39 protein-coding genes are annotated in these 46,244 nt (G+C 33.1%); 37 read left to right on the top strand and 2 right to left on the bottom strand.

The annotated features are described in order from the left end of the window. Both BTJ66_RS10750 and BTJ66_RS10745 read left to right on the top strand, forming a co-directional pair. The coding region (locus tag BTJ66_RS10750; protein WP_193433028.1) for a transposase at positions 1-321 on the top strand (321 nt) is incomplete at its 5' end. A 473-nt stretch (positions 322-794) separates the two neighbouring features. After that, entirely contained in the window at positions 795-1,793 is a 999-nt protein-coding gene (locus tag BTJ66_RS10745) for a hypothetical protein (protein WP_099090953.1), read from the top strand. Positions 1,794-1,849: 56 nt separating this feature from the next. Here the strand turns inward: BTJ66_RS10745 and BTJ66_RS10740 are convergent, their stop codons facing one another. After that, on the bottom strand, positions 1,850-2,722 hold the full coding sequence (locus BTJ66_RS10740) for a hypothetical protein (RefSeq protein WP_099090952.1): 873 nt from the start codon (positions 2,720-2,722) through the stop codon (positions 1,850-1,852). Between the two features lie 438 nt (positions 2,723-3,160). Between BTJ66_RS10740 and rbfA the strand changes: the two genes are divergently transcribed. From rbfA to rny, 17 genes are all read left to right on the top strand, one after another. Beyond that, positions 3,161-3,505, top strand: a complete 345-nt coding sequence (gene rbfA, locus BTJ66_RS10735) for a 30S ribosome-binding factor RbfA (RefSeq protein WP_099090951.1) — start codon at positions 3,161-3,163, stop codon at positions 3,503-3,505. Positions 3,506-3,761: 256 nt separating this feature from the next. Next, a complete protein-coding gene (gene truB / locus BTJ66_RS10730; protein ID WP_099090950.1) occupies positions 3,762-4,679 on the top strand; it encodes a tRNA pseudouridine(55) synthase TruB in 918 nt (305 codons plus the stop codon). Positions 4,680-4,691: 12 nt separating this feature from the next. Then, positions 4,692-5,663: a bifunctional riboflavin kinase/FAD synthetase gene (locus BTJ66_RS10725; RefSeq protein WP_099090949.1), complete on the top strand. Its 972-nt coding sequence runs from the start codon at positions 4,692-4,694 to the stop codon at positions 5,661-5,663. Between the two features lie 103 nt (positions 5,664-5,766). Next, a complete protein-coding gene (gene rpsO, locus BTJ66_RS10720) occupies positions 5,767-6,036 on the top strand; it encodes a 30S ribosomal protein S15 (protein ID WP_002483448.1) in 270 nt (89 codons plus the stop codon). Between the two features lie 154 nt (positions 6,037-6,190). Continuing rightward, positions 6,191-8,284 carry a polyribonucleotide nucleotidyltransferase gene (gene pnp / locus BTJ66_RS10715; protein ID WP_099090948.1) on the top strand — a complete coding sequence of 698 codons (2,094 nt, stop codon included), beginning with the start codon at positions 6,191-6,193 and terminating at the stop codon, positions 8,282-8,284. A 374-nt stretch (positions 8,285-8,658) separates the two neighbouring features. Further along, positions 8,659-10,332 carry a ribonuclease J2 gene (gene rnjB, locus BTJ66_RS10710; protein ID WP_099090947.1) on the top strand — a complete coding sequence of 558 codons (1,674 nt, stop codon included), beginning with the start codon at positions 8,659-8,661 and terminating at the stop codon, positions 10,330-10,332. A 282-nt stretch (positions 10,333-10,614) separates the two neighbouring features. Continuing rightward, positions 10,615-13,065, top strand: a complete 2,451-nt coding sequence (locus BTJ66_RS10705) for a DNA translocase FtsK (RefSeq protein WP_099090946.1) — start codon at positions 10,615-10,617, stop codon at positions 13,063-13,065. A 2-nt stretch (positions 13,066-13,067) separates the two neighbouring features. Then, the gene (locus tag BTJ66_RS10700) at positions 13,068-13,781 is read left to right on the top strand and encodes a GntR family transcriptional regulator (protein WP_099090945.1); all 714 of its coding nucleotides are present in this window, start codon (positions 13,068-13,070) and stop codon (positions 13,779-13,781) included. A gap of 10 nt (positions 13,782-13,791) precedes the next feature. Continuing rightward, entirely contained in the window at positions 13,792-15,081 is a 1,290-nt protein-coding gene (gene yfmF / locus BTJ66_RS10695; protein ID WP_099090944.1) for an EF-P 5-aminopentanol modification-associated protein YfmF, read from the top strand. Next, positions 15,081-16,373: an EF-P 5-aminopentanol modification-associated protein YfmH gene (gene yfmH, locus BTJ66_RS10690; protein ID WP_099090943.1), complete on the top strand. Its 1,293-nt coding sequence runs from the start codon at positions 15,081-15,083 to the stop codon at positions 16,371-16,373. The genes yfmF and yfmH overlap by 1 nt, the downstream gene beginning before the upstream one ends. Before the next feature lie 2 nt (positions 16,374-16,375). Next, a complete protein-coding gene (ymfI, locus tag BTJ66_RS10685) occupies positions 16,376-17,080 on the top strand; it encodes an elongation factor P 5-aminopentanone reductase (RefSeq protein WP_099090942.1) in 705 nt (234 codons plus the stop codon). Positions 17,081-17,283: 203 nt separating this feature from the next. Then, a complete protein-coding gene (locus BTJ66_RS10680; protein ID WP_099090941.1) occupies positions 17,284-18,114 on the top strand; it encodes a DUF3388 domain-containing protein in 831 nt (276 codons plus the stop codon). Between the two features lie 32 nt (positions 18,115-18,146). Continuing rightward, the gene (locus tag BTJ66_RS10675; RefSeq protein WP_099090940.1) at positions 18,147-18,539 is read left to right on the top strand and encodes a helix-turn-helix domain-containing protein; all 393 of its coding nucleotides are present in this window, start codon (positions 18,147-18,149) and stop codon (positions 18,537-18,539) included. A gap of 50 nt (positions 18,540-18,589) precedes the next feature. Continuing rightward, positions 18,590-19,171: a CDP-diacylglycerol--glycerol-3-phosphate 3-phosphatidyltransferase gene (gene pgsA, locus BTJ66_RS10670; protein WP_099090939.1), complete on the top strand. Its 582-nt coding sequence runs from the start codon at positions 18,590-18,592 to the stop codon at positions 19,169-19,171. A gap of 513 nt (positions 19,172-19,684) precedes the next feature. After that, a complete protein-coding gene (locus BTJ66_RS10665; protein ID WP_099090938.1) occupies positions 19,685-20,827 on the top strand; it encodes a CinA family nicotinamide mononucleotide deamidase-related protein in 1,143 nt (380 codons plus the stop codon). 175 nt (positions 20,828-21,002) lie between these two features. Then, positions 21,003-22,052 (top strand): recombinase RecA, encoded by a 1,050-nt coding sequence (gene recA / locus BTJ66_RS10660; protein WP_099090937.1) that lies wholly within the window; start codon positions 21,003-21,005, stop codon positions 22,050-22,052. 395 nt (positions 22,053-22,447) lie between these two features. Next, a complete protein-coding gene (gene rny / locus BTJ66_RS10655; RefSeq protein WP_099090936.1) occupies positions 22,448-24,007 on the top strand; it encodes a ribonuclease Y in 1,560 nt (519 codons plus the stop codon). Between the two features lie 431 nt (positions 24,008-24,438). On the opposite strand, the gene BTJ66_RS10650 is transcribed toward rny, so the two are convergent. Continuing rightward, a complete protein-coding gene (locus BTJ66_RS10650) occupies positions 24,439-24,654 on the bottom strand; it encodes a hypothetical protein (protein WP_099090935.1) in 216 nt (71 codons plus the stop codon). 164 nt (positions 24,655-24,818) lie between these two features. Here BTJ66_RS10650 and BTJ66_RS10645 point away from each other — a divergent pair, with 164 nt between their 5' ends. The 18 genes from BTJ66_RS10645 to BTJ66_RS10560 all read left to right on the top strand — a co-directional run bounded on the left by BTJ66_RS10645 (position 24,819) and on the right by BTJ66_RS10560 (position 46,073). After that, positions 24,819-25,607, top strand: a complete 789-nt coding sequence (locus BTJ66_RS10645) for a TIGR00282 family metallophosphoesterase (RefSeq protein WP_099090934.1) — start codon at positions 24,819-24,821, stop codon at positions 25,605-25,607. Between the two features lie 115 nt (positions 25,608-25,722). Continuing rightward, a complete protein-coding gene (locus BTJ66_RS10640; RefSeq protein ID WP_099090933.1) occupies positions 25,723-27,483 on the top strand; it encodes a 2-oxoacid:acceptor oxidoreductase subunit alpha in 1,761 nt (586 codons plus the stop codon). After that, the gene (locus BTJ66_RS10635) at positions 27,484-28,350 is read left to right on the top strand and encodes a 2-oxoacid:ferredoxin oxidoreductase subunit beta (protein ID WP_099090932.1); all 867 of its coding nucleotides are present in this window, start codon (positions 27,484-27,486) and stop codon (positions 28,348-28,350) included. Between the two features lie 162 nt (positions 28,351-28,512). Then, the gene (locus BTJ66_RS10630; RefSeq protein ID WP_099090931.1) at positions 28,513-29,121 is read left to right on the top strand and encodes a poly-gamma-glutamate hydrolase family protein; all 609 of its coding nucleotides are present in this window, start codon (positions 28,513-28,515) and stop codon (positions 29,119-29,121) included. Between the two features lie 140 nt (positions 29,122-29,261). Then, entirely contained in the window at positions 29,262-29,882 is a 621-nt protein-coding gene (locus BTJ66_RS10625) for a poly-gamma-glutamate hydrolase family protein (protein ID WP_099090930.1), read from the top strand. A gap of 75 nt (positions 29,883-29,957) precedes the next feature. After that, entirely contained in the window at positions 29,958-30,347 is a 390-nt protein-coding gene (locus BTJ66_RS10620) for an RrF2 family transcriptional regulator (protein WP_099090929.1), read from the top strand. Positions 30,348-30,413: 66 nt separating this feature from the next. Next, the gene (locus tag BTJ66_RS10615; protein ID WP_099090928.1) at positions 30,414-31,325 is read left to right on the top strand and encodes an NAD(P)/FAD-dependent oxidoreductase; all 912 of its coding nucleotides are present in this window, start codon (positions 30,414-30,416) and stop codon (positions 31,323-31,325) included. Positions 31,326-31,412: 87 nt separating this feature from the next. Further along, positions 31,413-31,709, top strand: coding sequence for a thiamine-binding protein (locus BTJ66_RS10610; protein ID WP_099090927.1), 297 nt, complete (start codon positions 31,413-31,415; stop codon positions 31,707-31,709). Positions 31,710-32,002: 293 nt separating this feature from the next. Beyond that, positions 32,003-33,544, top strand: a complete 1,542-nt coding sequence (gene miaB, locus BTJ66_RS10605) for a tRNA (N6-isopentenyl adenosine(37)-C2)-methylthiotransferase MiaB (RefSeq protein ID WP_099090926.1) — start codon at positions 32,003-32,005, stop codon at positions 33,542-33,544. Continuing rightward, positions 33,544-33,903, top strand: a complete 360-nt coding sequence (locus BTJ66_RS10600; RefSeq protein WP_099090925.1) for a YlbF/YmcA family competence regulator — start codon at positions 33,544-33,546, stop codon at positions 33,901-33,903. The genes miaB and BTJ66_RS10600 overlap by 1 nt, the downstream gene beginning before the upstream one ends. Before the next feature lie 39 nt (positions 33,904-33,942). Then, positions 33,943-34,431 (top strand): energy coupling factor transporter S component ThiW, encoded by a 489-nt coding sequence (thiW, locus tag BTJ66_RS10595; RefSeq protein WP_099090924.1) that lies wholly within the window; start codon positions 33,943-33,945, stop codon positions 34,429-34,431. A gap of 748 nt (positions 34,432-35,179) precedes the next feature. Beyond that, a complete protein-coding gene (gene mutS / locus BTJ66_RS10590) occupies positions 35,180-37,831 on the top strand; it encodes a DNA mismatch repair protein MutS (protein ID WP_099090923.1) in 2,652 nt (883 codons plus the stop codon). A gap of 12 nt (positions 37,832-37,843) precedes the next feature. Further along, the gene (gene mutL, locus BTJ66_RS10585) at positions 37,844-39,802 is read left to right on the top strand and encodes a DNA mismatch repair endonuclease MutL (protein ID WP_099090922.1); all 1,959 of its coding nucleotides are present in this window, start codon (positions 37,844-37,846) and stop codon (positions 39,800-39,802) included. A gap of 11 nt (positions 39,803-39,813) precedes the next feature. After that, on the top strand, positions 39,814-40,347 hold the full coding sequence (locus BTJ66_RS10580; RefSeq protein ID WP_099090921.1) for a glycerol-3-phosphate responsive antiterminator: 534 nt from the start codon (positions 39,814-39,816) through the stop codon (positions 40,345-40,347). Between the two features lie 203 nt (positions 40,348-40,550). After that, the gene (locus BTJ66_RS10575; RefSeq protein WP_099090920.1) at positions 40,551-41,585 is read left to right on the top strand and encodes a S66 family peptidase; all 1,035 of its coding nucleotides are present in this window, start codon (positions 40,551-40,553) and stop codon (positions 41,583-41,585) included. A 171-nt stretch (positions 41,586-41,756) separates the two neighbouring features. Continuing rightward, complete coding sequence (locus tag BTJ66_RS10570; RefSeq protein ID WP_099090919.1) at positions 41,757-42,575, top strand: MIP/aquaporin family protein; 819 nt, start codon at positions 41,757-41,759, stop codon at positions 42,573-42,575. 176 nt (positions 42,576-42,751) lie between these two features. Further along, positions 42,752-44,254: a glycerol kinase GlpK gene (gene glpK / locus BTJ66_RS10565; protein ID WP_099090918.1), complete on the top strand. Its 1,503-nt coding sequence runs from the start codon at positions 42,752-42,754 to the stop codon at positions 44,252-44,254. A 145-nt stretch (positions 44,255-44,399) separates the two neighbouring features. Further along, positions 44,400-46,073 carry a glycerol-3-phosphate dehydrogenase/oxidase gene (locus BTJ66_RS10560; protein ID WP_099090917.1) on the top strand — a complete coding sequence of 558 codons (1,674 nt, stop codon included), beginning with the start codon at positions 44,400-44,402 and terminating at the stop codon, positions 46,071-46,073. The last annotated feature ends 171 nt before the right edge of the window (positions 46,074-46,244 follow it).

The following is a 46,244-nucleotide window of genomic DNA, read 5'->3' as shown; positions in this document are numbered from 1 at the left end:
GGTTCAATATGTCGAGACTGTCCGGTATTAAGTAAATGTACCGAAAATAAAGATGCCATAAAACAAATTAGAAGACATGTTTGGCAAGATGATTTAGATATAGTTGAAGATTTAAGGTTTGTGGATACAGTAAAAAAACAATATAAAATGCGAAGTCAAACAATAGAGAGAAGATTTGGTGATGCAAAAGAGCAGCATGGTATGCGATGGACGAGATATAGAGGACATGACAAAGTTTCCATGGATACCACGCTAATTTGTGCTGCCATGAATCTTAAAAAAATCGCAATGTGGCTAGTAAAAGGACAAGCAATGGTCTGAAAGACCACTGTTTTTTGAAAAATAACTATATAAATAAAAATAAACAAACCTTACGCATTAATTTGCGCAAGGTTTGTCTACGTTCTGAACCACGCATTTTAAAAAATGCGTGGTTTTTTATTTTTAAATCGGTTACATTCTAATATTTATATATATACTTTTTGTAAAAATATAATTAATATTGATTTTACATATTAAGTTATAATATAATATATATTCCAAAAGCTATAAAATATTGCGATTTATGATTTGATTATTGAGCAATATAATTTTTAAACATATTTGATATCGAAGTATTTAAAAACAAAAAAATAAAACGATGTAAATGTTGTTGTGTCCTTTTATATGATTAAAACATCTATTTATAGTCTTAAATTAAAGATAAAAAATATTGTAAAATTACCTTAATTCATACCAGCTGACACTGGTTGTCTATGTGCTTAATTAAACTTAGAATATATAGGGGGTTATAAATGATGAGTGAATATTTAAAAGAAGTAAATGAATTCTGGGAACAATATTTAAGTCGATATAATGCTATTTATGATGAATCGACATTACGAGAAATTATTGAAAATAATGACACTACAGCATTTTTACATCCTGAAGATTTAAAATATTTAAAGAAGCACTTTGGTGACCAATTTACGGAAATTCCAAAATTTAAAAAAATGATTGATTTCGCTAACGGTAAGGTTACTGTTAATAAAAATAGACAAAAAGTTACATTTGAAAATGCTGAATTAAATCCTGCAATTGCCAGACCATATTTTGGTAATCCTGAAATAGCCGATATTGTTATATTAAAAAAGCACCCCGAAAACGATTTTAAAACATATGAATTCAAATTGCCTGAAGCTGAAGCTATAGAATATAGAAGAAGAATTTTATTAGATATTCAAGGTAAATTAACATTCAATGGGCAAAAATTATTTTTACCTTATATTGATCGTCATAGATGGTTTGTAAAATATTTATATAGCAATGCTTCGACTTTAAAATATTTTAATATTGATCCTAATCGATTAATGGTCATTAATTTTTTCCCATATCAAACTGGACATACCGCGGGCATACCTAAAGATTTCTTATCATTTAATTATAAATTACCATCACAATTACAAAATTTTGAGTTATTGATTAAAATGTTAAAAGATGATAAAAAACGAATTTATATTGCAAGTGAAGAAGAGTTATATATATCGATTTTCAAAAACTTTGCGGAAAGTGACATATGTGAATACTTAATTGATAATTTATTTGTATTATCATCAAAACAAAACAGACATCTCACGCTTTGTAATGTATTAAGCTATAGAGAGCATCGGACACGTTTAAAGAAAAAACAAGAATTATCAAAAATAGAGTATTATAAATGGAATCAAAGACAAAAAGCAGCACGTGAAACTGGAGATTCTGATTTTTATAGAAAAATGAAATCGATCAAGCATGAATTTTCTAATTCAAATTGATAAATAAAAAATAGCTTTCAGTATGTGCTTTGGTCAGCCATCTGGAAGCTATTTTTTTACAACTGATAATGATTGAATAACGATTTGATTTTGAGTTTAAACTCATCGACGTAGTGTTGTGGGTGAAGAAGTATAACGCTTTGTGGATACTCATACGCTAATTGTAAACTTTCTTCTTTTGAAATAATAAGATTCACTAGTCTACCTTGATTTGATGGTTGAGTATCTAAAATTACAAATTGTCGTTTTATTTCTTCCCACATGTCATCTTTAACTAATATTGTTACAGGTTTAATTTCGCTAATGACACTTCGTTCGAATACTTGACTCGTTTGGTTAACATCAATAATTGTTGATAAATCGAGTGTGAAAATTTCTCCATCTTGCAAGTAAGTCATCCAGTATAAGTTAGAAAAATACCTAACATAGATAGGAATAACACACAAAATATCTGAATCATTAAGTTTTATAGATATTTTGTAATTGTTTTCAATTGCTAATTGGATTTTATAAATTAACGTTGATTCATTACCTTCACGAAGAATTTTGAATTGACTCAGTAGTTTATTAAACAAAAGTTTTTCTGCTAGATTTGAATTTACATTCATGGCTCTAATGAGATTATATGTGTCTTCATGAATTACAGGATTGAAACCTTTCATTCGAAATATAAGGTTCAGCAATCTGTTATTTTTAAAATTATAACTACCAATTTCTAACCGATGTCTTTTAATGCTGTGATCATATACAACCTCACCATCGAGACCATTCCATTCTTGATCTTCATAAATAAAATGATTGATATCACTAATATCTCTTTGAATCGAGCGCATATTAACGTCTAATTTTTGTGACATGGTTTCTTTATTTATAGTTTTTCCGTTAATTAAGCGGGTGTAAATATATAAAAAACGTTCTGGTTTTTCCAAAAATGTACTCTCCTACTAATAAAATATTAACTCAAAATGATGTTGATTAGCTTTATATTATAACACGATATTTTAAATTTTGTTAAAAATATCATACAATTATGTAGCGTGATATAATGATTTTCGTAAAAATAAATATTCATTACACTTAAGCATAAAAACATAACATTTAGGCTATTTAAATATATTTTTATAGCTTTTATTTGAAAAAATGTTTCAAAAATTGACAGTTAAGAAATGGAATTGTGCTTAACTGTCATACAATATGTATCATTTTAAAGCACTATGCAAGTTATTTTATAGAAAAATAACTAAGGACCTATAATAAAAAAGGATTTTCAATGTAAAAATATTTGTTTGACGTCATGAAATAAACTGTCATATAATCTTTAAGTAAGGAAACAATTGACGAAGTGATAAAGATGTGAGGTGAAAAATATGAATATGAGAGCAGAACGTGTAGGCGAACAAATGAAACAAGAAATCATGGATATTGCAAATAATAAAGTCAAAGACCCAAGAATCGGATTTTTAACAATAACCGATGTCCAATTAACCAATGATTTATCTATTGCAACGGTTTATTTAACAGTTTTAGGTAATGATAAAGAAAAAGCTGAAACTTTCAAAGGTTTAGAAAAAGCTAAAGGCTTTATTAAATCCGAACTCGGATCTAGAATGAGATTACGGATTATTCCAGAATTAAACTTTGAATATGATGAATCAATTGATTATGGTAATAAAATAGAAAGAATGATTCAAGATTTGCATAAAAAAGACTGACTATTAATAAGTTAGACATGATTGATGATATAAGTAACGCAAACATGCATATAAGTGATATCAATGCATAAGTTGGAAATTTCATTTATTTTAATAGTGTATTTAGATTATTTATTTGCACTATTGAGGCGAGAACATGAAGTCAAATTGAATAATTTGATTTCTGTCTCGCTTCTTTTTTACATAGACAAATTGAGCGATACAAATTACTTTAAGTATAAATTATAAAAATTAAGACTTTGAAGGTGAATTGACAATGTATAATGGGATTTTACCAGTGTTTAAGGACCGTGGATTAACGAGTCACGACGTTGTATTCAAGTTGAGGAAAATTTTAAAAACAAAAAAAGTCGGTCATACAGGTACGTTAGATCCAGAAGTATCTGGCGTACTACCAATATGTATTGGTAGTGCAACTAAAGTGAGTGACTATATTAAGGAAATGGGAAAAACTTATGAAGCCACAGTTTGTATAGGCATTACAACAACTACTGAGGATCAGACTGGAGAAATATTAGAGCAAAGTGTAATTAATGAAGGAGATATTTCAGATAAAGTCATTGACGATGTGTTACAACAATTTAAAGGCGAGATAACGCAAATTCCACCAATGTATTCTTCTGTAAAAGTAAACGGTAAGAAATTATATGAATATGCAAGAAACAATCAAGTTGTTGATAGACCAGAGAGAACAGTAAATATTTACCATATTAAACGCACATCAAAATTACATTTTGAGGACAATACCTGCCAATTTGATATTATCGTTGAATGTGGTAAAGGAACTTATATTAGAACACTTGCTACCGATATTGGTAAAGCACTAACGTTACCAGCGCATATGTCTAAATTAACACGTACACAAAGTGGAGGATTTGATATAGACGCTAGTCTAACACTTGAAGATATTAAGACATTACATGAGCATGACGCGTTACACGAGAAATTATTTCCTATAGAATATGGTTTACAAGGAATTAAGCAAATTTTAATTAACGATGATGACATTAAGAGAAAAATATTAAACGGTCAAAAGTTTTACAAATCTGAGTTCAAGCAAACGATTGAAGAAATCGTTATAATGGTAGATGATGTAACACTTAAAGTGTTGGCAATTTATGAGCCTCATCCAGAAAAGCTTGATGAAATTAAACCTAAAAAAGTGTTTAACTAAAGGAGTAGTAGCATGAAAGTGATAGAAGTAGCTCACCCAATTCAAGATAATCAATATATAACGGAAGAAGTTGCTATGGCTTTTGGTTTTTTTGACGGTATGCATAAAGGCCATGCAAAGGTGTTTGATACTTTAGAAGAAAAAGCTCAAGCAGCTAATTTAAAAAAAGCAGTGATGACATTTGATCCGCATCCTTCAGTTGTGTTAAATCCAAAATTAAAGAGAACAGACTATTTAACACCAATTCAGGACAAAGTAGAAATTTTAGAATCATATGGCATAGATTATTGTATAATCATTAACTTTTCATCTAAATTTGCTGACGTTACGGCAGAAGAATTTATTCAAGAATATATTATTAAAAATAATGTAAAAGAAGTTATTGCTGGCTTTGATTTCACTTTCGGCAAATTTGGTAAAGGTAATATGATGATTCTAGATGAAATGTCGGAATTTAATACGACGATTGTAAGTAAACAAGAAATAGAATCTGAGAAAATATCTACAACAGATATTAGAAAATCACTCAAAACTGGCGACTTACAAAAGGCCAACGATGAGCTTGGATATCGATATCGTATAAAGGGAACGGTAGTTCAAGGTGAAAAGCGTGGTAGAACAATTGGTTTTCCCACTGCTAATGTGCAACCCAGTGGTGATTACGTATTACCTAAAAATGGGGTTTACGCGGTGAGTATGGAAATTGGCGCAAATAAACAAATCTATCGTGGTGTAGCTAATGTTGGTGTTAAACCAACGTTTCACGATCCTTCGAAGGCACAAGTAGTTATTGAAGTGAACTTATTCGACTTTAGTGAAAATATATACGGTGAACGTGTAACCGTCTTTTGGCATCATTATTTAAGACCTGAAATCAAATTTGAAGGCATAGATCCTTTAGTTGAACAGATGAATAAAGATAAAGAAAAAGCAAAATACTTATTATCGGTTGATTTTGGTGATGAAATATCATACAATATATAAGTCGAATGTGTCTTACACATTTAAGCACCTTTACCTTGGCAGTTCGAGACTCCGACGATTTGCTCGGATAAAGGCGAATAATAATTAAAGGAGGAAATTGACTATGGCAATTTCACAAGAACGTAAAAATGAACTAATTAAAGAATATCGTACACACGAAGCGGACACTGGTTCTCCAGAAGTTCAAATCGCTGTTTTAACTGCAGAAATTACTGCATTAAACGAACATTTACGTGAACACAAAAAAGACCATCATTCACGTCGCGGATTATTAAAAATGGTAGGTCGTCGTAGACACTTACTTAACTATTTACGTGACAAAGATGTTCAACGTTACCGTGAATTAATTAAATCATTAGGTATTCGTCGTTAATTTTAAGACGTATATTGTTAGGGAAAGAACCTTCAGGGTCCTTTCCCTTTTTTATCATTTAGAACAGCTGTTTTTTAAAAAGTGATATACTAATATAAAATTATTCTAAGAAATGATATGATAGTACTAATAGATATATGAGAGGAGATTCATAATGTCTCAAGAGAAAAAAGTTTTTAAAACCGAGTGGGCAAACAGATCATTAACGATTGAAACTGGCCAACTTGCTAAACAAGCCAATGGGGCCGTACTTGTTCGTTATGGTGATACAGTAGTATTATCTACTGCAGTGGCTTCTAAAGAACCGCGTGATGGCGATTTTTTCCCATTAATGGTTAACTATGAAGAAAAGATGTATGCAGCAGGTAAAATTCCGGGTGGGTTTAAGAAGCGTGAAGGACGTCCAAGTGACGAAGCAACTCTAACGGCACGTTTAATCGATAGACCTATTCGTCCACTGTTCCCTAAAGGTTATAAATATGATGTACAAATAATGAATACAGTGCTTAGTGCTGACCCAGATTGTTCTCCAGAAATGGCTGCAATGATAGGCTCATCAATGGCACTTAGTGTTTCTGATATTCCGTTCCAAGGACCTATTGCTGGTGTTAATGTTGGATATATCGATGGGGAATATATTATTAATCCAACAGTAGCTCAAAAAGAAGTGTCACGCTTAGATTTAGAGGTGGCTGGACATAAAGATGCAGTGAATATGGTTGAGGCTGGAGCTAGCGAAATCACTGAAAGTGAAATGCTGGAAGCCATTTTCTTTGGACACAGCGAAATTCAACGATTGGTTAATTTCCAACAAGAAATCGTAGACCATATCCAACCTGTGAAAAAAGAATTCATTCCTGTTGAAAAAGATGAGTCACTAGTTGAAAAAGTTAAGCAACTCACGGAAGCCAATGGGCTTAAGGACGCAGTTTTAACTTTTGACAAACAACAACGTGACATAAATTTGGATGCGCTAAAAGAAAAAGTAGCGACAGAATTTATCGATGAAGCAGATGAAGATAATGAAACATTAATCAAAGAAGTAAATAGCATTCTAAACGACTTAGTAAAAGAAGAAGTTAGACGATTAATTGCTGAAGAAAAAATTAGACCAGACGGACGTAAAACAGATGAAATTCGCCCACTAGAATCAGAGGTAGGTGTGTTACCTAGAGCTCATGGATCTGGCTTGTTCACACGTGGGCAAACACAAGCTTTGTCTGTGCTAACTTTAGGCTCAATGAGTGAGTACCAAATCCTTGATGGGCTAGGTGAAGAACAGCAAAAACGCTTTATGCATCACTACAATTTCCCAAATTACTCAGTAGGAGAAACTGGGCCCGTTAGATCTCCGGGTCGCCGTGAAATCGGTCATGGTGCATTAGGTGAACGTGCTTTAAGTCACATTATTCCAGACTTGAAAGACTTCCCATACACTGTAAGAATTGTCAGTGAAGTGTTAGAATCAAATGGTTCTTCTTCACAAGCATCCATTTGTGGTTCAACATTAGCATTAATGGACGCAGGTGTTCCTATAAAAGCACCGGTTGCAGGGATAGCTATGGGCTTAGTAACACGTGATGATAGTTATACAATCTTAACTGATATTCAAGGCATGGAAGATGCACTAGGCGATATGGACTTTAAAGTTGCAGGTACAGCTGAAGGTATCACAGCTATTCAAATGGACATCAAAATTGACGGGTTAACAAAAGAAATTATTAAAGAAGCATTAGACCAAGCACGTGAAGGTCGTTTAGCAATATTAGATCACATGTTACAAACGATTGATACTTCTCGTAGTGAACTTAGTGCTTTCGCTCCAAAAGTAGTAACGATGACGATTAAACCAGAAAAAATTAGAGACGTGATTGGACCTGGTGGTAAAAAAATTAATGAAATCATTGATGAAACTGGTGTAAAACTTGATATTGAACAAGATGGTACAATCTTTATTGGCGCAGTTGATAAAGAAGCGATTGCTCATGCGCGTTCAATCATTGAAGATATTACGCGAGAAGCAGAAGTAGGCCAAGTCTATGAAGGTAAGGTAAAACGTATTGAAAAATATGGTGCCTTTGTTGAATTATTCCCTGGAAAAGATGCGCTTGTTCATATTTCTCAAATTGCAAATGAACGAATTGACAAAGTTGAAGATGTATTAAAAGTAGGCGACACTTTCAAAATTAAGGTAACTGAAATTGATAAACAAGGACGTGTCAATGCATCACATAAAGTACTATTATAAATGATTGATTTAAAATAGAATGTTTTTGTAATTATAGCGAGAGACTAGTTAACTGAATGTAACTTTCTGCAATGGCATGTCATCGATTCAATTGTAGAAAATACAACATTACAGTTTTAGCTAGTTTCTTTTTTTATACATATGAAAATAGACTGGATTTTTAAAATATAAATTCACTTATAAAAACAACAGGCACTGAATTTCAATTTCAATTGCATTACAATATAGCCGAAGTGAAATGAAGTAATCACTGAATTCATCTAGTTATAAAGAATTTGTTGTAATTACTTTAATAGTGTACATAAAGCCCATTTTAACTTATAATAAATTATGAGTTTATATATGGACGGGGAAATTAAATAGGAGGTAACATTTTGAGTTTAATAAAGAAAAAAAATAAAAATATTCGTATCATCCCACTCGGCGGAGTTGGAGAAATAGCGAAAAATATGTATATCGTCGAAGTAGATGATGAAATGTTTATGCTTGATGCTGGATTAATGTTCCCAGAAGATGAAATGCTGGGCGTAGATATTGTTATTCCAGATATTCAATATGTCATTGAAAATAAAGAAAAATTAAAAGGCATCTTTTTAACGCATGGGCACGAACATGCAATAGGCGCTGTAACTTACGTGTTAGAACAAGTCGATGCACCTGTTTATGGATCGAAGTTAACGATTGCTTTGATCAAAGAAAATATGAAAGCACGAAATGTGAATAAAAAAGTTAGATATTATACTGTGAATAACGAATCTGTGATGCGTTTTAAAGGTGTGAATGTCACGTTCTTTAATACAACGCATAGTATTCCAGATAGCTTAGGTATTTGTATTCATACATCATATGGCGCAATTGTTTATACTGGTGAATTTAAATTTGATCAAAGTTTACAAGGACATTATGCACCAGATTTGAAGAAGATGACTGAGATTGGTGAAGCAGGTGTATTTGCCTTAATCAGTGATTCTACTGAAGCTGAAAAGCAGGGTTATAATACGCCAGAAAACGTAATCGAATCACACATGTATGACGCATTTACTAAAGTAAAAGGTAGACTCATTGTTTCTTGTTATGCATCAAACTTTATAAGAATTCAACAAGTATTAAATCTTGCACAAAGATTAAATAGAAAAGTATCATTCTTAGGACGTTCGCTTGAGAGCTCGTTTAATATTGCTAGAAAAATGGGATATTTTGATATTTCGAAGGATTTATTAGTTCCAATTAATGAAGTTGAAAATTATCCTAAAAATGAAGTGATTATTATTGCAACAGGTATGCAAGGTGAACCTGTTGAAGCACTTAGTCAAATGGCTCAGAAAAAACATAAAATTATGAATATTGAACCAGGCGACTCTGTATTTTTAGCAATTACAGCTTCTGCAAATATGGAAGTAATTGTAGGTAATACTTTAAATGAGTTAGTGCGCGCTGGAGCTGAAATTATACCAAATAGTAAAAAAATTCATACTTCAAGTCATGGTTGCATGGAAGAATTGAAGATGATGATTAATATTATGAAACCAGAATACTTTATACCTGTAAATGGCGAATTTAAAATGCAAATCGCTCATGCTAAATTAGCTAATGAGGCAGGTGTTCAACCTGAAAAGATATTCTTAGTAGAAAAAGGCGATGTCGTTAATTACAATGGAGAAGAAATGATTTTAAATGAAAAAGTAAATTCTGGAAATGTACTTATCGATGGTATCGGTGTAGGTGACGTAGGTAATATTGTATTGAGAGATCGTCATTTATTAGCAGAAGACGGTATATTTATTGCCGTAGTAACGCTAGATCCAAAAAACAGAAGAATTGCGGCTGGTCCAGAGATTCAATCTAGAGGTTTCGTCTATGTAAGAGAAAGTGAAGCGTTATTAAACGAGGCTGAAGAAAAAGTTCGTGAAATTGTAGAATTAGGTTTACAAGAAAAGCGCATCGAATGGTCTGAAATCAAACAGAGTATGCGTGATCAAATTAGTAAATTATTATTTGAAAATACAAAACGTCGTCCGATGATTATTCCGGTTATTTCAGAAATTTAATAATTGCTATACTAAACAAAGAGGTTAAGACATACGCTTAGGTAAATATATTTAAAAGTAGATTGCGGTGACATGTTAAGAAATTTTCCCTTTAATCTAACCTTTAAATTCACTAAGAGCGCTAAATGTCTTACCTCTTTTATGTTATTATTGTAAGATAATAAAACTTTATTTATACAGAATTATTAATAACTATAGAAAATGAATGGCATATTTTAAAATTGGATCTTTCATATTAAAATATATCATTTTGAAAACTGAGTCGAAAAGAAGGTGTTAAATTTGGCACAAACGAAAAAAAGATCAACAGCTAAGAGAAAGCCTGCAAATACAAAAAAGAAGCCTACAAATAAAAAGAAACAACAAGGAGATAGCCCTTTAAGATACGTATTGGCAATTGGCATATTTGTCATTATCGTTTTAGGTGCTTTTCAACTTGGTATAGTGGGAACAATGATTGATAGTTTCTTTAACTATTTATTTGGAAATAGTAGATTTTTAACATATATACTTATTTTGATTGGGACTTTATTTATTACATATTATAAAGCATTACCCAAAACTAGACGAACTGTCGGCACAATTGTCTTACAAGTTGCATTATTATTAGTTACTCAAATTGTTTTTTATTTTACAGATAAGGTACAAGCTCAACGTGAGCCAGTGTTATCATTTGTTTATAAAGCATACAAGCATTCGAACTTTCCGAATTTTGGTGGAGGACTTTTAGGTCATTATTTATTAACCATATTTATACCACTCATTTCAATTGTAGGTATTATAATCGTGACAATACTTCTTATAGCTTCAAGTATCATTTTACTTTTAAAACAAAAACATAGAGAAGTTTCTAAAATATTATTTGAAAAATTAAAAGTGAAAAGCCAAGATGTATCAGCTAACTATAAAGAAAAGCGCAAACAAAATAAAGTTAAGAAAGAAGCAAATGCACGTATCAAAGCTGAAAAAAGAGCTGAGCGTGAGCAACAGCAACTTGAAGCAAATGATTCACAAGATGAAGTTAAAGATGTTAGTGATTTAGAAGAAGTTTCTAATCCAACTAGTAATCAGGAATTGTCTATTCCAATTTATGGACATAGTGATAATGAAGAAGAAGGTACTAAACAACTGCAAAACCCAAGAGGTAAACGTTTAAACAAGCGCAATCATGAACACGATAATGTTCAAAGTGATTCAATTGAAAGTAATGATGCGGATTTGGCTTCATTAGATCAATCTTTAGATAATAATGAAGAAACTGAAATCACTCAGAATGAAGCAGTTAATTCAATTTCTGAAGCAGGAGAAGTTGAGAATGAGGCATATACTATTCCACCGCTTTCATTACTTAAACAACCAGCAAAGCAGAAAGCAACATCAAAGGCAGAAGTTCAGAAAAAGGGCCAACTACTTGAAACAACACTAAAAAATTTCGGAGTTGATGCTAGAGTTACGCAAATCAAAATCGGTCCAGCCGTAACACAGTATGAAATTCAACCAGCACAGGGAGTTAAAGTTAGCAAGATTGTTAACTTGCATAATGATATTGCTCTTGCGCTTGCAGCCAAGGATATCCGTATTGAAGCGCCCATACCAGGACGTTCAGCAGTTGGAATTGAAGTGCCAAATGATAAAATTTCACTTGTTTCTCTAAAAGAAGTATTAGATGAAAAATTCCCTGCCCATAACAAATTAGAAGTTGGATTAGGACGAGATATTTCAGGTGATCCAATTACAGTAGAATTAAATAAAATGCCTCATTTACTTGTCGCTGGTTCTACAGGGAGTGGTAAATCAGTCTGTATAAATGGTATTATCACAAGTATTTTACTTAATGCAAAACCACATGAAGTAAAACTTATGTTAATCGATCCGAAGATGGTAGAATTAAATATATATAATGGGATTCCACATCTGTTAATACCAGTTGTTACGAATCCTCATAAAGCATCCCAAGCTTTAGAAAAAGTTGTAGCTGAAATGGAACGACGCTATGATTTATTCCAGCATTCTTCAACAAGAAATATAGAAGGCTATAACGAAGCAATTAGAAGACAAAATCTTGAGCTCGATGAAAAACAATCTGAATTGCCATATATCGTTGTTATTGTAGATGAATTAGCGGACTTAATGATGGTAGCGGGTAAAGAAGTGGAAAATGCAATTCAAAGAATTACACAGATGGCGCGTGCAGCAGGTATTCACCTAATTATTGCTACGCAACGACCTTCTGTTGATGTAATTACCGGTTTAATTAAAAACAATATACCAAGTAGAATTGCTTTTGCAGTTAGTTCTCAAATAGATTCTAGAACGATTATTGATAGTAGTGGTGCAGACAAGTTACTAGGTAAAGGTGATATGTTGTATGTTGCCAATGGTGGTTCTACAAGAACTAGAGTACAAGGTGCGTTTTTGAGTGACCAAGAGGTACAAGATGTTGTTAATTACGTCGTAGAGCAACAAAAAGCGAATTATGTTAAAGAAATGGAACCAGATGCACCAGTTGAAAAATCAGAAATGAAGAGTGAAGATGCGCTTTATGATGAAGCATACTTATTTGTCATTGAACAACAAAAAGCGAGCACTTCTTTATTACAAAGACAATTTAGAATTGGCTATAACCGCGCTTCCAGACTGATGGATGATTTAGAACGTAATCAAGTTATTGGACCACAAAAAGGAAGTAAACCTAGACAAATATTAGTGGATCTAGATAGTGATGAGGTGTAAAAATGGAACTGACTTCTGTTTATAAAGTTAAAGAGTGGATGATACAACAAATTAAAGAAGGTATTTTACAACATGGAGAAGCATTACCAAGTAATCTAGCTATTGCAAGATTACTAAATGTGAAAACAGATGATGTCTATGATGCCGTAGACGAATTAATAACTGAACAAGTCTTATCAAATAATTTAGAAGAAGGTGCACGTGTTAAATCACTGCACCCATTCTATTATCCTTTGGGAGAAGTTGTAAGTATAAGTAGAATGATAGAAGATCAAGGCTATAGTGCAGGCACAGAATATATCAGTTTTGATGAAAAGCCAGCTACATCTTTAGATTCAAAACGATTAAATATACCTGATAAAGCTTACGTTACTATTATAGAACGTGTGAGAACAGCCGATAAGCAACCTGTAGTTTATTGTTTAGATAAAGTGCCAGCAAGCGATTTAACTTGTGGACAATATCAAAGCAGTGATGAATCATTATTAGGGGCTATAGAAGCCTATACCGAGAAAAAAGTGGCATATGCTGATACTGAAATGGAAGCTATTAGTTATGAACCCCATATTTCAGATATCTTAGGCGCCTCTCCACATGAAGGACTGATGTTACTCAAATTAGTTCATTATGATAAAGATGATCAACCCATCCTTTATTCTTTTAATTATTTCAAAAGTAGTTTAGTAAAATTTAAAACGGTTAAAAATAGATTATAATAACAAATTTATGAAAGTGAGGCATGACAATTTGGAAAAAGAAAATACAGAGAATGACAAACATATTAAAGTAATGCCAACTACAAAATTTAAAACGACCACAATCACATTGAAATTTATGGCGCCGTTAGACAGTAACACCATGACCGCACGTTCAATTCTAAGTAAAGTACTCGTACGTGCTACTAAGCAATGGCCAACCGATAAAATATTCAATAGGCATTTATCGCATTTATACGGTGCTTATGTGAATAGCTTTGTATCAAAATTCAAAGATAAACATGTGATTACAATTTCATTGGAATTAATCAATGAACGGTATTTGAAGGATCAAACACCGTTATTTGAAAAAGGATTAGATTTATTAAAAGAAATGATATGGAATCCTTTAATTACAGAGAAGAAATTTGATGACGTATTTGTATCACAAGAAAAATCCTTATTAACAAAAAAATTAGAAGCAATGGTCGATAATAAATCACAAATTTCATTTTTAAATTTATTGAAATTTATGTTTGGGGAACACCCATACCAACATTTGGCGACGGGACAAGTTGATTACATAGCAAGTGTGACACCAGAAACGCTGTACCATACATATCAATCTATGTTACAAAATGACTACTGTGCTGTATATGTAGTTGGTAACGTAGATGAAACACAAGTTAAAGCACAATTGGAAACATATTTTAATATTAAGCCTTTCCGCTTTGAAGTAACACAAGAACCACCAAAAAGTGCAATCCATACATTACCACAAGAAATTGTTGAAGAAGACGATGTAGATCAAGCTAAATTAAACATAGGATTTAAAATGCCAGCACAATATGGTGATGCGCAATATTTTACAATGGTAGTCTTTAACGTAATGTTTGGAGGCGATCCGTCTTCCGTTTTATTCAATGAAATACGCGAAAAGCAAAGTCTGGCGTATTCCATTCATTCACAAATTGATGCAAAAAATGGATTCATGTTTGTATTGAGTGGTGTGTCTGCGGATAAATATGAAATCGCGAAAGATACGATTATTCAAGAATTTGAAAAATTCCAAAGAGGTCAATTTGATGATGATAAGTTAGCATTAGCTAAAAAAGTCATTTTATCACAAAGACAAGAGTCACATGACAGACCAAAAAGTATAATTGAAATTTTAAACAATAACATATTATTGGATGAACCTATGTCAGAAGAGAGCTATTTTGATGGTATTCAAAGTGTTACCCAGGCAGATGTACAACAATTTGCACAGAATATTGTATTAGATACCATCTATATTTTGACAAAGGGAGGTAATGACTGATGCGAGAAACATATTATGAACAAATAGATGAACGCGTATTTGAAGCAGAATTGAATAATGGCTTGAAACTATTTATAATCCCTAAGAGAGGATTTCAAAAAACATTTGTTACATATACTACAAACTTTGGCTCATTAGATAATAAGTTCAAACCACATGGTAGTGAGGATTTCGTAACTGTGCCAGATGGTGTTGCGCATTTCTTAGAACATAAACTATTTGAAAATGATGAAAATAGTGAAGACCTATTTACAGCATTTGCTGAAGATAATGCACAAGTTAACGCCTTTACAAGTTTTGATCGCACGAGCTATCTTTTTAGTGCTACAGATCATGTGGAACGTAACCTTAAACGCTTGTTAACAATGGTAGAAACGCCTTATTTTACAAAAGAAACAGTAGATAAAGAAAAAGGCATCATTGCTGAAGAAATTAAAATGTATCAGGAACAACCAGGATATAAATTAATGTTTAATACATTAAAAGCGATGTATGACACACATCCAATTCGTGTTGATATTGCAGGTAGTGTGGATAGTATTTATGAAATCACTAAAGATGACCTATATTTATGCTATGAGACGTTCTATCATCCTTCCAATATGGTGCTCTTTGTTGTTGGTGATGTGGATGTGGAACATATATATGACGTTGTGGCAACACATGAAAATCAACGTAATAAAGCAGCGCAACCACAAATAGTCAGAGATCCATTGATTGAGCAAGAAGTTGTAAATGAACAAAATGTTACTGAGTCTATGAAATTGCAATCACCGAGATTGATGCTAGGGTTTAAAAATAAACCTTTAATAAATGAACCAAACGCCGCATTTGTGAAGCGAGATTTAGAAATGACATTTTTCTATGAAATGTTATTCGGCGAAGAAACAGACTTTTATCAGTCATTACTTAATGAGGATCTCATTGACGAAACCTTTGGGTATCAATTTGTATTAGAACCTACTTACAGTTTTTCAGTAATTACAAGTGCGACACAATATCCAGATAAATTAAAAGCATTATTATTAAATGAAATTAAAAGAAACCAAGGTAAACTCGATGATGTTGAAGCATTTAACTTACTGAAGAAACAATTTATAGGAGAGTTTATCTCAGGATTAAATTCTCCTGAGTATATAGCCAATCAATATACAAAATTATACTTTGAAGGTGTAAGTTTATTTGACCTAATGGATATTGTTGAAAGCATTACCTTAGAAAGTGTTAATGAAACTTCAAAAGTATGTTTGAATTTAATACAAGTTGTTGATAGTCGTTTGGAGATGAAGTAAAAATGAAAGCATTAGTGATGGGTGGTTCCGGTAGTATTGGTTCAGCTATCGTTGACCGTCTATTGAAGGATGGTTATGAGGTCATTGTTCATTATCATCATACAAGTATTGAAACCCTTCAAACACGATATGAACAGCAACCTGTGCAATTTATACAAATTGATTTAATGCAAGATATCGTGTTTGATGATTATTTTGAACATATTGCGAATTTAGATTGTCTTGTTTACGCGAGTGGTACAGCATTATATGGACAGATACAAGATATGTCAGACGAAATGATTGATTCCTCTTATCAAATTCATGTGAGGCAATTTATACGTATTTGCAGATTCTTTGTCGATCAACTAAGACAAAGTAAAAATGGTAGAATTATAGTCGTTTCGTCAATTTGGGGCGAAACAGGAGCGAGTATGGAATCGGTATACTCTGCAATGAAAGGCGCACAAATTACATTTGTGAAAGCATTAAGCCAAGAGCTTGCTATGACTTCTGTTACTGTAAATGCAATTACACCAGGATTGGTATACGGCAATATGAGTCAAGTATGGAGTGAAGCGGAATTAACTTCAATCACAGATGAACTACCACAACAAAGAATGATAGATCCGGTTGAAATTGCACACACATGTAGTTATTTATGCCATCCACTTGCTAAAAGTATTACTGGTACAATCCAAAAGGTAAATGGTGCTTGGTACTTATAAATAATTTGAATAATCTTTATAAAATAAACCAACTTTGAAACATTCAATGATATAATATCAATACATTAAATGAATTAGTGAACATGTTTGGTTACAAAAATGTCGATATATTATGTTATGAAACGATGTGTCATTTAAAATACATGATGTTCTAATTTTAATCAAGATTTCATATGGTTTATAAACAAAGGGGTGTTCATTTCATGGCAGTGGCTACAAAGAAAGAATGGTATTTAGAATATGAGATAACGATGAACCGTGCTGGCCTTTTAGGAGATGTTTCTAGTTTATTAGGTTTGATGGGAATTAGTATCGTAACTATAAATGGTATCGACGAAGGACGTAGAGGTTTATTAATCAAATCAGATAGCCTGAATAAAGTGCAAAGATTTGAAAACATTGTAACAGAAATTGATGATATATCTATAACAAAATTACGCAAGCCAGAATTACGTGACCGCTTAGCAGTGAGACATGGAAGATACATAGAACAAGATGCAGATGATAAAAAAACGTTTCGTTTTGAAAGAGACGATTTAGGTTTACTCGTTGATTTCATGGCTGAGTTATTTAAAGAGAAAGGCCATAAATTAATTGGTATTAGAGGTATGCCTAGAGTTGGTAAAACCGAGTCAATTGTTGCTGGCAGTGTCTGTGCACATAAGAGATGGTTGTTTATTAGTTCAACGTTAATTAAGCAAACTGTGCGTAGCTCTTTAATCAAAGGAGAATATGATTCGGATCATGTCTATATCATAGATGGCGCAGTTACAGCGAGAGAGTCAAGTCAAAAACATCAAGAATTAGTTAAAGAAGTGATGAGTCTACCAGCCATTAAAGTAGTAGAGCATCCTGACTTGTTTGTTGAAACAAGCGATTATGAAATGAGCGATTTTGACTATATTATTGAATTACGAGAAAACAAACATCAAGAAATTCAATATGAAGAAATGAAAAAGAAAACTGTTAAAAGTAAAAATAACTTGGACTTTGGTAATGATACTTTTGGTGGTGGATTTGGATTTTTTGAATAAAATATGAATTGTTATTGAGGAGGACTAACATCTTGAATTCAGTTGGTCAAACTTTAAAAGGGCGACGAGAACGTTTAGGTATGACACTTAACGAACTTGAATCACGTACCCAAATTAAACGACAAACATTAACATTGATTGAAAATAATGATTTTGAGTCATTAAATAATGTACATTATGCAGAAGGTTTTATAAAAAAATATGCAAAAGCAGTGAATATTGATTCTGTACAGCTAATTGAAGCGCATAGAGAAGAAATTCCAAATAATGATGAATCAATGGAACAAATCATAGATTCATTTGTACAAGACGATAAGCCTACTTATAGAAGTAAAAATAAAGAGCCGCTACAAGTAGCTGTTGTCATAAGTATCTTTGTTATTGTTACAGCACTATTATGGATTTTCGCAGTATTGATTTTTTAGCCTATCAACAAATATATGTCATAAGTTATAAATAGAAAAGAGGATTTTGTATGAATATACCGAATTGGATAACTGTTTTTAGAGTTATACTTATTCCCGTTTTTCTACTATTTGCTTTAGTAGATTTTGGATTTGGTAAAATTTCATTTATCGGTGGTAATGAAATTAGAATTGAATTATTTATTAGTGGTATTATTTTTATCATAGCTTCACTTAGTGATTTTGTGGATGGGTACTTAGCACGTAAATGGGAACTTGTAACGAATATGGGGAAATTTTTAGATCCATTAGCAGATAAATTATTAGTTTCAAGTGCTTTGATTGCGCTAGTACAAGTCGATTTAACCAATTCAGTTGTAGCTATTATTATCATTGCACGTGAATTTGCAGTAACTGGATTACGATTACTACAAATCGAACAAGGCTTTGTCAGTGCTGCTGGTCAGTTAGGTAAGATAAAGACTGCGGTTACAATGGTTGCGCTTGTTTGGATTCTTTTAGGAGATCCGTTATCTAGTTGGGTTGGTTTTCAATTAGGTCAGGTACTGTTATATATTGGTGTATTTTTCACTGTTCTATCTGGTATTGAATATTTCTATAAAGGTAGAGATGTGTTTAAAGCTAAATCATAATGAGCTTAATATTAAAAATCGGAAGTAGGACAGATATCTATTTTATTTAAAAAGATATCGCTGTCTCTTCTAGCAAGAATAGCTAGAATAAATTGGGAAGTGGTTCTAGACGATTACCTGAGCAGAAGCTCATGCATAAGTCCCACTAGCTTAATATAATAGTAAGAGACTGAGACAAATCATCATTTGTTCCAGTCTCTATTTTTATCCATTTTGAGGAAACCTTAATTATTAAAAATTTAGCCATTGATTTACAGTTTTAGTGACGGTCTAATATCCAGCATATAAGGTTTTATTTCTGTAACTTGTTTAAACCTAACACCTCTGTTATACAATGTGATATAGCCAAATAGATTTTTAAGATAACAACCGTATTAACGATATAACCATTTATGTTAGTTTGTGGTTTTTCTATTTCAAATTAAGGGAACAACATAAATATTATTAACTTGAAGCTAAAGTGGTTAAAGATAGTTATAAATGAAATTTCAATTACCTACAGGAGGAAACATTTTGAACATATCAATTATTGCAGTTGGATCAGAATTATTATTAGGACAAATTGCAAATACCAATGGCCAATACTTATCAAAATTATTTAACAGTGCTGGACATAGTGTAGTTGAACACACAGTGATAGGAGATAATCCAGAACGTTTAGAGAGAGTGATTAATAAAGCATTAGAAAATTATGACGCTGTTATATTAACAGGGGGACTAGGACCAACAAAAGATGATTTAACTAAACATACTGTAGCGAAAGTGTTAGGAAGAGATTTGGTTATTGATCAAAATGCACTTGATTATATTGAACAATATTTTAAAGAACAGAATATTGTCATGACACCAAATAACCGTCAGCAAGCGTTAGTTATCGAAGATGCGCATGTCTTGGAGAATAAAGTTGGTATGGCGCCAGGTATGCTTGTTGAGCAAGAAGAGAAACGCATTGCATTGTTACCAGGACCACCAAAAGAAATGAAACCAATGGCAAAAGAAGCTTTATTGCCATATTTCATTGATGGAGAAAGTACGATATATTCAGAATTATTGCGTTTTGCCGGTATTGGAGAATCAAAGGTTGAAACAGAACTGATGGATTTAATTGACCAACAAACAAATCCTACTATTGCTCCATTGGCTGGGTCACATGAAGTAAATGTTAGATTAACAGCAAATGGTGAAACACAACATGTATGTGAGTCTCTGATAGCCCCTATCAAAGCCCAAATTTTAGAACGCATAGGTAACTATTACTATGGCTCAGATGAGATTGTGTTAGAACAAGCGCTAATGAATCATATAAACAAAACATTTGCGATTTATGATGGCGTCACAGACGGTATATTGTATTCTAGAATAAAAGATTATGATGTTAACCAGCTGCTACATGGTATGTTGTCCCACCACACGCAATTTATAAATGAACGTGATATAATAAACTCTCAACTATCAGTATCTGCACAAATAGTAAAAGACATATTTAAAGCGGAAATTGGTATTTCAGTGATTCATCAAAATGATACTGTTTATTTAGGTATATTAGAAAATAATAAGTTAACTATGCAGTCATTTAATATGACACAAAGAAGACAATTGATGAAAAACAGAACTCAAAATTATGTGCTGATTAGGTTGCTAAATTGGTTTGAATAGGTACGAACAGTACTCAAAAAATCAAAAATACAGTACGTGTGTTCTATTTTAGTGTCGATTAATTCATTTATTAGCGAACAAATATTCGCAAAACACTTGCAGAATTATCTAAAGAAAGGTATAGTAATTATAAGATATTTTTTCGAGAGATAAATCTCATTTAGGAGGTCCAGCATTGGATAACGATCGTCAAAAAGCTTTAGATACAGTAATTAAAAATATGGAGAAATCATTTGGTAAAGGTGCAGTTATGAAATTAGGCGACAATAAGGCGCGTAAAGTTTCAAGTGTATCAAGTGGTTCTGTAACATTAGATAATGCTTTAGGTGTAGGGGGTTACCCTAAAGGAAGAATAGTAGAAATTTATGGTCCAGAAAGTTCGGGTAAAACAACAGTAGCATTACACGCAATTGCCGAAGTGCAGAAGAATGGCGGTGTGGCAGCATTTATAGATGCTGAGCATGCGTTAGACCCTGTTTATGCTGAAGCATTAGGTGTAGATATACAAAATTTATATTTATCTCAACCTGACCATGGGGAACAAGGGTTAGAAATTGCAGAAGCATTTGTCAGAAGTGGTGCTGTCGATATCGTTGTAGTCGATTCTGTTGCTGCCTTAACACCTAAAGCTGAAATTGAAGGTGAAATGGGCGATACTCATGTTGGTTTACAAGCCCGTTTGATGTCTCAAGCCTTAAGAAAGCTTTCAGGCGCAATTTCAAAATCAAATACAACAGCAGTATTTATTAACCAAATTCGTGAGAAAGTTGGCGTGATGTTCGGTAACCCTGAAGTTACACCTGGCGGACGTGCATTGAAATTCTATAGTTCAGTCCGTTTAGAAGTGCGCCGTGCTGAACAGTTGAAACAAGGACAAGAGATTGTAGGTAATAGAACAAAAATTAAAGTTGTTAAAAATAAAGTTGCTCCACCATTTAGAGTTGCAGAAGTTGATATCATGTATGGTAAAGGAATTTCTAAAGAAGGCGAATTAATTGATCTTGGTGCTGAACACGAAATTGTAGATAAATCAGGAGCTTGGTACTCATATAATGGTGAACGTATGGGTCAAGGTAAAGAAAATGTGAAATTATACCTTAAAGAAAATCCAGCTATTCGTGAAGAAATTGATCATAAATTACGTGAGAAATTAGGCATATTTGATGGTGACGTTGACGATAAAGAAGCTGAAAAACCAGCTACGCTCTTCGATGAAGAAAAATAACGTGAATATTCCGTATAAACAAGTCTATATAAATATAATACGGGAGTAGCTTAGCTGATAATCATGTTAGTTACTGCTAATATATGCAATAAGTCCGAGATATTTCATAATATCCGGACTTATTTTTTGTGTATAAATAAGAAATAAAAAATATTATATGAAAAATTTTTTCGTTTTAAAAACGATGTAAATTAGGTTATACCAATCGGTAAAGCAAATATAGTGTAAAAGGGTTGCTTTAAATATTGAATTAATGTATATGGATACCTTGACACTGCTTAGCTTAAAACCGTACAATTACATTGTATGATTCTTATAGAACTTCATATAATCATATTTAATCATAGTGAAATTTGATATACAGAGCAAAATCCTAGATAAAAGGGGGTGTTTGTGTGAATTTATTAGGCCTCCTACTCATTTTGCTAGGTATTATTCTCGGAGTTGTTGTAGGGTACATGATTGCCCGAAATTTATTGCATCAAAAGCAATTACAAGCAAGACAAACTGCCGAAGATATTATCGAACAAGGTAATAAAGAAGCAGAGAATATCAAGAAGGAAAAGCTTCTAGAAGCTAAAGAAGAAAATCAAATCATAAAAGAACAAAGTGAAAATGAACTTCGTGAAAGACGTGGTGATCTTCAAAGGCAGGAAGCAAGACTTCTACAAAAAGAAGAAAACTTAGAGCGAAAATCTGATCTATTAGACAAAAAAGATGAGATTTTAGAGCAAAAAGAGTCTAAACTTGAAGAACGACAACAACAAGTAGATGCAAAAGAGAGTAGTGTTCAAACATTAATAAATAAGCATGAACAAGAATTAGAACGCATCTCTGGTCTCACTCAAGCTGAAGCCGCACAAGAGCAACTTCAAAGAGTTGAAGATGAATTGTCACAAGATATTGCAATACTTGTTAAGGAAAAAGAGAAAGAAGCAAAAGAAGCAGTCGATAAAAATGCAAAAGAACTATTAGCAACTACTGTTCAAAGATTAGCGGCAGAACATACTTCTGAATCTACAGTATCGGTTGTTAATTTACCGAATGACGAAATGAAAGGTCGAATCATTGGTAGAGAAGGTAGAAATATCAGAACGTTAGAAACGTTAACTGGTATTGACTTAATTATAGATGATACACCGGAAGCAGTAATCCTTTCTGGTTTTGACCCAATTAGACGTGAAATTGCAAGAACTGCATTAGTAAATCTTGTTTCGGATGGTCGCATCCATCCAGGACGAATTGAAGATATGGTAGATAAAGCTCGAAAAGAAGTAGACGATATTATTAGAGATGCAGGGGAACAAGCTACATTTGAAATTAATGTGCATAATATGCATCCAGATTTAGTTAAAATCTTAGGTCGTTTACAGTATCGTACTAGCTATGGACAAAATGTATTGAAACATTCTATTGAAGTTGCCCACTTAAGTGGTATGTTAGCGGCTGAATTAGGTGAAGATATAACATTAGCTAAACGTGCTGGCTTACTTCATGATGTTGGTAAAGCAATTGATCATGAAGTAGAAGGAAGCCATGTTGAAATAGGTGTAGAATTAGCAAAAAAATATGCTGAAAATGAAACGGTAATTAATGCTATTCATTCCCATCATGGTGATGTTGAACCAACTTCAATTATTTCTATCTTAGTTGCAGCAGCAGATGCTCTATCAGCTGCAAGACCTGGTGCTCGTAAAGAGACATTAGAGAATTATATTAGAAGATTGGAAAGACTAGAAACACTTTCAGAAGGTTACGAAGGTGTTGAAAAAGCATTTGCAATCCAAGCAGGCAGAGAAATTCGAGTTATTGTATCACCAGATACTATCGACGACTTAAAATCACATCGCTTAGCAAGAGATATTAAGAGCCAAATTGAAGATGAACTTCAATATCCTGGTCACATAAAAGTGACAGTTGTTCGTGAGACTAGAGCAATTGAATATGCAAAATAAATGTTAATTATTAATTAAATAACATTGAATCATAAACAAACTGAACGAAATTATCGTTTAGTTTGTTTTTTATTGCTCTTTTCTAATTCTATATGGTGATTAATCAAGTAAATGTTTTTAATTGCTTAGCTTTTGTGTGACATCGTTGAAAGTTAAGCACTGTTAAAAATAAAAGTCTCATCATTAATATTGAATTCTCGAAAACGAGCATTCAATATTATTAGCACCTTTTGAGATGACGAACTGGGTATATGAAAGCAGTGTTTAATTTTAATTACATAATAAAAAAGTGGAGCCCGAAACATTAAAAATGTCTCGGGGCTCCAAAGCAACATACAAAATTATAAGCAATCAAACGTATGATTAGCGTCATATTTTAAATACTTATATTGAAGTAAGTACTTTTAGTTAAACTTAAACTATATAAAAAATTAATTAAGTTCTAAATCTGCTTTTTTCACTTCTTTAATTATTTCTGCAGTATCGTAACAGTTTGTTGAGATATTTGCATATCTTTCAGCTAGTCGATAAGCATTGATATATAACTCTAAACTTTCTTTTGCAATATCTTCTGCATCTTCACTTTTTGATGGATTTGCTGATACAACTAAGTCAGCAAATTGTTGTGGATCGATATTAATTGACATGTATTACTTCCAACTCCTATATAGTGGATTATCTTGTTACTACTATAAAATATACCACCATTTTTATAATTAAAACTTAGTGAATTTAGTAAATTTTTCATAAAGAGCCTTTTCATCGTAATTAAATTACATTAAACTAATATTAAGAGAGGATGAACATGTAAATGAGATTATTATTTATTGGGGATATTGTAGGTAAAGTTGGTCGTGAAGCCATAACAACATATTTACCTAGACTAAAACAGACATATCGTCCTACAGTTACTATTGTTAATGCTGAAAACGCAGCACACGGCAAGGGACTAACTGAAAAGATATATAAAGATTTATTAAGAGAAGGCGTAGATTTTATGACGATGGGAAATCATACATATGGTCAACGCCAAATTTACGATTTTATAGAATCAGCAAACCGTATGGTAAGACCAGCTAATTTTCCAGAAGAAGCACCTGGCATAGGTATGCGGTTTATACAAATCAACGAAATTAAATTAGCTATTATCAACTTACAAGGTCGCGCATTTATGCAAGATATTGATGACCCATTTAAAAAAGCGGATGAACTTATAAACGAAGCCAAAAAAGAAACAGATTATATATTTGTTGATTTTCATGCTGAAACAACTTCTGAAAAAAATGCTATGGGTTGGTATCTTGATGGTAGAGTAAGTGCTGTAGTAGGGACACATACACATATCCAAACTTCTGATGAACGTATTCTTCCTGAAGGTACTGGTTACATTACGGATGTTGGCATGACAGGATTTTATGATGGGATATTGGGTATAAATAGAAATGAAGTGATCACGCGTTTTATCACGAGTTTACCGCAAAGACATATTGTACCGGATGAAGGTAGAAGTGTATTATCTGGGGTTATTATAGATATTAATAAAGTAGGTAAAACGACTAACATCCAACGTGTATTAATCAACGATGATCACCCCTTTTAAAATTATCGTCCATTAGTATGAATTTAAAAAAGTACCACTCTTTACATAGTAATAGAGTGGTTTATTTTGATATGATTAACAATGAATTATTATAACCACTAGGAGGAAAGATGATATGAGATCACAAGTATCATGGAAAGTGGGCGGTCAACAAGGCGAAGGTATTGAATCTACAGGAGAAATCTTCGCTACTGCTATGAACCGAAAAGGATATTACTTATATGGATATCGTCATTTTTCAAGTAGAATTATGGGCGGACACACAAATAATAAAATAAGAGTATCTACAACACCAGTACATGCAATTAGTGATGATTTAGATATCTTAATTGCATTTGATCAGGAAACGATTGAATTAAATCATCACGAAATGCGTGAAGACAGTGTCATTATTGCAGATAGTAAAGCGAAACCAGAAAAACCAGAAAACTGTCGAGCTCAATTAATAGATTTACCATTTACTGCAACTGCAAAAGCATTAGGTACAGCATTGATGAAAAATATGGTGGCAATCGGTGCAACTTGTGCAGTAATGGAATTGGATATTGCAGATTTTGAAGCATTAATAAATAACATGTTTACTAAAAAAGGCGATAAAGTTGTGGAATTGAATATAGAAGCACTTAACGAAGGCTATCGCTTAATGAATGAACAGTTAGGCTCAGTTCAAGCTGATTTTGTTTTAGAATCAACGAATGGCAAACCACATCTATATATGATAGGTAATGATGCGATTGGTTTAGGTGCATTATCAGCCGGATCAAGGTTTATGGCGGCCTATCCAATTACACCTGCTTCTGAAATTATGGAATATATGATTGAAAATCTTCCGAAAGTAGGCGGAACTGTTGTGCAAACAGAAGATGAGATTGCTGCTGCGAATATGGCAATCGGCTCAAATTATGCTGGTGTACGTGCGTTTACTGCCAGTGCGGGACCAGGTTTATCACTAATGATGGAAGCGATTGGTTTGTCTGGCATGACTGAAACCCCATTTGTTGTAATTAATACACAGCGTGGCGGCCCTTCTACAGGCTTACCTACGAAGCAAGAGCAATCAGATTTAATGCAAATGATCTATGGAACACATGGTGACATTCCTAAAATCGTGGTCGCACCTACTGATGCTGAGGACGCATTCTATTTAACTATAGAAGCATTTAATTTGGCTGAAATATATCAATGTCCAGTCATTGTATTAAGTGATTTACAACTCTCATTAGGTAAACAAACAGTAGAAAAATTAGACTATAGTAAAATAGAAATCAAGCGTGGAGAAATGATTCAATCTGAAATTGAACGTGAGGAAGATGATAAAACCTACTTTAAACGTTATGCATTAACTGAGAGTGGGGTTTCCCCAAGACCTATACCCGGTGTGAAAGGTGGCATCCATCATGTTACAGGTGTTGAACATAATGAAGAAGGTAAAACAAGCGAAGCTGCTGATAATAGACAACAACAAATGGATAAACGTATGCGTAAAACGGAACACTTACTGATAGAAGAACCAGTAGAAGCTGACGTTCAACATGAAGTTGCAGATATTCTATATTTAGGTTTTATTTCAACTAAAGGTGCAATTCAAGAAGGTAAATTAAGACTAGAGTCACAAGATATTAAGGTCAATCATTTACAAATTAGACAGTTGCATCCTTTTCCTAGTGAAACTATACAAAAAGAAGTAGATAAAGCATCGAAAGTTATAGTGGTGGAACATAATTATCAAGGACAACTTGCCAATATATTAAAAATGAATGTCAATTTAGGTGATAAATTAGTGAATCAAACGAAATACGATGGCACACCATTTTTACCACATGAAATTGAAGCTAAAGGACTTGAGATAGCTAAAGAAATAAAGGAGCTGGTATAAATGGCAACATTTAAAGATTTTAGAAATAATGTAAAACCCAATTGGTGTCCAGGGTGTGGTGATTTTTCTGTACAAGCAGCCATACAAAAAGCAGCGGCCAACGTTGGTTTAGAACCTGAAGAAGTAGCTATTATTACAGGAATTGGCTGTTCCGGACGATTATCAGGTTATGTTAATTCATACGGTGTACATGGCATTCATGGACGTTCATTGCCACTTGCGCAAGGTGTTAAGATGGCTAATAAAGATTTAACTGTAATTGCTTCAGGTGGTGATGGTGATGGTTATGCCATCGGTATGGGGCACACAATCCATGCGCTACGTAGAAATATGAATATGACATATATTGTTATGGATAATCAGATATATGGATTGACTAAAGGACAAACATCACCATCTTCCGCGCAAGGTTTTGTTACAAAATCCACGCCAAAAGGAAACATCGAACAAAATGTTGCGCCATTGGAACTTGCGTTATCATCAGGGGCAACATTTGTGGCACAAGGATTTTCAAGTGATATTAAAGGGTTAACAAAAATGATTGAAGATGCAATCAATCATGATGGCTTTTCGTTTGTTAATGTGTTCTCTCCATGTGTAACTTACAATAAAGTAAATACTTATGACTGGTTAAAAGAAAATTTAACAAGTATCGATGATATTGAAGATTTTGATATTCAAGATAAACAAAAAGCAACTCAAAAAGTATTAGAATATAACTCTCTAATTAAGGGCATCGTTTATCAAGATACGGAAACACCTTCCTATGAATCACAAATTGATGAAATGAACGGTACGCCTTTAGCCAAACAAGACATTCATATAGACGAAGCGCAATTTGAAGCGTTAACAAAACAATTTGTATAATTCAAATTTTACTAAATTATAAACTTAACTGTTACATTATTGACGATAAAGTTATGTATGTTATTAACAATCGTATGGATAATGTAACAGTTTTTTGCTTTAATATAGTTGAGAATTTACTATAAACTTTCATAGGTTTATCAAATGATGGAGGGAATAGTTGTGGTAGATAAATTTAAATCGATGACTGAGTTGATTACTGAGACTACAGAACATAGAGATTGGGAAATTCAAACAATGAATTGTAATTCATCGACACTCATAACTGCGATACATGGCGGCGCGATTGAACGAGGAACAACAGAAATAGCACGGTTAATTAGTGAACAGGGTGAACACAGTTTTTATACTTTTAAAGGTATTAGAAATAATAAAAATAATGAATTACATGTTACATCAAGACATTTTGATGAACCAAAACTTACGCAGATGGTTTCAAGTCATCAAAGTATTGTGTCTATACATGGGTGTATGGGGGATGTATCAGAAGTTTATATTGGTGGCAGAGACTTTGAATTAGCATCTGAAATAACAAAGGAATTAGAAAAAATAAATATTATAGTTAAACCTGCCCCCTCGCATATATCAGGAATGCATATGGATAATTTTGTCAACGGGTGCCTAAAAAAAGCTGGTGTTCAACTAGAATTAACCGTCGCATTAAGAAAAAAGTACTTTAAAAATAATAAATATAATTTAAAGGATAGAGAAAATAGAGAAAATTGGTCACAGTTCATAATTCATTTTCGTCAGCTATCAACAGAGCGTTAAACAGAAGAGAGACCTTTGAAAAAAAATGAATTCAATATGCTTGGTTATTGCAAATGTTAAATTAAACTTTACAAAATCTTAAGTTAATAGAATAGGTGATAGGGAATAGAAGACATAGAAACTTTGGAAGGAGTTTTTACATGTCTGATAAGTATAAATCGATGACAGAATTGGAAGCATCAACAATTGAAAATAAGGACTGGGAAATTGAAACACGTGATGTAAATAGTCAAGTTATTATTACTGCAATTCATGGTGGAGGTATTGAACCTGGAACGACTGAAATCGCTGATTTAACCGCACAAAAAGGAGAATATGATTATTTTTCATTTAAAGGAACTAAATCGAAAGAGAACGAAGCATTACATGTGACCTCTCGAAATTATGATCAGTCAACACTGATGAAAATGATAAAAAATAAAACGCATGCTGTAGCAATTCATGGGTGTGGCGGTGATGGTAATATTGTTTATATCGGTGGCAAAGATCGAAAACTTATAAATACAATGACTAAACAATTTGAGGAATTGGATATCAGAGTTGAACAAGCACCAAGTCATATTTCAGGTGCGCATGATGATAATATCATCAATTGTTGTAAAACAGGTGAAGGTGTACAGTTAGAGTTAACGCCTGAATTAAGAAAAATGTGTTTTATCAATCAAAAGTATAATAAAAAAAGTCGAGAAGATAAACAAAATTGGAGTCAATTTATGGATGATTTTAGCACTGCAATTGTGAATGCCATACAAGATAATTAGTCACAGTTCTTGCAAACCATCATTAATTAAGTTATTGTAGACTTATGATATCTATAATTAGGAAGTTGATAATATATGAAATGTTCTAAAGCGACAGATTATGCATTACATGCGCTATTGTATATGATTAAAAATGATGGTGCATCAAGTAGAATTCCAGTACAAGATTTAGCACTTGCATTAAAAGTCTCAACGACATATTTATCTAAAATTTTAACACGTCTTGTGAAAGTAGGCATCATATCGGCTAGTAGCGGTGCTAAAGGTGGCTATCAATTAAAGCATGGATGGCAAGATGTTTCGATATATGAAGTGATTATTACCATTGATGGTAAACAAAGCTTATTAGAAGACAGTTTTAATCACGCACAAGTATGCCCAATTAAACAAATTATGGACGAGGCTGAGCATAATTTAATTACGCATTTAGAAGATAAAACATTAAAGGACTTGGCTGGTAGCTAAGTTCTTATATTTTAACATAATTATAGATATTAAGAGTCTTTAAAAGGTGTGAAGGAGTGGAACAATATGTATTATGATGTGATCATTATTGGTGGAGGCCCAGCTGGCTTAAATGCTGCACTAAATTTCGGAAGAGGTATGAAAAGAACGCTCATTATTGATGAAGATAAACCACGCAATAGAGTTACGCAAATGTCTCATGGTTATTTAACGCAAGATGGTGTAAAGCCTACAGAATTCAAAAGAAAAGCTAAAGCAGATGCTCTGAAATATAAAGATGTTACATACTTGAAAGAATATGTAGAACTAATAGAAAAGGTAGGTAAAGTGTTTAAAATTAAAACACAATTCCAGACATTTCAGGCAAGACAAGTATTAGTTGCTACCGGATTAAGAGAACAAGCTCCCAATATTACTGGTTTTAATGAGTTTTATGGACAATCCATCTTTTATTGTCCATGGTGTGATGGTTATGAAATGCATAATAAAAGGCTTGCAGTGATTTTCTCTGGTGAAATGATGACCCACATGGTTAAACTGTTAAGTAATTTTTCAAAAGATTTAGTTGTATTTACTAATGGTGAAGAAGATATTTCAAAGAAAGACAAAGTGTTGCTAGACAATAAAGGTATTGATGTTTACACAGCTACTATTGCACGATTCATAGGAAAAAACGGACAGTTAAGCGCTATTGAATTAAATAATGAACAAACTATTTCGGTGGAAGGCGCATTTGCTAGGATGCATTGGGATACACAATTTGATTTTTTAAATCAATTAAATATTTCTCGAGATGAAAATGGTAAATTTGAAACGGACTTGTACGGTGCAACATCTGTCGAAGGCTTATATGTAGCTGGTGAAACTAAGGATAATTTTGGTAGTCAATTATTAGACTCAGCTGCTAATGGTGGTGTCGTTGCCAAAGTGATGATGATGAAACAGATTGAAGAAGATTTTGATTTGTGGGAGATATAATATTATGATTAATTCCATAAAACTATGACTTTAACTTATTATTTGATAAACTAATAATAAGTTAAATAATTAAGGGGTTGTAATTACATGAATGATACTTTAATGAGTATTCAAATTATTCCTAAAACGGCCAATGGAGAAGATGTCATTCCATACGTAGATGAAGCGATTAAAATCATTGATGATTCAGGATTAACTTACAGAGTTGGTCCATTAGAAACAACTGTCCAGGGTGAAATGAACGAGTGCTTGATATTGATTCAAAAATTAAACGAACGTATGGTTGAGTTAGAGATACCCAGTACAATAAGTCAAGTTAAGTTTTATCATGTGCCAGAAGGTATTTCGATTGAAACATTAACTGGTAAATATGATGAACATTAAGTTTATCAACTTTATTATATTAATTTAACTTGGCTTGAGCCATCCATTACCAACGAGGTATGGATGGCTTTTTGTAGAAGTTAGTGTGTATTTATTATAATAAAATAGGTTTTGTTTTAGTGATTGCTATATATACATATGACGCTTTGCACTTTGTAGCTAAATTTAATATAATGAAATAATGATTACGGATAAATTTGTAGAACTTAGAACAATAGGGTTGTTAGCCTAATATTAAGCAATCTTTAAAATACTTCTTCTTAGTTTTTATAATATAGAAAGGGTTTTGTAGAGTGAATGAAGAACAAAGAAAAGATACTTCTATAGATATTTTAGCGGAACGAGATAAAAAAGAAAAAGACTATAGCAAGTATTTTGAACATGTGTATCAACCCCCAAGCTTAAAAGAAGCACGTAAACGTGGTAAAGAAGAAATTAATTATAATCGTGATTTTCAAATAGATGAAAAATATCGCAATATGGGACAAGGTAGGACTTTCTTAATTAAAACATACGGTTGTCAAATGAATGCGCATGATACTGAGGTAATGGCAGGTATTTTAGGTGCCTTAGGTTATACAGCAACAGAAGATATAAATCAGGCTGATGTAATTTTGATTAACACATGTGCAATACGTGAAAATGCCGAGAATAAAGTATTTAGTGAAATTGGGAACTTAAAGCATTTAAAAAAAGAAAAACCCGAGACAGTCATTGGTGTCTGTGGATGTATGTCCCAAGAAGAATCTGTTGTGAATAAAATTTTAAAATCTTATCAAAATGTCGATATGATTTTTGGAACGCACAATATTCATCGTTTACCAGAAATACTTGAAGAAGCATATCTTTCTAAAGCAATGGTTGTAGAAGTATGGTCTAAAGAAGGCGATGTAATTGAGAACCTTCCGAAAGTTAGAGAAGGTCATATCAAAGCATGGGTAAATATTATGTATGGTTGTGATAAATTCTGCACATATTGTATTGTTCCATTTACAAGAGGAAAAGAAAGAAGTAGACGACCAGAAGATATTATTGAAGAGGTTAGAGATTTAGCGCGTCAAGGTTACCAAGAAGTAACACTATTAGGTCAAAATGTAAATTCGTATGGTAAAGACATAGATGGTTTAGATTATGGTTTAGGTGATTTACTAGAGGATATAACACGCATTGATATACCTAGAGTTAGATTTACAACAAGTCATCCATGGGACTTTACAGATAGAATGATTGAAGTTATTGCTAACGGAGGTAATATTGTGCCTCACGTCCACTTACCAGTTCAATCAGGAAATAATGCTGTACTTAAAATTATGGGACGTAAATACACTCGTGAAAGCTATTTAGACCTAGTTGATCGTATTAAGACACAAATTCCAAATGTAGCACTTACGACTGATATCATTGTAGGTTATCCAAATGAAACGGACGAACAATTTGAAGAGACATTATCTCTTTATGATGAAGTGGAATTTGAACATGCCTATACCTATATATATTCTCAAAGAGATGGTACACCTGCTGCTAAAATGAAAGATAATGTACCAATAGATGTAAAAAAAGATAGATTACAACAATTAAATAAAAAAGTAGCTTATTATTCAGAGCAGGCTATGAATCAGTATGAAGGGCATATAGTTCAAGTATTATGTGAAGGTACAAGTAAAAAAGATGATACGGTGTTGGCAGGTTATACATCTAAAAACAAACTGGTAAACTTCAAAGCACCTAAAGAGATGATTGGTAAAATTGTTGATGTACAAGTGGATGAGGCAAAACAATTTTCATTGAATGGTACATTTTTACGTGAAAGTGAACAAGCGATGGTGACATTATAATGTATGAAAAAGATGATATCTTAGCTGAAGCTGAGCGCATAAGTGAACGAATTAAAACGTTAGATACTGTGAAAGAATATCATAATGTGGAGTCACAAATTCATCAAAATAAAAATTTAGAACAACGCATGAAAGAATTGAAACGTAATCAAAAGCAATCAGTTAATCTACAAAATTACGGCAAGGCACAAGCGCTAAAAGCTTCAGAAGATAAAATACAGCATATTGAAGATGATATCAATGTGTTACCAATAGTTGAAGAGTTCAGAGAAACACAAGCCGAAGCAAACGATTTATTGCAAATGATGATTCGTACGATGTCTGATCGTTTAAATCAACATCAAGATGAAAAAGATTAAGCCATTGTAATTGTACTTAATGGAAAGGAAATGAGCACTATGAAGACAAAAAAGTTAACGTTAACAGCAATTTTTATAGCAATAAATGTTGTGTTAAGTAGCATTATTGTAATTCCATTAGGCCCTATAAAAGCAGCGCCAGTTCAACATTTAATAAATGTACTTTGTGCAGTAATTGTTGGTCCTTGGTTTGGACTAGCCCAAGCATTTATTTCGTCTTTAATTCGTATGACTTTTGGTACTGGCAGCTTCTTTGCCTTTCCAGGGAGTATGATAGGCGTCCTGCTCGCAAGTGGCTTTTATTATTATCGTAAACACGTATTTATGGCTGCAGTAGGAGAAGTCATAGGTACTGGTATTATTGGAAGTTTAATGTGCATACCGTTAGCATGGATCTTAGGATTTTCAAATCTAGCTATCAAACCACTTATGACAGCTTTTATCGTTTCAAGTGTGATTGGTGCCATTATTAGTTATGTTATTTTAATGATTTTGAAAAGAAAAGGTATTTTGAAAAAATATTTATAGCTTATGAGGTTAATTGAAAATGGGAATGTGACAGAAATGTAAATTTATTAAATAAATTTCGCCGTCTCGCCCCACAAAGGATGACTAGAGTTGATAAAGACCCACTAACTCAATAAATTGAGAAGTGGTTTTAAGGAATACTTGAGCTTTGGCTCATGCATAAGACCCACTAACGCAATAAATTGAGAAGTGGTTTTAAGGAATACTTGAGCTTTGGCTCATGCATAAGACCCACTAACTCAATAAATTGAGAAGTGGTTTTAAGGAATACTTGAGCTTTGGCTCATGCATAAGACCCACTAACTCAATAAATTGAGAAGTGGGTCTATAGAGGTTGGGACGAATCACTTGTCTCCAGCCTCATTTTTGATTAGAGTGAATAATTATTTTATATTGAGTCTTTTCCACAATGAATCTACCTCTTATGACATAAAATAACAAATCATTGTTATTTTATGTCATTTATTTTCTATTAAAAATGCTGAAATGTAAGGTTTGACGTAGAATTTATATTGTCACTTGTATTGAATAACTAAGCGAAAATTAAAAACATATGTTAAAATTTAAGAGTTAAATAACTAAATTTAGTTACAATGAGCGGGGTAATGAAACAACCCATATTGAAATGAAAAAACATGATTATATATGTTTTTAGAATTTGATATAAACAATTAGGTGATTCCCTATGGAATTATACATATCGCAATCAATACATAAGAATTCATAAAAAGGACTGTGACTTATTAATATGACAAACCAAACGCCGATGATGCAGCAATATTTAAAAATAAAATCACAATATCAAGATTGCCTATTATTTTTTAGATTGGGTGACTTCTATGAGATGTTTTTTGAAGATGCAAAAGTAGCATCTAGAGTTTTAGAAATTACATTAACCAAACGTGATGCTAAAAAAGAAGACCCTATTCCTATGTGTGGTGTACCATATCATTCAGCTGATAGCTATATTGAGACTTTAATCAGTAATGGTTTTAAAGTAGCTATTTGTGAACAAATGGAAGATCCTAGACAAACAAAGGGTATGGTTCGACGTGAAGTGGTCCGTATAGTGACACCTGGTACAGTTATGGACCAAGGTGGTGTGGATGAAAAACAAAATAATTATATATTAAGCTTTATTCAAGGCACTCCATCCTATGCATTAAGTTATTGTGATGTTTCTACAGGAGAGTTAAAAGCAACGCACTTTGAAGATGAGGCAACATTAATTAATGAAATTATAACAATTAATCCAAATGAAATTGTTGTTAATGAAGAAATAGGTGAATCATTAAAACGTCAAATCAGTTTGACTACTGAAACAATTACAGTGTTAGCAGACATTTCTAATGCCACTTATGATGTAAACGATATGACAGAAACAAATCTGTTCAACGCGACGCAATTATTATTGGATTATATTCACCATACCCAAAAAAGAGATCTATCACATATTGAAAATGTAATTAAATATGAAGCTATAGATTTTATGAAGATGGATTTCTATGCTAAACGTAACTTGGAATTGACTGAAAGTATACGTTTAAAAACCAAAAAAGGTACGCTTCTATGGTTGATGGATGAGACTAAAACGCCTATGGGTGCAAGACGACTAAAACAATGGATAGATAGACCACTTATTCAGAAACAGCAAATTGAATCACGATTAGACACAGTGAGTCAATTTATTAACCATTTTATTGAACGAGATACTTTAAGGAATCATTTAAATCAGGTGTATGATATTGAACGTCTCGTTGGTCGAGTGAGTTATGGAAATGTGAATGCCCGCGATTTAATTCAACTGAAACATTCCATTTCAGAAATTCCTAATATAAAACATTTATTAGCAAGTTTTGATGAACAAATGACTGCACAGTTCAAAGCATTAGAACCATTAGATGATTTGCTTGTGTTATTAGAGGATAGTTTAAAAGAAGAACCACCAATTTCAGTCAAAGAAGGTGGACTGTTCAAAACAGGTTTTAATAAAGAGCTTGATGGTTACCTAGAAGCTTCGAAAAATGGTAAATCATGGTTAGCAGAATTACAGGCTAAAGAACGTCAAAGAACAGGTATTAAATCTTTGAAAATTAGCTTCAACAAAGTATTTGGTTATTTTATAGAAATTACGAGAGCTAATTTACAAGGATTTGATCCAACTGAATATGGTTATCACAGAAAACAAACGCTTTCTAATGCAGAACGTTTTATCACAGATGAATTGAAGGAAAAAGAAGATGTCATTCTTGGTGCTGAAGATAAAGCAATCGAACTAGAGTATCAATTATTTGTGCAATTGAGAGAACAAACTAAGGCTTATACTGAAAGACTCCAAAAACAGGCTAAGGTAATATCAGAACTAGATTGTTTACAGAGTTTTGCAGAAATAGCACAAAAATATAATTATGCACGACCGACGTTTAGCGAGGATAAAACATTAGAACTCATTAATTCACGTCATCCAGTGGTAGAACGTGTGATGGATCATAATGATTATGTCCCTAATGACTGTGCACTAAATCAAGATACATTTATTTATTTAATTACGGGGCCAAATATGTCTGGTAAATCCACGTATATGAGACAAGTCGCAATTATTAGTATCATGGCACAAATGGGTGCTTATGTACCTTGTGAATCAGCTACTTTACCCGTTTTCGATCAAATTTTCACTAGAATAGGTGCAGCTGATGATTTGGTTTCGGGTAAAAGTACGTTCATGGTTGAAATGCTTGAAGCGCAAAAAGCACTTGCACATGCCACTGAAGACAGTTTAATCATTTTTGATGAAATTGGCAGAGGGACGTCAACGTATGATGGTTTAGCATTAGCTCAAGCAATGATAGAATATGTTGCCAACACTTCTAATGCTAAGACGTTATTTTCAACGCACTATCATGAATTAACTACATTGGACCAGTCTTTACCTTGTCTGAAAAATGTCCATGTTGCTGCTAATGAATATAAAGGTGAATTAATCTTTCTTCACAAAGTTAAAGATGGTGCAGTTGATGATAGTTATGGTATTCAGGTTGCTAAATTAGCCAATTTACCTAATGCGGTTATTAATAGAGCGCAAGTTATTTTAGACGCTTTCGAGCAAGGAAATCAATCTGACAAGGAAACCGATTTAAATCAAGATGCGTTAAAGCATAATGAACATACATCTACCAATTCAGTAGTAGAAACCACAGCATTTTACGGAAAAGAGTCAACCCCTTATCAAGATACAGATAAAGTTGCACAAAATCAGTTCGAACAAACGTCGTTTGATTTATTCGATGCATCGGCGCATAATAGTGACATTGAAAATGAAATTAAGACATTAAATCTATCTAATATGACCCCAATAGAAGCACTTGTAAAACTAAGTGAATTACAACGACAATTGAAATAGAGGTGAAGTCTAATGGGTAAAATAAAAGAATTACAAACATCATTAGCAAACAAAATTGCTGCTGGCGAAGTGGTTGAACGACCAGGGTCAGTAGTTAAAGAATTATTAGAAAATGCCATTGATGCCCAAGCAACCGAAATTAACATTGAAGTAGAACAATCTGGCGTAGCGTCTATACGTGTAGTTGATAATGGTACAGGTATAGGCATTGATGATTTGGGACTTGTGTTTCATCGCCATGCTACAAGTAAATTAGATGCTGATGATGATTTATTCCACATTCGCACACTTGGTTTCCGTGGAGAAGCATTAGCAAGTATTTCTTCTGTGTCTAAAGTGACCTTGAAAACTTGTACCGATAATGAAGAAGGTCAAGAAATATATGTAGAAAATGGAGAAATACTTAACCAAAAACCAGCTAAAGCAAAACGTGGCACAGATATATTAGTAGAATCTCTCTTTTATAACACACCAGCACGACTTAAATATATTAAAAGTTTATATACTGAATTGGGTAAAATAACAGATATTGTCAATCGAATGGCTATGAGTCATCCGGATATACGTATTTCATTGATTTCCGATGGTAGAACGATTATCAAGACGAATGGTTCCGGACGAACAAATGAAGTTATGGCTGAAATATATGGCATGAAAGTTGCTAAAGACCTAGTACACATTACTGGTGATACAAGTGATTATCATTTAGAAGGCTTTGTTGCAAAACCTGAACATTCAAGAAGCAATAAACATTATATCTCCATTTTTATAAATGGTAGGTATATAAAGAATTTTTTACTAAATAAAGCAATTCAAGAAGGTTATCATACATTATTAATGATAGGACGTTTTCCAATTTGCTATATTAATATAGAGATGGATCCAATATTAGTAGACGTCAATGTGCACCCAACTAAATTAGAGGTTAGGTTATCGAAAGAAGACCAATTATTTGATTTAATTGTTGAAAAGATACGAGAGGCATTTCAAGATCGTATTTTGATTCCACAAAATGATATGGATAAATTGACTAAGAAAAATAAAGTGTTAGATCAATTTGAACAACAAAAAATTGATTTTGAAAAACGGCAACAACAAAATAATAACCAACACCAACGTTCGTATGATGAAGGATATCATGTCACGCCTCAAGATCAAGGTGACCTAGAATTAAATCATGATATGACAAATCCTGAGAATAACGACAAACAGTTATTTGTACAAGAGGCAGCAAGCGATCATGACGAGTATGTCGCATCACAGAGAGCAATGCTTGATGAAATGGATGGAATCGATGAAGCGGCGTTTAGTGTAGGCGGTACATCTGAACTAACTGATAAAGACAGCGATAATGATATCAAGGGTAGTGTCAGTAAAGATCCTTCGCGGCGCGTACCATATATGGAAGTTGTGGGGCAAGTTCATGGGACATACATTATTGCTCAAAATGAAAATGGTATGTATATGATAGATCAGCACGCAGCACAAGAACGCATCAAGTATGAATATTATAGAGAGAAAATTGGAGAAGTTTCCAATGATACTCAAAATTTATTGATTCCACTAACATTCCATTTCTCAACAGATGAACTGATGATTATTAATCAACATAAAGAAGAATTAGACAAAGTGGGTGTACATCTCGAACCGTTTGGTGGAAATGATTATATCGTTGATAGCTATCCAGTATGGTTTCCAACTTCTGAAGCGGAAGAAATTATTAAAGATATGATTGAGTATGTATTAGAACATAAAAAAGTAAATATTAAAAAGATAAGAGAAGACGCTGCAATTATGATGAGTTGCAAAAAGTCTATCAAAGCAAATCATTACTTAAAAAATAACGAAATGGCAGACTTAGTCAACCAGTTAAGAGAAACAAAAGATCCATTTACATGTCCACATGGCAGACCGATTATTATCAACTTCTCAAACTATGAATTAGAAAGATTGTTCAAACGAACTATCTAGGAGGTAAGTGGATGAAACCTTATATTTTACCAGCAATTCGCTCTATGAAAGATTTAGAAAAAATGACGCAAACAGATTATAAAGAATGCGTATTGTTAGATACACATATTGGTCATGTTAAAAGCATTATGGAGTTATTAAAGAAACATAAAATTGAAACATATATGCACATTGATTTAATTAAAGGCATGAGTCATGACGAATTTGCTTGTGAATATATTATACAGAACTATCAACCTAAAGGCATTGTTTCTACAAAAACAAAAGTTATCAATAAAGCAAAGTCATTAAATACAACGACTGTGTTTCGTGTGTTTATTTTAGATAGTCATGCTTTATCGAGAAGTATAGAATTAATTAAACGTGTTGAACCTGACTTTGTAGAAGTGTTACCAGGCATTGCTTCGAAGGCGATAAAAATTATTAATGAAGAAACGAATACTTCTGTCATTGCGGGTGGTTTAATTAATACAATAGATGAAGTTGATACTGCTGTAGAAAATGGCGCTAAATATATAACTACAAGTGATCGCCATTTATGGTAATTTTCATCATACATGTATGAAAGTGAGATACAAAATTCAAATAAAGCTAGGCTAGTTAAGCACATCAATAAATGGGCTATTTTGCATTGATATTATTGGTTTTGTGTGAAAGCTAGCCTTTTTATATAGTGTACATAAATAATTCGATTTATGTGCTATAGTTATTGAGATTTAGTTATATTGTGTTGAAGGAGGTTGGATTTATGATTAAACCAAAGCGGTTACTTCGTGGTGATACGGTAGCGATTGTGTCCTTGTCATCAGGACTCGCAGGTGAACCTGAAATATTATGGCGTACTTACCAAGGTATTGAAAGGCTAAAGCGCGTATTTGCTTTGAATGTAAAAGTCATGCCCAATGCTTTAAAAGGAAAGGGCTATATTCAAAATCATCCGGAAGCGCGTGCAGCGGACCTCAATGCAGCATTAAAAGATCCTGAAATAAAAGCGATTATCAGTTGTATTGGGGGCGAAGATAGTATTGAAATACTCCCGTTTGTCGATTTAGAAGCGATAAGACAACATCCTAAAATATTTTCTGGTTACTCCGATTCAACAACGATACACATGATGTTCTATAAGATGGGAATTGTTAGTTTTTATGGTCCGGCACTTTTGACTGATTTTGCAGAAAATATTGAAATGGATGATTATACGGTCAAAGATATCGAAAAATTTTGGTTTAATTGCAAAAAGATTGGTAATATTGCTCCAGCAGAATATATAAGACCTTATGGATTATCTTGGAATATTGAAAATAAAATGACTGCTAGACAAATTATTCAACAACATGGGTATGAATTGATACAAGGTCAGGGTATAAAACAGGGACAATTAATTGGTGGCAATTTAGAAACGCTGGTCAGTTTAATAAACACATCATTATTTCCAAATAAAAAAGATTTTGAAGATGCAATTATATTTTTAGAGACATCAGAAGATACACCGACACCTCCAGCATTTGAAGACATGTTAGTTACATTAATTCAACAGGATATACTAAGTCAATGTAATGGGCTTGTCATTGGTAAACCATTTAATAATATTTATTATGAAGCATATAAAGAAAGGATTTTAAATGTATTGAAACGATATAAACTTATAGATATACCAGTTTTGTACAATATGTCTTTTGGTCATAATGAGCCAAAGCACACGGTTCCATACGGATTACAGGCAGAAATTAATTGTTATTCAAAGCAATTTTTAATCAAGGAAAGTGCAGTGCAATGCACTTGAATTGTGACAAGTTTTTTACAAAAAAGATTGACAACGCTTACACAAGCGGTGTAAGATGAAATCAAGTTAATAAATAGAACAGAGATGGGAGATTTCTACAGTAATTAAACCGGTGGTTCGCAGCTGGCTAAAATTGTAGGAATCTCTTTATCTTTTTTAGGAGGAGTCTCTATGAATGTGTATTTTGCTGAATTTTTGGGAACAGCAATACTAGTATTATTTGGGGGTGGCGTTTGTGCCAATGTTAATTTGAAAAAAAGCGCCGGAAACGGTGCGGATTGGATTGTTATTGCGTTAGGTTGGGGCCTTGCAGTTACAATGGGTGTATATGCTGTAGGTAATATTTCTGGCGCGCATTTAAATCCTGCCGTTTCGTTAGCAATGGCAATGGATGGTTCATTAGACTGGGGTATGGTTCCTGGTTATATTATTTGTCAAATGCTTGGAGGTATTTTGGGTGGCGTCTTAGTTTGGTTAATGTATCTAGCGCATTGGAAACAAACAGAAGATCAAGGTGCAAAATTGGGTGTCTTCTCTACTGCACCTGCAATTAAAAATTACTTTGCTAACTTTTTAAGTGAGATTATTGGTACTGCTACACTTACATTAGGTTTATTGTTTATCGGCATTAATAAAATCGCTGATGGTTTAAATCCATTAATCGTTGGTGGTTTAATTGTTGCAATTGGTTTAAGTTTAGGTGGTCCAACAGGATACGCCATTAACCCTGCTCGTGATTTAGGACCTCGTATTGCACATGCCATCTTACCTATTGCTGGTAAAGGAAAATCTAATTGGAGCTATGCAATTGTTCCTGTGTTAGGACCGATTACTGGTGGTATGATTGGCGCCGTAATTTATAGATTATTTTATAAAGGTGCTTTTGATACAATGTCTGTAGTGGCTATTGTATTACTTATTGTCACAATTGTACTTGGTATAGTGTTAAATAAAGCTAAAAGTGCAAAAGGTATCGAATCGGTGTATTAATTAAGTTTCAACAGTCCTGTTTATAAGTTAAACTATAAGCAGGCTTTATATTATACAAATTTATGTAACATAGTCATGTTTGTAAAAATGCATTTCAGGCAATATGTATCGTAAACGTATGAAATGAGTTTTACATATATAACCTCGATAAAAGTGATAAAAGGGAGATTTTAATTATGGAAAAATATATTTTATCAATTGACCAAGGTACAACAAGTTCAAGAGCAATCCTTTTTGATAAAGACGGTAAAATCAAAGGTGTTGCACAACGTGAATTCAAACAATTCTTTCCAAAGTCTGGTTGGGTAGAACATGATGCTAATGAAATTTGGACATCTGTTTTAGCTGTAATGGCAGAAGTATTAAATGAAAGTAACGTTGGAGCGGAGCAAATTGCTAGTATTGGTATTACCAATCAACGTGAAACGACTGTTGTTTGGGATAAACATACATCACGTCCTATATACCATGCAATTGTATGGCAATCTCGTCAAACTCAAGGTATTTGTCAAAACCTAAAAGAACAAGGGCTAGAAGATAAATTCCGAGAAAAAACAGGTTTACTATTAGACCCATATTTTGCTGGTACAAAAGTTAAATGGATTTTAGATAATGTAGAGGGTGCAAGAGAAAAAGCAGATAACGGTGACTTGTTATTTGGTACGATTGATTCATGGCTTGTATGGAAATTATCAGGTGGTCAAGCTCACATTACAGATTATACAAATGCAAGTCGTACATTAATTTATAATATTTATGATTTAGAATGGGATCAAGAATTATTAGATATTTTGGAAATTCCTAAAACAATGCTTCCTGAAGTTAAAGCATCAAGCGAAGTTTATGCGCACACAATTGATTACCATTTCTTTGGTAAAGAAGTACCTATTTCAGGTATTGCTGGTGACCAACAAGCGGCTTTATTTGGACAAGCTTGTTTCGATCGTGGTGACGTAAAAAATACATACGGCACTGGTGGCTTTATGTTGATGAATACTGGAGAAGAAGCAGTTTCTTCTAAGAGTGGGTTGTTAACTACAATTGCTTATGGTTTAGATGGAAAAGTTAACTATGCTTTAGAAGGTTCAATTTTCGTCTCTGGTTCAGCGATACAATGGTTAAGAGATGGATTACGAATGATTAATTCAGCACCACAATCTGAAAATTATGCAGAACGTGTTGAATCTACAGAAGGTGTATACGTTGTTCCAGCTTTTGTTGGATTAGGTACACCGTACTGGGATGCAGACGCGCGAGGTGCAATTTTTGGATTAACGCGTGGTACAGAAAAAGAGCATTTCATTCGTGCTACATTAGAGTCGCTATGTTATCAAACACGTGACGTATTAGAAGCTATGGAAAAAGATTCAGGAATCAAAGTAAACAATTTACGTGTTGATGGTGGCGCAGTAAAAAATAATTTCATTATGCAATTCCAAGCTGATTTATTAAATGTAGGTGTTGAGCGTCCAGAAATTAATGAAACAACAGCATTAGGCGCAGCATATCTGGCAGGTCTTGCAGTAGGTTTCTGGGATAGTAAAGATGAAATCGCTAATCGTTGGCATCTTGAAAAAGCATTCCAACCAGATATGATTGAAAAAGACAGAGAAAGATTATATAAAGGTTGGAAAAAAGCAGTTGAAGCAACTCAAGTATTTAAATTAGAAGATGAGTAAAAAATTAGACTTAATATTGTTATATATGCTACAATACGGGTAAGTTAATAATATCGAGATGAGAAACGAGAGATTCAGTTCGTACAATAATATATGTATGGGACGAGTCTCTCGTTTTTTAATATTTAGGAGGCGCTTGTTTATTATGAGTTTATCAACATTGAAAAGAGAACAAATTAAAAAAGATTTAAAAGATAATGATTTTGATGTCGTGATTATTGGTGGCGGTATTACTGGTGCTGGTATTGCATTAGATGCTAGTGAAAGAGGCATGAAAGTTGCACTTGTTGAAATGCAAGACTTTGCACAAGGTACAAGTTCACGTTCCACTAAATTAGTACATGGTGGCTTACGTTATTTAAAACAATTACAAGTTGGCGTTGTGGCAGAAACAGGTCGCGAACGTGCTATCGTTTATGAAAATGGTCCACATGTTACAACACCAGAACGCATGCTTTTACCAATGCATAAAGGTGGTTCAATGGGTAAATTCACCACTTCTATTGGTTTAACAATGTATGATAGATTAGCAGGTGTTAAAAAAGCTGAACGTAAAACTATGTTAAATGCGAAAGAAACATTAGAAAAAGAGCCATTAGTTAAAAAAGCAGGCTTAAAAGGTGGCGGCTCTTACGTTGAATATCGTACAGATGATGCGCGTTTAACTATTGAAGTCATGAAACGTGCAGAAGAAAAAGGCGCAACAATAATTAATCACACTAAATCTGTTCACTTCACATATGATTCAAATGAGAAAGTAAATGGTATTCAGGTAGAAGATCAAATTAATAATGAAACTTATCCAATAAAAGCTAAAAAAGTGATCAACGCAAGTGGTCCATGGGTAGATGAAGTTCGTAGTGGAGACTATGCACGCAATAATAAACAATTAAGATTAACAAAAGGTGTTCATATCGTCATTGACCAATCTAAATTCCCATTAGGTCAAGCTGTATACTTTGATACAGAGAAAGATGGTCGTATGATTTTTGCTATTCCTCGTGAAGGCAAAGCGTATGTTGGAACAACAGATACTTTCTATGACAACAATAAGACAGCACCTTTAGCTAACCAAGAAGATAGAGATTATCTCATTGATGCAATTAACTATATGTTCCCAGATGTCAATGTTGCTGATGAAGACATCGAATCATCTTGGGCAGGTATCAGACCACTAATCCTAGAAGAAGGTAAAGATCCTTCTGAAATTTCTCGTAAAGATGAAGTTTGGGAAGGTAAATCTGGTTTATTAACAATTGCAGGTGGTAAGCTAACTGGCTATCGTCATATGGCACTTGAAATTGTTGATTTATTAGCAAAACGCTTAAAAACAGAATATGGTCTTAAATTTGCTAAGTGTGCTACAAAACACTTAACAATTTCTGGCGGTGATGTTGGCGGTAGTGCTAACTTTGCTAAATTCATTGAACAAAAAGTTGAAGAAGCGAAATCTTATCAAATAGATGAGGCAACAGCACGTCACTTTGCTTCAAAATACGGTTCAAATGCTGAAGAGTTATTCAAAATTGCTCAAACAGCACAATATCAAGAAACTGGTTTACCATTAGATATTTATACTGAATTAGTTTACTCAATTCAAAATGAAATGGTATATCGCCCAACAGATTTCTTTATCCGTCGTACAGGTAAACTCTACTTTAAAATTGATGATGTATTAAACTATAAAGCGCAAGTAGTCGATGTAATGGCTAGTTTATTAGGATATACAAATATTGAAAAAGAAGCTTATACAAAAGAACTACAAATTGCGATTGATGAAGCACAAACAGGTAATCATCAACCAGCTGTAAAAGAATAAACTTAAATATTTCATTAAGTGATATGACTTAAATAGAAGAGGCTGGGACATAAATACCCAATCTCAAAAAAAGAGGGCTAATCCTTTATGGGTTAGTCCTCTTTATATTTAAAATCTTACGATTTTGACCGTGCATGCTTGCCTGGGGTATGGTTCGAGCCTGTAGTCTCT

Origin of the sequence: Staphylococcus edaphicus (genome assembly GCF_002614725.1) — a bacterium.
GTDB lineage: Bacteria > Bacillota > Bacilli > Staphylococcales > Staphylococcaceae > Staphylococcus > Staphylococcus edaphicus.
Note: the sequence above shows the minus strand (reverse complement) of the source record. Positions and strands in the feature narration are given on the sequence as shown.

What these genes read in the sequence shown, in the direction of transcription:
- BTJ66_RS10645 (WP_099090934.1), top strand. Translation starts at nt 24,819, where the DNA reads ATGAGATTATTATTTATTGGGGATATTGTAGGTAAAGTTGGTCGTGAA.
- BTJ66_RS10615 (WP_099090928.1), top strand. Translation starts at nt 30,414, where the DNA reads ATGTATTATGATGTGATCATTATTGGTGGAGGCCCAGCTGGCTTAAAT.
- BTJ66_RS10575 (WP_099090920.1), top strand. Translation starts at nt 40,551, where the DNA reads ATGATTAAACCAAAGCGGTTACTTCGTGGTGATACGGTAGCGATTGTG.
- ymfI (WP_099090942.1), top strand. Translation starts at nt 16,376, where the DNA reads ATGAAAGCATTAGTGATGGGTGGTTCCGGTAGTATTGGTTCAGCTATC.
- BTJ66_RS10600 (WP_099090925.1), top strand. Translation starts at nt 33,544, where the DNA reads ATGTATGAAAAAGATGATATCTTAGCTGAAGCTGAGCGCATAAGTGAA.
- yfmH (WP_099090943.1), top strand. Translation starts at nt 15,081, where the DNA reads ATGCGAGAAACATATTATGAACAAATAGATGAACGCGTATTTGAAGCA.
- pgsA (WP_099090939.1), top strand. Translation starts at nt 18,590, where the DNA reads ATGAATATACCGAATTGGATAACTGTTTTTAGAGTTATACTTATTCCC.
- BTJ66_RS10620 (WP_099090929.1), top strand. Translation starts at nt 29,958, where the DNA reads ATGAAATGTTCTAAAGCGACAGATTATGCATTACATGCGCTATTGTAT.
- rpsO (WP_002483448.1), top strand. Translation starts at nt 5,767, where the DNA reads ATGGCAATTTCACAAGAACGTAAAAATGAACTAATTAAAGAATATCGT.
- yfmF (WP_099090944.1), top strand. Translation starts at nt 13,792, where the DNA reads ATGAAAGTGAGGCATGACAATTTGGAAAAAGAAAATACAGAGAATGAC.
- BTJ66_RS10700 (WP_099090945.1), top strand. Translation starts at nt 13,068, where the DNA reads ATGGAACTGACTTCTGTTTATAAAGTTAAAGAGTGGATGATACAACAA.
- BTJ66_RS10640 (WP_099090933.1), top strand. Translation starts at nt 25,723, where the DNA reads ATGAGATCACAAGTATCATGGAAAGTGGGCGGTCAACAAGGCGAAGGT.
- BTJ66_RS10725 (WP_099090949.1), top strand. Translation starts at nt 4,692, where the DNA reads ATGAAAGTGATAGAAGTAGCTCACCCAATTCAAGATAATCAATATATA.
- glpK (WP_099090918.1), top strand. Translation starts at nt 42,752, where the DNA reads ATGGAAAAATATATTTTATCAATTGACCAAGGTACAACAAGTTCAAGA.
- BTJ66_RS10635 (WP_099090932.1), top strand. Translation starts at nt 27,484, where the DNA reads ATGGCAACATTTAAAGATTTTAGAAATAATGTAAAACCCAATTGGTGT.
- BTJ66_RS10650 (WP_099090935.1), bottom strand. Translation starts at nt 24,654, where the DNA reads ATGTCAATTAATATCGATCCACAACAATTTGCTGACTTAGTTGTATCA.
- thiW (WP_099090924.1), top strand. Translation starts at nt 33,943, where the DNA reads ATGAAGACAAAAAAGTTAACGTTAACAGCAATTTTTATAGCAATAAAT.
- mutS (WP_099090923.1), top strand. Translation starts at nt 35,180, where the DNA reads ATGACAAACCAAACGCCGATGATGCAGCAATATTTAAAAATAAAATCA.
- BTJ66_RS10570 (WP_099090919.1), top strand. Translation starts at nt 41,757, where the DNA reads ATGAATGTGTATTTTGCTGAATTTTTGGGAACAGCAATACTAGTATTA.
- BTJ66_RS10580 (WP_099090921.1), top strand. Translation starts at nt 39,814, where the DNA reads ATGAAACCTTATATTTTACCAGCAATTCGCTCTATGAAAGATTTAGAA.
- mutL (WP_099090922.1), top strand. Translation starts at nt 37,844, where the DNA reads ATGGGTAAAATAAAAGAATTACAAACATCATTAGCAAACAAAATTGCT.
- BTJ66_RS10680 (WP_099090941.1), top strand. Translation starts at nt 17,284, where the DNA reads ATGGCAGTGGCTACAAAGAAAGAATGGTATTTAGAATATGAGATAACG.
- truB (WP_099090950.1), top strand. Translation starts at nt 3,762, where the DNA reads ATGTATAATGGGATTTTACCAGTGTTTAAGGACCGTGGATTAACGAGT.
- BTJ66_RS10560 (WP_099090917.1), top strand. Translation starts at nt 44,400, where the DNA reads ATGAGTTTATCAACATTGAAAAGAGAACAAATTAAAAAAGATTTAAAA.
- BTJ66_RS10625 (WP_099090930.1), top strand. Translation starts at nt 29,262, where the DNA reads ATGTCTGATAAGTATAAATCGATGACAGAATTGGAAGCATCAACAATT.
- BTJ66_RS10610 (WP_099090927.1), top strand. Translation starts at nt 31,413, where the DNA reads ATGAATGATACTTTAATGAGTATTCAAATTATTCCTAAAACGGCCAAT.
- pnp (WP_099090948.1), top strand. Translation starts at nt 6,191, where the DNA reads ATGTCTCAAGAGAAAAAAGTTTTTAAAACCGAGTGGGCAAACAGATCA.
- BTJ66_RS10745 (WP_099090953.1), top strand. Translation starts at nt 795, where the DNA reads ATGATGAGTGAATATTTAAAAGAAGTAAATGAATTCTGGGAACAATAT.
- rbfA (WP_099090951.1), top strand. Translation starts at nt 3,161, where the DNA reads ATGAATATGAGAGCAGAACGTGTAGGCGAACAAATGAAACAAGAAATC.